At 35.3% G+C, this 57,671-nt stretch carries 62 protein-coding genes (1 of these 62 cut by a window edge); 13 read left to right on the top strand and 49 right to left on the bottom strand.

From position 1 onward, the window contains the following. From mnmA to GVV10_RS07120, 5 genes are all read right to left on the bottom strand, one after another. Positions 1–117: the 5' end (the start) of a tRNA 2-thiouridine(34) synthase MnmA gene (gene mnmA / locus GVV10_RS07140; protein ID WP_159521114.1), read on the bottom strand. It extends 1,002 nt beyond the left edge of the window; only the first 117 of its 1,119 coding nucleotides appear in the window; it begins with the start codon at positions 115–117; its stop codon lies beyond the left edge, outside the window. After that, complete coding sequence (gene spx, locus GVV10_RS07135; RefSeq protein WP_159521112.1) at positions 114–548, bottom strand: transcriptional regulator Spx; 435 nt, start codon at positions 546–548, stop codon at positions 114–116. Before spx ends, mnmA begins: the two co-directional genes overlap by 4 nt. A gap of 64 nt (positions 549–612) precedes the next feature. Then, positions 613–1,605: a tryptophan--tRNA ligase gene (gene trpS / locus GVV10_RS07130; RefSeq protein ID WP_159521110.1), complete on the bottom strand. Its 993-nt coding sequence runs from the start codon at positions 1,603–1,605 to the stop codon at positions 613–615. A 7-nt stretch (positions 1,606–1,612) separates the two neighbouring features. Further along, positions 1,613–2,317, bottom strand: coding sequence for a biosynthetic peptidoglycan transglycosylase (locus GVV10_RS07125; RefSeq protein WP_159521108.1), 705 nt, complete (start codon positions 2,315–2,317; stop codon positions 1,613–1,615). A 27-nt stretch (positions 2,318–2,344) separates the two neighbouring features. Further along, positions 2,345–2,569, bottom strand: a complete 225-nt coding sequence (locus tag GVV10_RS07120; RefSeq protein WP_159521150.1) for a YneF family protein — start codon at positions 2,567–2,569, stop codon at positions 2,345–2,347. Positions 2,570–2,861: 292 nt separating this feature from the next. Here GVV10_RS07120 and GVV10_RS07115 point away from each other — a divergent pair, with 292 nt between their 5' ends. Then, complete coding sequence (locus tag GVV10_RS07115) at positions 2,862–4,547, top strand: proline--tRNA ligase (RefSeq protein WP_159521106.1); 1,686 nt, start codon at positions 2,862–2,864, stop codon at positions 4,545–4,547. A gap of 83 nt (positions 4,548–4,630) precedes the next feature. Here the strand turns inward: GVV10_RS07115 and GVV10_RS07110 are convergent, their stop codons facing one another. From GVV10_RS07110 to GVV10_RS07090, 5 genes are all read right to left on the bottom strand, one after another. Further along, a complete protein-coding gene (locus tag GVV10_RS07110) occupies positions 4,631–5,656 on the bottom strand; it encodes a Gfo/Idh/MocA family protein (RefSeq protein WP_159521104.1) in 1,026 nt (341 codons plus the stop codon). Then, positions 5,643–6,638 carry a Gfo/Idh/MocA family protein gene (locus tag GVV10_RS07105; protein WP_159521102.1) on the bottom strand — a complete coding sequence of 332 codons (996 nt, stop codon included), beginning with the start codon at positions 6,636–6,638 and terminating at the stop codon, positions 5,643–5,645. Before GVV10_RS07105 ends, GVV10_RS07110 begins: the two co-directional genes overlap by 14 nt. 1 nt (position 6,639) lies before the next feature. Then, a complete protein-coding gene (locus GVV10_RS07100; RefSeq protein WP_159521100.1) occupies positions 6,640–7,635 on the bottom strand; it encodes a Gfo/Idh/MocA family protein in 996 nt (331 codons plus the stop codon). A 345-nt stretch (positions 7,636–7,980) separates the two neighbouring features. Next, positions 7,981–9,042 (bottom strand): cell division protein FtsZ, encoded by a 1,062-nt coding sequence (gene ftsZ / locus GVV10_RS07095; RefSeq protein ID WP_159521098.1) that lies wholly within the window; start codon positions 9,040–9,042, stop codon positions 7,981–7,983. A 21-nt stretch (positions 9,043–9,063) separates the two neighbouring features. Then, positions 9,064–10,302 carry a cell division protein FtsA gene (locus tag GVV10_RS07090; RefSeq protein ID WP_159521096.1) on the bottom strand — a complete coding sequence of 413 codons (1,239 nt, stop codon included), beginning with the start codon at positions 10,300–10,302 and terminating at the stop codon, positions 9,064–9,066. A gap of 181 nt (positions 10,303–10,483) precedes the next feature. On the opposite strand from GVV10_RS07090, the gene rpmB reads away from it, so the two are divergent. Then, positions 10,484–10,675: a 50S ribosomal protein L28 gene (rpmB, locus tag GVV10_RS07085; protein ID WP_159521094.1), complete on the top strand. Its 192-nt coding sequence runs from the start codon at positions 10,484–10,486 to the stop codon at positions 10,673–10,675. Between the two features lie 30 nt (positions 10,676–10,705). Here rpmB and GVV10_RS07080 read toward each other — a convergent pair whose 3' ends face one another. The 8 genes from GVV10_RS07080 to gmk are packed head-to-tail and all read right to left on the bottom strand — an operon-like array spanning position 10,706 to position 19,232. After that, positions 10,706–11,299: a thiamine diphosphokinase gene (locus GVV10_RS07080; RefSeq protein ID WP_159521092.1), complete on the bottom strand. Its 594-nt coding sequence runs from the start codon at positions 11,297–11,299 to the stop codon at positions 10,706–10,708. After that, complete coding sequence (rpe, locus tag GVV10_RS07075; RefSeq protein ID WP_159521090.1) at positions 11,296–11,949, bottom strand: ribulose-phosphate 3-epimerase; 654 nt, start codon at positions 11,947–11,949, stop codon at positions 11,296–11,298. Before rpe ends, GVV10_RS07080 begins: the two co-directional genes overlap by 4 nt. Then, entirely contained in the window at positions 11,946–12,809 is an 864-nt protein-coding gene (gene rsgA / locus GVV10_RS07070) for a ribosome small subunit-dependent GTPase A (RefSeq protein ID WP_407925655.1), read from the bottom strand. The genes rpe and rsgA overlap by 4 nt, the downstream gene beginning before the upstream one ends. Continuing rightward, entirely contained in the window at positions 12,796–14,535 is a 1,740-nt protein-coding gene (gene pknB / locus GVV10_RS07065; protein WP_159521088.1) for a Stk1 family PASTA domain-containing Ser/Thr kinase, read from the bottom strand. The genes rsgA and pknB overlap by 14 nt, the downstream gene beginning before the upstream one ends. Further along, positions 14,528–15,259, bottom strand: coding sequence for a protein phosphatase 2C domain-containing protein (locus GVV10_RS07060; protein WP_159521086.1), 732 nt, complete (start codon positions 15,257–15,259; stop codon positions 14,528–14,530). The genes pknB and GVV10_RS07060 overlap by 8 nt, the downstream gene beginning before the upstream one ends. 30 nt (positions 15,260–15,289) lie before the next feature. Further along, the gene (locus tag GVV10_RS07055; protein ID WP_159521084.1) at positions 15,290–16,504 is read right to left on the bottom strand and encodes a transcription antitermination factor NusB; all 1,215 of its coding nucleotides are present in this window, start codon (positions 16,502–16,504) and stop codon (positions 15,290–15,292) included. Then, complete coding sequence (gene priA, locus GVV10_RS07050; protein ID WP_159521082.1) at positions 16,501–18,630, bottom strand: replication restart helicase PriA; 2,130 nt, start codon at positions 18,628–18,630, stop codon at positions 16,501–16,503. The genes GVV10_RS07055 and priA overlap by 4 nt, the downstream gene beginning before the upstream one ends. Positions 18,631–18,659: 29 nt before the next feature. Beyond that, positions 18,660–19,232, bottom strand: a complete 573-nt coding sequence (gene gmk / locus GVV10_RS07045; protein ID WP_159521080.1) for a guanylate kinase — start codon at positions 19,230–19,232, stop codon at positions 18,660–18,662. A gap of 94 nt (positions 19,233–19,326) precedes the next feature. On the opposite strand from gmk, the gene GVV10_RS07040 reads away from it, so the two are divergent. Then, positions 19,327–20,946 (top strand): Rqc2 family fibronectin-binding protein, encoded by a 1,620-nt coding sequence (locus GVV10_RS07040; protein WP_159521078.1) that lies wholly within the window; start codon positions 19,327–19,329, stop codon positions 20,944–20,946. Here the strand turns inward: GVV10_RS07040 and GVV10_RS07035 are convergent. After that, positions 20,900–21,553, bottom strand: coding sequence for a M48 family metallopeptidase (locus GVV10_RS07035; protein ID WP_159521076.1), 654 nt, complete (start codon positions 21,551–21,553; stop codon positions 20,900–20,902). The genes GVV10_RS07040 and GVV10_RS07035 overlap by 47 nt on opposite strands. Positions 21,554–21,599: 46 nt before the next feature. On the opposite strand from GVV10_RS07035, the gene GVV10_RS07030 reads away from it, so the two are divergent. From GVV10_RS07030 to GVV10_RS07020, 3 genes are read left to right on the top strand one after another with little or no spacing between them, the layout of a single operon-like run. Beyond that, the gene (locus GVV10_RS07030) at positions 21,600–22,388 is read left to right on the top strand and encodes an HAD-IIB family hydrolase (RefSeq protein WP_159521074.1); all 789 of its coding nucleotides are present in this window, start codon (positions 21,600–21,602) and stop codon (positions 22,386–22,388) included. Next, entirely contained in the window at positions 22,381–22,935 is a 555-nt protein-coding gene (locus GVV10_RS07025) for a hypothetical protein (RefSeq protein WP_159521072.1), read from the top strand. Before GVV10_RS07030 ends, GVV10_RS07025 begins: the two co-directional genes overlap by 8 nt. Beyond that, positions 22,932–23,492 carry a Sir2 family NAD-dependent protein deacetylase gene (locus GVV10_RS07020; RefSeq protein WP_159521070.1) on the top strand — a complete coding sequence of 187 codons (561 nt, stop codon included), beginning with the start codon at positions 22,932–22,934 and terminating at the stop codon, positions 23,490–23,492. The genes GVV10_RS07025 and GVV10_RS07020 overlap by 4 nt, the downstream gene beginning before the upstream one ends. 47 nt (positions 23,493–23,539) lie before the next feature. Here the strand turns inward: GVV10_RS07020 and GVV10_RS07015 are convergent, their stop codons facing one another. The 7 genes from GVV10_RS07015 to GVV10_RS06985 all read right to left on the bottom strand — a co-directional run bounded on the left by GVV10_RS07015 (position 23,540) and on the right by GVV10_RS06985 (position 32,479). After that, positions 23,540–26,056 carry an ATP-dependent Clp protease ATP-binding subunit gene (locus GVV10_RS07015; RefSeq protein ID WP_159521069.1) on the bottom strand — a complete coding sequence of 839 codons (2,517 nt, stop codon included), beginning with the start codon at positions 26,054–26,056 and terminating at the stop codon, positions 23,540–23,542. A gap of 69 nt (positions 26,057–26,125) precedes the next feature. After that, on the bottom strand, positions 26,126–27,241 hold the full coding sequence (dnaJ, locus tag GVV10_RS07010) for a molecular chaperone DnaJ (RefSeq protein WP_159521068.1): 1,116 nt from the start codon (positions 27,239–27,241) through the stop codon (positions 26,126–26,128). A gap of 22 nt (positions 27,242–27,263) precedes the next feature. After that, a complete protein-coding gene (dnaK, locus tag GVV10_RS07005; protein WP_159521067.1) occupies positions 27,264–29,075 on the bottom strand; it encodes a molecular chaperone DnaK in 1,812 nt (603 codons plus the stop codon). 11 nt (positions 29,076–29,086) lie between these two features. Then, positions 29,087–29,629, bottom strand: a complete 543-nt coding sequence (gene grpE / locus GVV10_RS07000; RefSeq protein WP_328705628.1) for a nucleotide exchange factor GrpE — start codon at positions 29,627–29,629, stop codon at positions 29,087–29,089. Beyond that, entirely contained in the window at positions 29,622–30,644 is a 1,023-nt protein-coding gene (gene hrcA, locus GVV10_RS06995; RefSeq protein ID WP_159521066.1) for a heat-inducible transcriptional repressor HrcA, read from the bottom strand. Before hrcA ends, grpE begins: the two co-directional genes overlap by 8 nt. Before the next feature lie 96 nt (positions 30,645–30,740). Beyond that, complete coding sequence (gene rsmD / locus GVV10_RS06990) at positions 30,741–31,283, bottom strand: 16S rRNA (guanine(966)-N(2))-methyltransferase RsmD (protein WP_159521065.1); 543 nt, start codon at positions 31,281–31,283, stop codon at positions 30,741–30,743. Then, positions 31,280–32,479 (bottom strand): FtsW/RodA/SpoVE family cell cycle protein, encoded by a 1,200-nt coding sequence (locus GVV10_RS06985; protein ID WP_159521064.1) that lies wholly within the window; start codon positions 32,477–32,479, stop codon positions 31,280–31,282. Before GVV10_RS06985 ends, rsmD begins: the two co-directional genes overlap by 4 nt. Before the next feature lie 124 nt (positions 32,480–32,603). Here GVV10_RS06985 and def point away from each other — a divergent pair, with 124 nt between their 5' ends. Genes def through GVV10_RS06965 form a run of 4 tightly spaced genes read left to right on the top strand, consistent with a single transcriptional unit; the run spans position 32,604 to position 36,261 of the window. After that, positions 32,604–33,173 carry a peptide deformylase gene (gene def, locus GVV10_RS06980; RefSeq protein ID WP_159521063.1) on the top strand — a complete coding sequence of 190 codons (570 nt, stop codon included), beginning with the start codon at positions 32,604–32,606 and terminating at the stop codon, positions 33,171–33,173. Between the two features lie 8 nt (positions 33,174–33,181). After that, positions 33,182–34,891, top strand: a complete 1,710-nt coding sequence (gene rnjA / locus GVV10_RS06975; protein ID WP_159521062.1) for a ribonuclease J1 — start codon at positions 33,182–33,184, stop codon at positions 34,889–34,891. Beyond that, complete coding sequence (locus GVV10_RS06970) at positions 34,875–35,672, top strand: metallophosphoesterase (RefSeq protein WP_159521060.1); 798 nt, start codon at positions 34,875–34,877, stop codon at positions 35,670–35,672. Before rnjA ends, GVV10_RS06970 begins: the two co-directional genes overlap by 17 nt. Beyond that, the gene (locus GVV10_RS06965; protein ID WP_159521058.1) at positions 35,662–36,261 is read left to right on the top strand and encodes a class I SAM-dependent methyltransferase; all 600 of its coding nucleotides are present in this window, start codon (positions 35,662–35,664) and stop codon (positions 36,259–36,261) included. Before GVV10_RS06970 ends, GVV10_RS06965 begins: the two co-directional genes overlap by 11 nt. Here the strand turns inward: GVV10_RS06965 and GVV10_RS06960 are convergent. Genes GVV10_RS06960 through trmB form a run of 9 tightly spaced genes read right to left on the bottom strand, consistent with a single transcriptional unit; the run spans position 36,143 to position 43,304 of the window. Continuing rightward, a complete protein-coding gene (locus tag GVV10_RS06960; protein WP_159521056.1) occupies positions 36,143–36,643 on the bottom strand; it encodes an NUDIX hydrolase in 501 nt (166 codons plus the stop codon). The genes GVV10_RS06965 and GVV10_RS06960 overlap by 119 nt on opposite strands. Before the next feature lie 44 nt (positions 36,644–36,687). Continuing rightward, positions 36,688–37,683, bottom strand: coding sequence for a LacI family DNA-binding transcriptional regulator (locus GVV10_RS06955; RefSeq protein WP_159521054.1), 996 nt, complete (start codon positions 37,681–37,683; stop codon positions 36,688–36,690). Beyond that, complete coding sequence (locus tag GVV10_RS06950; protein ID WP_159521052.1) at positions 37,661–38,587, bottom strand: hypothetical protein; 927 nt, start codon at positions 38,585–38,587, stop codon at positions 37,661–37,663. The genes GVV10_RS06955 and GVV10_RS06950 overlap by 23 nt, the downstream gene beginning before the upstream one ends. Then, on the bottom strand, positions 38,577–38,975 hold the full coding sequence (locus GVV10_RS06945) for a hypothetical protein (protein WP_159521050.1): 399 nt from the start codon (positions 38,973–38,975) through the stop codon (positions 38,577–38,579). Before GVV10_RS06945 ends, GVV10_RS06950 begins: the two co-directional genes overlap by 11 nt. A gap of 52 nt (positions 38,976–39,027) precedes the next feature. Further along, positions 39,028–40,350: a UDP-N-acetylmuramate--L-alanine ligase gene (locus GVV10_RS06940; RefSeq protein ID WP_159521048.1), complete on the bottom strand. Its 1,323-nt coding sequence runs from the start codon at positions 40,348–40,350 to the stop codon at positions 39,028–39,030. Continuing rightward, the gene (locus tag GVV10_RS06935; RefSeq protein ID WP_159521046.1) at positions 40,337–40,939 is read right to left on the bottom strand and encodes a hypothetical protein; all 603 of its coding nucleotides are present in this window, start codon (positions 40,937–40,939) and stop codon (positions 40,337–40,339) included. Before GVV10_RS06935 ends, GVV10_RS06940 begins: the two co-directional genes overlap by 14 nt. A 2-nt stretch (positions 40,940–40,941) precedes the next feature. Next, the gene (locus GVV10_RS06930) at positions 40,942–41,613 is read right to left on the bottom strand and encodes a hypothetical protein (protein ID WP_159521044.1); all 672 of its coding nucleotides are present in this window, start codon (positions 41,611–41,613) and stop codon (positions 40,942–40,944) included. Next, on the bottom strand, positions 41,606–42,670 hold the full coding sequence (locus GVV10_RS06925; RefSeq protein ID WP_159521042.1) for a M42 family metallopeptidase: 1,065 nt from the start codon (positions 42,668–42,670) through the stop codon (positions 41,606–41,608). Before GVV10_RS06925 ends, GVV10_RS06930 begins: the two co-directional genes overlap by 8 nt. After that, positions 42,660–43,304 carry a tRNA (guanosine(46)-N7)-methyltransferase TrmB gene (gene trmB / locus GVV10_RS06920; protein WP_159521040.1) on the bottom strand — a complete coding sequence of 215 codons (645 nt, stop codon included), beginning with the start codon at positions 43,302–43,304 and terminating at the stop codon, positions 42,660–42,662. Before trmB ends, GVV10_RS06925 begins: the two co-directional genes overlap by 11 nt. Positions 43,305–43,384: 80 nt before the next feature. Between trmB and GVV10_RS06915 the strand changes: the two genes are divergently transcribed. After that, positions 43,385–44,461, top strand: a complete 1,077-nt coding sequence (locus GVV10_RS06915; RefSeq protein ID WP_159521038.1) for a nucleotidyltransferase family protein — start codon at positions 43,385–43,387, stop codon at positions 44,459–44,461. 274 nt (positions 44,462–44,735) lie between these two features. Here GVV10_RS06915 and metK read toward each other — a convergent pair whose 3' ends face one another. The 7 genes from metK to rdgB all read right to left on the bottom strand — a co-directional run bounded on the left by metK (position 44,736) and on the right by rdgB (position 49,456). Next, entirely contained in the window at positions 44,736–45,830 is a 1,095-nt protein-coding gene (metK, locus tag GVV10_RS06910; RefSeq protein ID WP_159521036.1) for a methionine adenosyltransferase, read from the bottom strand. A gap of 249 nt (positions 45,831–46,079) precedes the next feature. Next, the gene (locus GVV10_RS06905) at positions 46,080–46,979 is read right to left on the bottom strand and encodes a YitT family protein (RefSeq protein ID WP_236261879.1); all 900 of its coding nucleotides are present in this window, start codon (positions 46,977–46,979) and stop codon (positions 46,080–46,082) included. A 107-nt stretch (positions 46,980–47,086) separates the two neighbouring features. Continuing rightward, positions 47,087–47,512, bottom strand: coding sequence for a Rid family detoxifying hydrolase (locus GVV10_RS06900; RefSeq protein WP_159521034.1), 426 nt, complete (start codon positions 47,510–47,512; stop codon positions 47,087–47,089). 14 nt (positions 47,513–47,526) lie between these two features. Next, positions 47,527–47,667, bottom strand: a complete 141-nt coding sequence (locus GVV10_RS06895) for a mechanosensitive ion channel protein MscL (RefSeq protein WP_159521032.1) — start codon at positions 47,665–47,667, stop codon at positions 47,527–47,529. A 59-nt stretch (positions 47,668–47,726) separates the two neighbouring features. Further along, positions 47,727–48,215: a tRNA (cytidine(34)-2'-O)-methyltransferase gene (locus tag GVV10_RS06890; RefSeq protein WP_159521030.1), complete on the bottom strand. Its 489-nt coding sequence runs from the start codon at positions 48,213–48,215 to the stop codon at positions 47,727–47,729. Next, the gene (locus tag GVV10_RS06885; RefSeq protein WP_159521028.1) at positions 48,208–48,879 is read right to left on the bottom strand and encodes a TIGR01906 family membrane protein; all 672 of its coding nucleotides are present in this window, start codon (positions 48,877–48,879) and stop codon (positions 48,208–48,210) included. Before GVV10_RS06885 ends, GVV10_RS06890 begins: the two co-directional genes overlap by 8 nt. Further along, entirely contained in the window at positions 48,869–49,456 is a 588-nt protein-coding gene (gene rdgB, locus GVV10_RS06880; protein ID WP_159521026.1) for an RdgB/HAM1 family non-canonical purine NTP pyrophosphatase, read from the bottom strand. Before rdgB ends, GVV10_RS06885 begins: the two co-directional genes overlap by 11 nt. Positions 49,457–49,489: 33 nt before the next feature. Between rdgB and GVV10_RS06875 the strand changes: the two genes are divergently transcribed. Together GVV10_RS06875 and GVV10_RS06870 are read left to right on the top strand one after the other, a co-directional pair. Further along, positions 49,490–50,332, top strand: coding sequence for a choline/ethanolamine kinase family protein (locus tag GVV10_RS06875; RefSeq protein WP_159521024.1), 843 nt, complete (start codon positions 49,490–49,492; stop codon positions 50,330–50,332). Between the two features lie 78 nt (positions 50,333–50,410). Next, a complete protein-coding gene (locus GVV10_RS06870) occupies positions 50,411–51,319 on the top strand; it encodes an NAD(P)-dependent oxidoreductase (RefSeq protein WP_159521022.1) in 909 nt (302 codons plus the stop codon). A 109-nt stretch (positions 51,320–51,428) separates the two neighbouring features. On the opposite strand, the gene GVV10_RS06865 is transcribed toward GVV10_RS06870, so the two are convergent. The 7 genes from GVV10_RS06865 to hisS form a co-directional block, all read right to left on the bottom strand. After that, positions 51,429–51,875 carry a MarR family winged helix-turn-helix transcriptional regulator gene (locus GVV10_RS06865; protein ID WP_159521020.1) on the bottom strand — a complete coding sequence of 149 codons (447 nt, stop codon included), beginning with the start codon at positions 51,873–51,875 and terminating at the stop codon, positions 51,429–51,431. A 1-nt stretch (position 51,876) separates the two neighbouring features. Beyond that, positions 51,877–52,236 carry a 50S ribosomal protein L20 gene (gene rplT, locus GVV10_RS06860; protein ID WP_159521018.1) on the bottom strand — a complete coding sequence of 120 codons (360 nt, stop codon included), beginning with the start codon at positions 52,234–52,236 and terminating at the stop codon, positions 51,877–51,879. Positions 52,237–52,250: 14 nt separating this feature from the next. Continuing rightward, entirely contained in the window at positions 52,251–52,445 is a 195-nt protein-coding gene (rpmI, locus tag GVV10_RS06855; RefSeq protein ID WP_159521016.1) for a 50S ribosomal protein L35, read from the bottom strand. A gap of 21 nt (positions 52,446–52,466) precedes the next feature. Continuing rightward, a complete protein-coding gene (gene infC, locus GVV10_RS06850; RefSeq protein WP_456236452.1) occupies positions 52,467–53,012 on the bottom strand; it encodes a translation initiation factor IF-3 in 546 nt (181 codons plus the stop codon). 198 nt (positions 53,013–53,210) lie between these two features. After that, positions 53,211–54,560 carry an MATE family efflux transporter gene (locus tag GVV10_RS06845; RefSeq protein ID WP_159521012.1) on the bottom strand — a complete coding sequence of 450 codons (1,350 nt, stop codon included), beginning with the start codon at positions 54,558–54,560 and terminating at the stop codon, positions 53,211–53,213. A gap of 38 nt (positions 54,561–54,598) precedes the next feature. Then, positions 54,599–56,335: an aspartate--tRNA ligase gene (gene aspS / locus GVV10_RS06840; RefSeq protein ID WP_159521009.1), complete on the bottom strand. Its 1,737-nt coding sequence runs from the start codon at positions 56,333–56,335 to the stop codon at positions 54,599–54,601. After that, the gene (gene hisS / locus GVV10_RS06835) at positions 56,328–57,611 is read right to left on the bottom strand and encodes a histidine--tRNA ligase (protein ID WP_159521007.1); all 1,284 of its coding nucleotides are present in this window, start codon (positions 57,609–57,611) and stop codon (positions 56,328–56,330) included. Before hisS ends, aspS begins: the two co-directional genes overlap by 8 nt. Positions 57,612–57,671 lie beyond the last annotated feature (60 nt).

Here is a 57,671-nt window from a genome sequence, read left to right as displayed (position 1 = left end):
TGTTAACGAATCCCAATTACGCATAAAAGCGCAAGTGACATCATGTCCTTGCGACTTCAATAAATATGCAGCAACAGCGGAGTCAACTCCACCTGATAAACCAACTAAAACTTTCATACTTCCTCATCCTTTACTTCGTCATTGATGATGTGGATTTCTTCACTCATTTCATCAGTCACTAAAGATGAATGTCTCAATTCTGATGGTAAGAATGCATCAATTTCCTCATCATCATAACCGACTAAAAACGATTTGTCATTCATAACGATTGGACGTTTTAAAACCGATGGATGTCGCTGAATAAATGTAATCAATTCACTCATTGATAATTCTTCTAAATCTAACATTGATTCTTTCATTACTTTTGAACGTTTTGAAATAATATCATCTGTACCATTTTCACTTCTCATTAGTAAATGTTTAATTTCTTTATCACTTAACTCGGAGGTAAAGATGTTTTTTTCCACAAACTTTAAATTTCGATCTTTAAGCCATTGGCGAACTTTTCGACATGAAGCACACCCTGGCGAAGAGTATAAAACAATCATTTTCATTCCTCCTCTTAGGTCTTATTATATCGTGAAAAAGGCTTTTTTCCAAACACTTTTTGTATTATCGTTTCCAATCCATTCCCATTTTCTCTTGAACAAGCCTTAATGTTTCTTGAGCTTGGGGACGAACCTTATTCGCACCATCTTCTAATACTTTGCTTAAAAAATCAGATTCAATAACTTCATCATACTTATTCTGTATTTTTTCAATCTCATCACAGACAACATTCGCAACTTCTTTTTTAAAGTCACCATAACGACTTTGAGCAAAATGTTCTTCCGCTTGCTTGACTGTAATTTCTTTTAAAGAAGCATAGATTGTCAGAAGATTAGCAACACCTGGTTGTGTCTCTGGTTGATATTGAACTTTATTTTCACTATCAGTCACTGCCGACATTATTTTTTTACGAATTGATTTAATGTCTTCTTTTAAATAGATAACACCCTTATCGCCTTCCTTATCCGATTTACTCATTTTTTTACTTGGATCTTGAAGTGACATTATTTTACTTCCTACTTTAGGTATCACAGGTTCTGGAATTTTAAATGTCTCGCCGAATCGATTATTAAAACGTTCTGCCAAGTCACGTGTTAATTCAACATGTTGTTTCTGATCTTCTCCAACAGGTACAAAATCAGCTTGATGAATTAAAATATCAGATGCCATTAATGTTGGATAGGTATAAAAACCACCACTTAAGGACATACCGGTATCTTTTTTATCTTTATATTGAGTCATTCGATTTAATTCTCCCATCGGAGTTAAACAATTCATAATAAACCCTAATTGAGCAATTTCATGCACATCTGTTTGCAAAAATATATCCGTAGTTTCAGGATTCAAACCAGCAGCTAAATAAAATGCCAAGGCATCCTTGAGGTTTGTTTCCAACTCTTGAGGGTCAATCGGCATGGTAACACAGTGCAAATTCGCAATAAACACTGATAAATCATAATCCTGTTGACTTTGGACAAAAGGTTTTAAGGCACCGATATAGTTTCCTAGCGTTAATTGTCCTGTAGGTTTAATCCCACTAATCATTCTTTTTTTCATGATAACATTATTCTCCTTGCATAAATATTTCATCTGATTGTTCTTGTGATAAATGCTTATTCTTTACAAGTTGGTCTAAAACATGTCGTTGTCGTTGGCGGGCCCCATGGTAATTCGTACTCAATTGATATACTGATGGAGCTTGAGGTAATCCTGCCAATAAGGTCGCCTCAAAATCATTTAAGCCACTTGGATCTTTTGAAAAATATCCACGACTTGCTAATTTAATGCCTGTATAGCCATCACCAAAGTAAATGATATTGAGATAAATTGACAACACTTCATCGTGAGTATACATTGTCATCAAATCCTTCGCAATAAAATACTCGCTCACCTTTCTGGTCATCGAAGGTGAATGGTCGAAGTATAGATTTTTCGCAACTTGTTGAGGAATTGTTGATGCCCCTTCCATCATCCTCAAATTTTTAATATTCGTATAGATTGCTCGCGCAATCGATTTGTAATCCAAAGGGGATTGTCGTTTATAAAACCGAACATCTTCTGTTGTAACAATTGCCTTGGTCAACATATCGGCAGTTTGGTTTAGTGAAACATAATTATCGCTTTTAAATATAGCTTCAATTTTTTGTTGAATGGGTTGTTCATGCACAATCTTTTTATAATCTGCATATCCTTTATAAATAACAAGACTACTGATGAGAAGTCCAAGAACAATACTTGTCAAGATAACCTTTTTAAAGAATTTTTTCATTTTTAAAAAAACACAGTTTCCTGTGTTTTATTGTCCCATCGACTTCATAATTTGACGTATTTGCGCTTCAGAAGGTTTTCTTCCCATTTGCATATACATTGCTCGAATCATTTTCTCATCAATTGGTGGATTTTCTTTAATTTGCTTTTCGAACATACGCTTTGTAAAGAAGAACGCTGCTAAACCTCCAATAATTAGGCCTGCAACTAAACTTCCAACACTTGTCCAGAAAGTACTTGCTAAAATTACCATCATTTCACCATCCTATCATTAGTATTTTACACTATTTGAACGATAAATTCAAAAGTATTTTTTTATATATAAAAGACCCAGAGGGGTGATATAATTACCCGGTTATCCAGGTGGGTACCCTGTCTTTTAGTTATGGGAATGCTAGTAAAACCAGCTTCACGCTCTAATCGAACTTATTCAGGTTCCCTTATATCAATATGTAGGAATTATATTTCCCCCTGGGGTCTTCATTATAACACATTTTTATCGATTTCATGCTATACTATTAAAGAAAATATCAAAGAGGTGACTTATGAAATTATCAAATAGTTTTTTTTACACTCTAAGAGAGGATGTTAAGGACGAAGATTCCACCAGTGGAAATTTATTAGTTCGTGCTGGTTACATCAAAAAGAGCTCTTCTGGAGTCTACATGTTTATGCCTTTAGGCTTTAAAGTTTTAAACAAAGTCGAAGCGATTATTCGTGAGGAAATGACGAGTATTAATTCACTCGAAATGAGAATGCCAACCCTTATTCCCGAAGATGTATACATTGCATCTGGACGACGCGATATAATCGGAACGAGTATGTTCCAATTAAAAGATCGTTATCAAAAACCCTTTGTTTTAGGACCTACTCATGAAGAGTTATTCGCACAAGCAGCAAAGATGATGATTCAATCTTATAAAGATATGCCTGCAAGTCTTTTCCAATTTCAAACAAAGTTCAGAGACGAAACTCGTCCACGTTTTGGACTTATTCGAGTTCGCGAATTCGTCATGAAAGATGCTTACACATTTGACATTAATGAAGAAAAAGCCGACGAAAGCTACCGTGCAATGTTTGAAGCATATAAACGTATTTTTGATCGGATTGGCTTAGACTATCGAATTGTGAAAGCTGATACTGGGATCATGGGCGGTTTATTATCTGAAGAATTTCAAGCAATTTCACCAATCGGTGAGGATATTTTAGTATTAGGTGATGACCATAGTTATGCAACCAATATTGAAATCGCTGAAAATGTTAACCGCATCGAGAGCGAAGAAGAATATAAAACCTATGAAAAGGTTCACACACCGAATGCAAAAACAATCGAAGAAGTCGCAAATTTCTTGAATCAACCAGTACAACAATTTGTTAAAACACTTATTTATCGTGTGGATGACCAATATGTTGCCACATGTGTACTGGGTGATCGTGACGTTAATGAAACTAAACTTGCTAAATTATACAAAGCGAATGAAGTTGAACTTGCTGATTTCGCTCATGTTGAAGATATTACAGGAGCAGCTGTTGGTTTTGCTGGACCCATCGGTTTAGAAATCGACATTGTTGTTGATCAACATATTGCCGGTTTACGAAACTTCACAATTGGAGCAAATGAAAATGATTACCACTTCATCAACGCAAACCACCACGACTTTAAAGCAACTCACATCGTCGACATTTCAAATGTTCAAGAAGGCGATCCAAATCCACAGGGTCCAGGAACCTTACGATTCGCTAAAGGCATTGAAGTTGGAAATACATTCAAACTCGGAACTGCATATTCAAAAGCAATGAATCTTGATTATTCAGATCAAAACAATAAACTCCAAGATGTCTTCATGGGGTCTTACGGTATTGGTCTAGGACGTACAATCGCTGCGGTTGTCGAACAAAATAATGACGAGAATGGAATTACTTGGCCAATGAACTTAGCACCTTACCAAGTTGCAATTGTTGTTATTAACACCAAGAGCGAAGAACACTTAACGTTTGCCAATGATCTTTACGATGAATTATCAAACTGTGGCATTGAAGTATTATTGGATGACCGTAAAGAAAGACCTGGTGTTAAATTTAAAGATATGGACCTCATCGGTATCCCTCTTAGAATTACAGTGGGCCGTGATGTTGAAAATGGTCAGGTTGAATTTAAGCAACGTCAAAGTGATGATGTTATTAAATTAGATCGCGAAAATGTTGTTGAACACATTAAAAACTTAATCTAAAAAAACCAAGTAGAAATTAATCTGCTTGGTTTTCTTTATGTAACATTAATCTTTTTTTGATTATGCATTTTCGCAATTAAAACTTATTTCAATTGAAAGTTTGCTCGCCCTTGTTTGTACATATCAAAGACAAGTTTATGTGTTCTATGAACGTCTTCTAATGTATTTTTCTGGATCTTTGTACCGGCTAAGAAATTATCATAACAATAAGCGATAAAGGCTTTATGTCCTACACCCCAGTATTGTTTCACACCATCAATTGCGAATACATCGTGAGGATTTCTTTCAATAACCAGTGTCTGACCATTATGATAATCAATGGTCGCTACATCGCCTACTAATCGCATCAAACCGCGTTCAAAGGCTAGCTCAAGCTCGATTGGGGCATCAATAACATAGTGATTCACAAAATGGACACTGCTCATGACGTTATCCCCATAGGTGATGGTTCCTTCAACAAAGTCATCCACATCAATCTTTGAATGACCTCGTCGTCCCATATTAATATTAATATCAGTGACAGGTTGATCAATGAGCCAGGTCATCAGGTCTAAAGTATGAATAGCTTGATCAATCAAGACACCGCCACCCTCTTTATCCCAAGTTCCTTTCCAATCACTTTTGCCATAATACTCATCGCTTCGATCCCATGCTAAATAAGCACGTGCAGCCAATACTTTACCCAAGTCATTCGATTGGATGACTTCTTTCATTTTTAATGAAGCTGGGTTAAAACGATTTTGGAAACTAATGGCAATTTGTTGACCCGTTTTCTCTTGCAATTCCATAAGAGCAAGATAATCTTCGTACTTGATGGTTGCTGGCTTTTCACTCACAATGTCCAAACCATACTTCATCGCTAATTCCATTTGTTCTCTGTGAACATGATGGGGTGTACAAATATGAATCACATCGAGTTCCGCTTTTTTTAACATTGTTTCATAATCATAATAGGCATCCACATTAAGTTTTTTTGACCATGTATCTGCTCTATCTTGTTTTGTATCACAAACTGCAACTAAATCAACCGTCTCAAGTTCTCTTAGTGAATAGGCATGCATTGGAAAAATATTACCACAACCAACAATTCCCGCTCTAAGCTTTTTCATAACGCTCTACCTTCACAACTTCATGACTTGCACTTGATTCATAGGCAGCAATCGCAAGTTCTGTTGAACGAATGCCATCAATATCATTGGGATGAATCCCTTCTTTGTTTCGACACGCTTCAACAAATGCCTTTACTAATCCTTCATCCCCACTCTCTCCAAACAGATCAAATGTTACACTGTCTGTTAGAGGGTTGACTACATGATGTTTTTGAGCAAATCCTTTAATATTAAGGACACCTTTAGTGCCAATAATTTCTAGATCTACTTGTGGCCAAATTGGATAGTTTTTATGATGAGCCCAACTGAAATCAATCGTTGCAAGAACACCATTTTCAAGTTCTGTAAAAACAATACCAGTGTCTTCAACACCTTTATTATGTAAGAGTTCCCCACTTTCACAATACACTGTTTTAAATTCAGATCCTGTATACCAACGGATGATATCAGCCAAATGAACTGTATGGTCAATCATCGCACCACCGCCCGCTTTTTCTTTATCTAAGAACCAACCATCAGGAATTTTCCCATGATTTTGCGAAACTATGGAAACAATCTCACCAATTGCACCGCTATCAATGACTTCTTTTCCATTCATTATCGAAGGATTAAAGCGCATTGGTAAAGCATTCATGACAAATACGCCATGCTGTTTTGCTACAGAGATCATATTTTCTGCAGCTTCTAAAGATACCGCAAATGGTTTTTCAACTAAACTTGGTACTTTATATTCACTTGCTTTGATGACCATTGGTTCGTGATCTTTATTATTGGTACAGATAATCACACCATCTAAATTAGATGCCAATAAAGCATCAACATCATCAAAATACCGAGTATTTAATTCACTTGACAGTGTACTGCCTCGATAAAAATCATCATCATAAATTCCAACGAGTTCTACGTTTGGAATTTGCACTAAGCTTTGCGCATAGGATAAGGCATGCATATGTTCAAAACTAATCATTCCAATTCTAGTCATATTAAAACTCCTTTTCTATGATCACAGCTTTTTGTGTTTCAGCTGATTTTTTTGCAGCAAGTGCTACTTTTAAGGATTCATAAGCTTGACTTGGTGTTACGAATAACTCTGCATCATAAGCAACATGATCCACAAAACTTCTTAATTCTGCATAATAAGGTTCTTGTAAACTTGCATCTGGTGAATATGAACTTTGATTAAACTGATCGTCTGGTCGGGTTTGTAGCGTAATTGAAGCATCCAGTTGATTATCATACTCCAATTGTCCTTGTGTTCCAACGATCTCAAAAGACATTTTAAATGGAGATCCTTGTGGATAGGCCCAACTCGATTCAGCATGAACAATCGCTCCGTTTTCTAATCGTAAAATTGCGATACTTTGATCTTGCTTATCACCAATATGTGAACGAGCATAAACTCGTTCTACTTTCCCAAAACTATGAACAATCCAATCAAGATCATGGATCATCAAGTCAACATAAGGTCCACCACTTAAGCTATAATCACTAAACCAATCATTCCAACTCCACATTGGAAATCCTTGATTACGAACTGTGCGAATCAAGCGAGCTTGTCCTAGATTATCATTTGTAAATTTCTCAGCAGCTTTGGCATAAGTTGGAAAGAAACGAAGAACATGCCCTACAGAAAATTTGACATTTTCTTCTTTAGCTGTATCTATCATTTCCTTAGCATCCTCTAAACTTAATGCAATTGGTTTTTCACAAAAAACTGCTTTTCCTTGTTTCATAGCAGCAATCGCATAATCATGATGCATATAGGTTGGCAAACAAATATCAATCATATCAAAGGATTCATTCGCCATCATTTCATCAAAATCCAAATACACCTTAGAATTTAGTTCATCCGCTGCAAACTGTGCAAACTCTTCACGAATATCACAAACAGCAACAACGTCAACATCATCCATTTTTTTATAGCCTTGAACATGGGTTTTACCCATTGTTCCACAGCCTAACAATGCAACTTTTAACATTTTATGTTTCCTCTACTTTCTTATTATTCAATGGTTTAAAATACTTTTTAGCTTTCAAACATTCTATTTTTTTATTACTCCCTCCTTCAGCATACCTGTATACGCTTTCATTATACCTTTTATTGCTTTTTTTAGTTATTGATGAACTTGCAAAAAAGAATAACTATCTTGCTATTCTTTCTTGTTATTGTACGTTTTCTTCTATATAACGACCGTTTTATGGTAAATATTGCTAAAACGTTCAAGTTTTATACGTTATAACTATCTTGCTTTTTTACTTGTATTTCTCATTCGAATTTTATTGATAATAAAAAAACCTTCCAGTTGGAAGGTTCGTTATTATGATTATCTTGATCTAAAGAATTCAGGAATATCATTCAACTCTGGTGTTGAATCATCAGTATTGGGTTTAGGTTTAGACACAGTTTTAGGGCGAGTTACCGTTGCCTCAATAACTTCTTGGTCTTCAACATCAAACCCTGTTGCTATCACAGTAACAATAATTGAATCACCAATTTGTTCATTAATTGCTACACCAAAGATAATATCAATATCATTTCCAGCAGCTTCGCGAATATATTCTACGGCCTCACTTGCATCCTGAATAGAAATTGAATCTCCACCCGTAACATTAACAATCGCATTGCGAGCACCATCAATTTGAGCTTCTAACAATGGCGATGTAATTGCTTTTTGAGCTGCTTCAACAGATTTATTTTCACCTTGTGACATACCAATACCGATCAATGCACTTCCTTGACCTTGCATTACGGATCGAACATCCGCAAAGTCTAAGTTAATCATCGCTGGAACCGCAATTAAATCAGTGATAGTTTGCACACCTTGACGTAAGACATTATCAGCTTCTTTGAAGGCTTCTTGGAACGGAATACGTCCAATGACCTCTAAGAGTTGATTGTTGCTAACAATAATTAACGAATCGACATATGCCTTTAATTCTTCTAAGCCCGATGCAGCTTGAGTCGTACGTCGACGTCCCTCAAATGTAAATGGTTTGGTTACAATCCCTACGACTAGGGCTCCTTCTTCTTGTGCAATTTTTGCGACAAGTGGTGATGCTCCTGTTCCTGTTCCACCACCAAGACCGGCGGTGACAAAGACCATATCAGCATCTTTCATTGCTTCACGAATTTCACTTTCGCTTTCTACAGCTGCTTTACGTCCCATTTCAGGGTTTGCACCTGCACCAAGACCTTTTGTGACTTCTCTTCCTAGTTCAATTTTATTGACAACCGGAGAAACATTTAATACTTGAAGGTCAGTGTTCGCAACATAAAATTCGACACCTTTCATTCCCTCGTCAACCATGCGGTTAACAGCATTACATCCTGCTCCCCCTACACCAATAACTTTAATTCTTGCTACTTGTTGTAAATGTGTATCCATATTTTTTACTGTCCTCCAATATTATACTTTCTCAAAGAATATTTTCTTTAGTTTTTGAGTCATTGACTCATCTTCATGTTCATCTTTATCTTTTAGTATTGACGCTTCTAACTCAATTTTATTTGCACTAAAATCACTTTCATACCGGAATACCGCTTGGTCTTTATAGTAATAAAATGCTCCTACAACTGACGACAAGCTCGGTTCTTTAATCCCAAAGGTCATTGAACGATATTGTTCTACAATCGCATTCGATTCGCCTTCAAGAAATTCCTTAATTCCCTCAATCACACTCCCTGATCCTGTCACCAAAATGTTGGGCTGACCAAGTTCAAAGATTGGTTCTGAACGATTCAACAATTCAAGTAAATATTCTTTAAATGAATCATTTAAAAGCTCTGCTAAATCTTTATCACTTACAGTATGAGTTTGACCTCGATATGACCAAATAAAGATAGGATCTTCTTTGGGCTTGATTTCCATTAAATTTGTATTATAGTAAAGTAAATTTTCAACGGCATCTTTAGGAATACCTAAATCATTCGCAAGAAGATCTAAAAATTTATTAAGACCCTCTGTCTCATAATCAGTTGATAATAGTTTTCCTTTATAATAAAGGGTCATCTTTGATAAAGACCTTGCTAAAGTATAAACGATAATTGGTTTATCAATTGAGCTTTCAAATAAAGCAGCTTCTTTTGCGAGTCCTATATCATCGAGCACAATATCAATTATTTTTAAACCCGATGCTTCCACTGCCGATAAGTATGGAAAAATAATACTTTGGCGACTGTAGTAACAATCGGCTTCGATTGTTAAGTGTGTACATCGTTCATTGAGTGGTAATTTACGTGTTGAACTACCATTTACAAAATATTTACTCATCATTACATTGGTTAATACATAATCATCCATCGCTTTACTTTCAATAAGTTCGCGATATGCACGCTTAATGTCTAAGTCCGATACTTTGCCAGTTATTGGAATTTGCATTTGCTTTGTCGTATGTTTTGTCTGTATTCCTGGTACAACCAGCAAGACTTTTTCGATCACAACACCAAGGTTTCTTGATGCGTTCTCGACAGCTTTTAAAATGGCTTCAACCACAAGGTTTTCACTGATAATCGAATATGAAGAAACACCTTTATGAGAAACTTGTTCCACTTTCAAAATATTGAGTCTTCCATTGTAAAACTGACCAACCAGTAAGCGCACTTCATGATCCGCAATTTCTAATGCTGCTAAAATTTCTTTTTCCATCTGCGAACCTCCTTGTGCTTATTAACATAATATCATAATATACTCTTTTATTAAAGCCTTATGTTAATTAGCTTAATGCATATTTTTATCTAATTAATCAAATAAAGTCTTGCCTAATTAAAATCTATATGGTATAGTTTTAAAGCGTTGAGAATTTATCAAAGGAAAGGGGGTTACGGCGATGTCAAGAGGCAACAATGTATCCAACAAAAAACCAATGTCAGGAAACAAGCGCTCACATTCATTACGTGCTACAAGACGTAAATGGAATGTCAACCTTCAAAAAGCTACTATTATGGTGGATGGAAAGCCAACTCGAGTCCGTATTTCCGCCCGCGAACTGAAAGCTTTAAAGGCCAAACAAGCTCGATAAAATAAAAATAACGGTTATTCACCGTTTTTTTTATACTTCATTTGACTGAATCATCAGAAATGAACCAGAGTGAACACACAGAAACGCCTGTTCCTCAAGGATTTCATTGGATGATAAATAGGCATCTCCAAGATAGACTTGTCGTCTACTTAAAGGATATTTAACATTTTCAATTGTAATAACTGCTTGTTCAATAACAATAAACGAAAGATAACGATAGTTATCTTTTTTTACTATATAAGTTCCCTCTTCGACCTTTCTAATCTTATTAGAGCCATCAATTAAGACGATTCTTGGATCTTTCAGAGCAAACTGAACATGAAGGTATTCATGGTCTCTACGGCCGCCCAAAGCACCGTATACATAGATTAAATCATAGTCTTTAACCAGACTTAAAGAATATTCAAAATCAGTATAGTCCTTCATCGGTTCTAGTTCATAAATAGGAATATCTAACGTTAAAAGAGCTTGTTTTTGAGACTTCGATACTGAATCAAAGTCTCCACAAGCTGCTTTCATTTCAATTCCTTTGTCATAACAAAGCCAGGCACCATAATCAACACCAAAAACATCGCCCACTGTTTCACCTTCAAATTCTCGCAAAACAAGACTCGCTATTTTCATAATAACGATTGAATGGCTTTTTCTATATCTTCACTGAACACATAACTTCCAGCAACTAAAGCATCAACGCCAGCCTTTTTGACTTTCTTTCCAGTTTCCTCGTTAATACCACCATCAACCGAAATCAAATAATCATACTGATTCAACGCTCTTAATTCCACATACTGTTGAATTCTTTCCAGGCTAATTGGCATAAATGATTGACCACCAAACCCTGGTTCAACACTCATAACCAACACTAAATCAACATATTTTAAATATGGAAGTACCTCTTCGATTGGGGTATGTGGCCGTGAAGTTATCCCAACTTTGACCCCTTTTTTAATTGTTTCTCGAATCACTTGTACACCGTACTCTGCAGAATCAAAGCTTTCAACATGAAACGTAATTTGATCTGCACCTGCATCAATAAATGCATCGACATATTTTTCTGGTTTCACAATCATAAGATGGACATCTAAAAACAAATCAGTAAGTTTTGACATTTGTTTTAAGATCATGGGACCAAAACTAATATTATCAACAAACACGCCATCCATCACATCATAGTGAAGCCATTTTGCTCCTGCAACCTCTAAACGTTTGATTTGGGTTTTACTATCAGTATAATCCAATGATAATAATGATGGGGCTACAATTATTTCGCTCATCGTCGTTCCTCCTTAATTAAGTCTAAAACATCACAATAATTTTGATAACGAACTTTTGAAATCTTCTCTTTTTCAAGTTCTTCCTTAATTTTACATGATGGTTCGCTAACATGCAAACAATCCCTGTATCGACACTCACTCACAAAAGGTGCAAAATCAGGAACTTTCTGTGCTAATTCTAACGGATCAACCTTAGAAAAGTTTAAAGATGAAAAACCAGGAGTATCAGCAATCCAACCATTTTCAACATTATAAAGTTGATTATGACGGGTCGTATGCTTTCCTCGTCCTAACGCTTTCGATATTTCTTGGGTTTGCAATGAAAAATCTTGATTCATTCGATTTAAAATACTTGATTTTCCAACACCACTTTGCCCAGCAAGCACCGATATTTTCCCAGCTAGCACATCACTGAGTTCTGAGGCATCGTCAAACTTATTTAACGCTATGAATCGATAACCCGCTTGTGTATATTCTAATTCAATTTCATTCTTCTTTTCTTCAGAAATTAGATCGGTTTTTGTTAGAACAATTACAGGCTCAATCCCTTCCAAAGCAACTAAAAATATGAGACGGTCGACCAATGTATAGGAAAAATCAGGCTCAAGAGCTGACATCACAATAAGCGCTTGATCAACATTTGCAACTAAGGGTCTAATCAGTGAATTCCTTCGAGGTAAAACTTCTTGAATGACATATTTTTCTTCTAAAAATTCAATTTTAACCTCATCACCAACAATTGGTTTTTGACCCAATCGAAGTTTCCCCATAGCGACAGCTTCAACAATCTTATTGTTATGGTATACATGATAACGATTCGATACAATTCGTGTAATAACCGATTTGTTAAACATTGTCATTTTGATTAGTTTCCTCTTCTACAACTTCCTCATTGGGTTTTTCTTTGGGTTTATCTTTAATATCATAATAATAAAGGACAACAACATTGCTTCCCTCTTGAACATAATAACTCCCTGCCCCAGGACTTGTTTTATTAACAACATTGTATTCTAAACTCACGAGTTGCGATTCACTAAGACCAGCAACAGATAATTTTTCTAAACTGCTTTTCATTCCTAATTCAGACAATGTCTTTTGAGCATTATCTAAAGACATTCCGACAATATTACTTGGAATAACACCACTGGCTTCAGAACTGACCACCAATAAGATCTCGCGACGTTGATCGGGATTTACTTTATCGCCTGGCATCAATAATTCTTGACGAATCACAAGTCCTGGTTCCATATCTTTACGGTATTCTCCGTTTGTTTTAATACTGATGTTTTGACCCGAAAGAAGCTCTTGTACTTCCGACAAAGTTTTTCCTTTATAGTCTTGAATTTCAAAGGTTTTACCCTGAGAAAGTGTTAACTTAACTTGTGAGCCTACCATAACCTTTGAACCCGCTTTGGGTCTTGAGTCAATCACATGCAAATTATCATGTTCATCAGAATACTGATAGGTGTAATTTGGATTTACATGTAATCCAAATTCCGTTAAGATATCCTTTGTTTCTTCCAGACTAAGTCCTTCAACATCTGGCATATCAATTTCTTTAGGTTGACTTGGTCGGGTTAAGATAAATACTAAACCAATAAGTAATAAACTAAGCACTGCAATACTTGTCCAAATCATCCACGGTTTCATTTTTTTCTTTTTGGGGTTCTTTGCATCGTTTGAATCTTGAGGTAAGCTGTGAAGTCGATCAATCATGATTGTTTCGTCATCTGATGTTGATTGCGGCTCCCAAAGTTCTTCATCTTTACGGTTTGAATCGAGCGATGTTTTCAAATCATCGACAAATTCATCCATGGTTCGATAACGATATAATCTATTCTTATGAGTTGCTTTTGCAACAATATTTATCAATGAATTGGGAATACTTGGATTATAATCATGAATTGAAGGAAGTTCATCTCGCATATGCTTCATTGCAATTTCGACAGCTGTTTCACCTTTGTAAGGTGCTTCGCCCGTTAATAACTCATAAAAGACAATCCCTAGGGCATAAATATCTGATTGTTCAGATGCCCCTTCTCCTCGTGAACATTCCGGTGCTAAATAATGCACCGACCCCAAAACTGAATCCGACTTTGTCAACTGCAAGGCATCCCCTGCCAAAGCGATACCAAAATCAGCAATTTTAACAGTGCCATCATCTTTGACTAAGATGTTTTGTGGTTTAATATCACGATGTATAACATTTTTTTTGTGGGCTTTTTGTAATGCAAAAGCGATTTGTTCCATAATAGAAACAGCTTCATATTTATCTAAAGCTCCACGGCGATGAATGAGCGATTTCAAGGTTGTACCATGAATTACTTCCATGACAATGTAGTGCTCACCATCATCTTCTCCAACATCATACACATCAACAATATTCTCATGGTCTAAGCCTGAAGCAGCTTGAGCTTCGCGTTGAAAACGCAATAAAGCAACAGGATCATGAGCTAAACTTCCTCTTAATATTTTGACAGCGACTTCACGCTCTAAAACAGTATCGAGTGCAAGGTAGACATCAGCCATCCCACCCGATCCAATTTTTTTCATAAGAGCATAACGATTTCCAATTGTTCTATTCATTCAAGTCACCTTCAATTAAAATAAATGAAATGTTGTCATAAGCGCCTGCTTCATAAGCCATTTCTCTTAGGCGATTTTTCTTCTCAACAAGGTCATGATGTCTGAGTGTTTCTTCAATCAGTTCATGTTTCACATACGAATGAAGCCCATCTGATGACAACAAGATTTGTTCCCATTCTTGTCCGACCTCAACTTGCTCATATTTCACTTGTTTATCAATACCAACAGCATTCATCAAAACATTTCTCTTGGGATGAATGAGTGACTCTTCTTTACTTATTTTTTTCTGCAAATACATTTCATGGGCATAAGTTTGGTCTTCGCTTAAACAGGTTAATTTTTCTTTAGCAAATGTATAAAGACGAGAATCACCGATGTTAAAACCAACACCAAATCCATTCCATAAAACAAGGGCGATAAGTGTCGTTCCCATCCCTTCAAATTTACGGTGGGATAAAGATTTCTTGAACACCTCATAATTTGTTCGTGTAATGGCATCACCAAACCATGCACTGATATCGTGCACAGATTCAAAATGATCTTGTTTCCTAAAACTTTCTACCATTGATTGAACTGTCATTTTCGAAGCCAATGACCCGGCATTCCCGCCGCCTATTCCATCACAAATCAAAGCTAAAACTGTATTATCTTTTGTCTCAACTGCAAGGTAATCTTGGTTCTCATCTCGAACCAAACCAATCTCACTGATACTAATATATTTCACTTTTATTACCCCATTCCATACTTATTTAGTTTACCATGTTCTTCGACATTGTGCGATATAAAAACCATCGCCTTGTCGTGCCATTGGATCTAACGTTACAGATGTCAACATTTCATAATTATCATGCACTTTTAAAAACGATTCAATTTGTTTCTCGTTTTCTTTTTTATTTAAGGTACAGGTTGCATACACTAAAATCCCCCCAACTTTCACTTGAGTAGCGAGATGGTTCAACATTTTCTTTTGAATCACCTGTAATTCGTCGAGTTCTTCAGGTTTTATATGATATCGTAAATCATGTTTATGCGACAAGACACCAAGCCCTGAGCAAGGAGCATCTAATAAAACTGCATCAAATAACTCGTTATCTTGAAATGTTAAGACATCTTGCGTTACAATTTTAGTATTCTTAACGCCCCATCGTTTAAGAAGTTCAACTGTTACGTTACTTCTTGATTCGTGTAGTTCAACACCAATGATTTCGCCTGTGTTATTTAATCCTTCAGCAATTTGAGTTGTTTTGGTCCCTGGACCACAACAACAATCCAACACCCTCATTCCTTCTTCAAGTTCTAAATACTTTACAACTTCTTGACTATTAATGTCTTGAATTAGAACATAACCATCGTTCAAAAACTGATGTTGGAAAAGGCTGCTTTTTGCATGATATACACCCTGGTTTTCTTCTAAGTGGTCATATAATTTTTCATCATGTTTAAACGGATTAATGCGAACATAGTTTGGTTTAATTTGCTGACAATAGTGCGCATAGTCTCTCGCAAAACTTATAGAATACTGTGAACTTAACAATCGAATAATCCATTCTGGCATGCTAGTTTCAATGCTCAGCGCTTTCACAGGGTCTGAAGGAAGATTTCTTTTTCCTTGGGATAATATTTTCTTTAACACTGCATTCACAACACCGGCAACATGTTTACTGTGAACTTTCTTAATAAGTTCAACGGATTCGTTCACTAAGGCATAATCTGGAATCGGATTCATAAAATATTTTTGAGCCAGAGCCATAATCAAAACTAAACGAATTTCAATTGCGGTATTCTTTTTTAGAAAGGGATCAATCTGGTAATCCAAGTATAAATAATTTTGGAGACTCGTATAAACCAGCGCAGAAATAAATGCTTGATCTTCCTCTTTATCTAAATCGAGTCGTTTAAGTTCTAAATGGGCATGATGGTTATGAACCATCACCTCTTCCATAACTTGATATGCTAATTCTCTTCTCATGATTCGATCCCCATTGGATTTACATCAACGGTAAATCTGACATTTTCACGTTGACGATAATGTTGAATGACTTCGTTTGTTTTATTAATCATTGTGTCTAAATCCTTTCCTTTTAGTATTACACGGACGCGATACCGGTTCGATAAACGACGGATCCCAGTAGGTCCAATTTTTTGAATCGTAGGGTCAATAAACAGATGATCAAACAATTCAGCAGCGACTTGTGCTTTTTCTTCTTTTTCGTCATAAAAAACAACACTTATTAAAAAAGAATACGGCGGGTAACTGGCAAGCTTTCGATACATCATTTCTTGTTTGAAAAAATGTTTATATTTTTGATGAACAGCACAAACAATTGCATAATGATCTTGATTAAAGGTTTGAAGGACCACTTCTCCTACTTTATCACCACGGCCACTTCGTCCCGAAGCTTGAAGAAGTGTTGCAAAGCTTTGTTCTACCGAACGATAATCATCATGAACTAAGCCCGCATCAGCATTCACTATCCCAACTAATGTGACATTGGGAATATCGAGTCCTTTCGCAATCATTTGTGTTCCTATTAATATATCATATTCATGATGAATAAATGAAGATAGTATCTTGGCGTGACTTCCTTTTCTGCGTGTTGTATCAGCATCCATACGTAATACGTTTGCGCTTGGGAAGTGGTGTTGAATTAACTCTGCAAATCGTTCTGTTCCCATCCCCTGTCCTGTTAGTGTCATATTCGTGGGTGTTTTATTACTTTGATACCCGCAGATATGACAGCGAAGAACATGATCAAATTTATGATAATTTAATGCAACATCACAATGTGGACATTCTAATACTTTTTGTGTTTTCACATCTTTAAGAATTGGTAAATACCCTCGACGATTTAAGAGTAATACAACTTGTTCTTTTTTTTCGAGTCGGTGTTGAATGGCATTTTCTAGTGGTGCACTTAAGTAAGCACCATGGGGGCGATGTAACTGTTGGTTTGTATCGACTAAAGTTACCTTGGGAAATTGATGATTGATTCGATGACTTAGTTCAATCAGTGTGTACACATTTCTAAGGGCTCGCGCATAAGATTCTAAGGATGGGGATGCACTTCCCAAAACAAGTGGACAATTATGTGTTTTTTGACGCCACTGCGCTATGTCCCTTGTATGATAATAAGGTGTATTCCCTTGTTTATAACTGGTATCATGTTCCTCATCCATCACAATCAACCCTAAATTAGTGAAGGGAAGAAAGATTGAGGAGCGGGTTCCTACAATTAATTTAACCTTTGCTTCTTTGACTCGTTTATATTGTTCATATTTTTCTTGATCGTTTAAACCTGAATGATAAATCGCAACATCACGTCCAAATCGTTTGCTGACACGCTCAATCATCTGCGGTGTTAAGGATATTTCAGGAACCATAATCAAGACTTGTTGATTGTTTTTAAGCGCTTTTTCAGCAACATGTAAATACACTTCAGTTTTTCCACTTCCTGTTACCCCATGAAGGAGATAGGTTGTTTGACTGCCCAGTTTAATCTTTGAAATTGCACTCTCTTGATCTTGAGTAAGCACATGATTGAATGTTTCTTGTTTGATTTCTTGTGGTTCGTACATTGCTTCGATTTCATACGCTTCCAACACGCCTTTTTCAACCAGCACCTTGACATTAGAATAGAATTTTCGTGCTTGGGTATAGGAAAGACGCTTCTTAGTTTCAAGCAAATTGACAAGTTCAGCTTGTTTGGGCGTTAATGAGTGTTGGTGGTTGGGATTAAGTCTTACCATTCGGACCATCTTTATAGGACGATGATTACTTTTAGGTCTCAATTTGTTGGGAAGAATTGTTTGAAAACAGGAAATGGTCGGCGCTACATAATGATGGGCCATCGTATAGGCTAGATCCATAAGCTCTTGATTTAAGATGACCTCTTCATCGATTACCTCTTTGATAGGCAATACTTCATAAGGTAGTGAGATGGGTTCATAGGCCTTCACAACAAAACCGACACGTTCTCTGTTTTGGATTGTAACCATCACACGCATGCCAACTTTAATCGCATCATTTGAACTTTTATACGTATACGCATCTTGAAAAAAGAAGCCATCTTCTAATACAATATCGTAATACTTCATCCATCCACCTCCACGTGAGAAAACAACTCCTAAAGAGTTGTTTCGATGTTTCTTTTAATGATAAGTGCAACAGAATCAGCTGCAATTTGTGGATCATCATTACAAATAACGTAACGGTAATGATTCATAAGATCCATTTCTTTCGACGCTTTGCTCAATCGTTCATGAATCACATCCGCTGATTCAGTTCTACGATTAATAATTCGACGTTCTAATTCTTCCATGCTGGGTGGAACTAAGAATATACTTAATGAATCTGGGACACGTTCAATTACCTGACGTGCTCCTTGGACTTCAATTTCTAACAATACATTTTTTCCCAAGTTTCGAAGACGTTCAACTTCCTCGATTAATGTACCGTAGTAATTCCCAACAAACTCCGCATACTCTAATAACTCATCATTCGCAATCGCTTTTTCAAATCGTTCTCGTGTCACAAAGTAGTAGTCTTCCCCTTCAACTTCTCCTTCACGAGGTGAACGAGTGGTCATTGAAATAGAATATGCTAGATTTAATTCTTCTTTGTCAAAGAATAATTCTCGTACCGTTCCCTTGCCAACGCCACTTGGTCCTGAAAAAATGATTAATAGCCCTTTTTTCATTTTTTCCTCATCCTCCTTTTTGTTAATATTAAAGAAAAATCTTATACTTGTCAAACACATGCTATAATACATTATAACAAGAAAGGTTGATACTATGCCACTCGATGGAATTGTCTTACATCAAACACTAAAAAAACTAAACGAAAATTGTCCCTTAAAGATCAATAAAATACGACAAGCATCCGATACAGAATTTATGTTCCAATGCTTTAGTCAAAAACGATTGGATCTTTTAATCTCTTTACATCCTAATTTTGCTCGAATTCATTTTACTGAAAATCGATCCAGTAGAAATCTAGGAGCGACCCATTTTGTCACGATATTTAGAAAACATCTTGAAGGTGGAATAATTAAACAATTTGAACAAATTGGCTATGATCGCCTGACCAAAATAACCATTGAACATCGTGATGAGATGGGTGTTATGCATGATTATTATATTTTCCTGGAATTTTTTGGTCGCTATGCAAACTTAATTTTAGTCGATGAATCTATGAAAATCATTGATAGTTTTAAACGGATTAGTGATTTCGAAACTCAAGACCGTTTTATTTTACCCAATGTTTTATATCAAGCGCCAAATCCGCAAAATAAATTGCCTTTTGATCTTCTTGATCAAATCGATATCAATAAGGGTATTATGAACCAAATTGAAGGAATATCACCCGTTCTTGAACGAGAAATATATCATCGTTTAACAACTAGCTCACTCACAGAAATTAAACAAGAAATCCTTGAAAGTGAAACATTATACCTTTACAACAATGATTACCATTGTATTGCTTTAGATCATTTGGATGAAAGTCCTAAACCATTGCCACTCATGATTGGGTTTGATGCCTACTATTCAAATCGCCAAGAACAAGATCGCATCAAGTCACACACACAAAATATTAGTAAACTTGTTCGACGAGAACTCAAACGGAATCAAAAAAAGTTGAACAAATTAGAATTAGAGTATGAAAGAGCCTATGAGATTGAACATTTACGTCTTTACGGTGATGTCTTAATGACCTATGCAAGTCAAGAATCTGCCGGGAAACGATCAATACGTTTACAGGATTTTGATGGGAATACGATCGACATCCCATTGTTAGAATCAAAAAACGGATTACAAAATGCCAATGATTATTACAAGCAATATCGTAAACGGAAAACTAGCCGTCATTATCTTGAAGAACAAATCTCAATTGCTAAACAGTTATTGGATTATTATGAAAAATTATTGATTCAAATAGAACAAGCAACTCTGGAAGATGCTTTAGAAATATCTGAAGAATTACAAGAACAAGGATTACTCAAGCAAAAGACTCAAAAACATAGTCGCAAAAAGAAAAAGAAACCAAATTATCGCGTTGTAGAATTTGATGAAGATTGCACGCTTTATATTGGTAAGAATAACATACAAAATGAGGAACTAAGTTTTAAAGTAGCAAATAAAGAAGATTATTGGTTTCATGCAGCGAATGCTCAAGGGGCCCATGTCATTGTGAAAACATCAAAACTCAATGAACCACGTTTAAGAATTGCAGCTCAATTTGCTGCATACTTCTCGAAAAACCGCCTTGGTAGCAGCGTTGAAGTTCATTATACTTTAGCAAAACATGTGAAGAAAATTCCTAAAGCTCCAAAAGGAATGGTTAAAATTGATCATTTCAAAAGTATTTTTATTGATCCAGATGAGTCTTTAATTGCTTCTTATCTTGAGCAATAACATCTTTATAATTTGACATCGAAGCTTCTATCAACGCATAGAAGCTTTTTGAATGATTAAACTCAATTAAATGAGCACACTCATGTAAGACAACATAATGTATAAAATCAATTGTATGTTCATAAAGGTATGTATTGAATGCCAGTTCATCATTTGAAGAACAACGACCATGAATTCGTTTGTACTTTCTAACCTTATACGGTGGACGTTCAAGCCCTAACGCTTGACTATAAGAATCAATTGCTTCATCAATAATCTTTATTAGTTTAATTTTTAATTGGTTTTCTATATAGCTTACCTTTGCTTTCATCGAAGATGTTTCAGGCGAATACACAACGATTTTTTCATCGATAACAAGGGACCACTTGGGATTGTTGATATAAATAATTTCTTTATACTCACCAAAAACATAGGCGTAATTTAAGTCACTTTGAATCCCTACGGGTCTATATTCTTGCAATCTTTCATTGATCCAGGCTTCTTTTTCAGCAACAAAAGCCTTTATGCTTTGAGAATCCGCCAAAAGTGGTGCTCTGACAATGACGGCTCCATCACGAATTATGATTGCAATTGTTTTTCTATTACTTTTAATGAGTGTATATTCCATACAATAATAATAACACAACTATGCTATAATTAGTGAGGTGATAATTATGAAAAAATCAGATGTTTTTTACTTTGATATCGATGGAACAATCCTTGATAACAAAGCAAATCATATCAGTAAGCAAACCATTTATGCTTTAAAAGAATTACAACGCCAGGGTTACAAAGTGGCGTTGTGTACCGGGAGAACAAAGAGTGGAATCATTGAAGCGAATGTTCATGACTTAATTGTTTGGGATGGCTATGTGTTAGCCAATGGATCAATTGTTCTTGATGAAAATCAAGCAGTCATTTCAGAAGTTCTTATGGATCCTACGATTATTCATCATGTTCAAGATGACATTGGGAAAAAAGCATTGTTGCTTGAAGGGCACTACAATTTCTTAACCTATCCTGCTCATGATAGAATATTAGATGCGTTAGATCACTTCGGCATTGATGCAAACTATCCGATCGAAACATTTGAAAATCAGGCAATATTTAATGTGCTATGTTATGATTCGTTGTCTGAAAAGACATTAGATTTCCTTAAAGTTAAAACTCAAATCTTTAAAGATCAACTAGGTAATTTAGAAATTATCCCGCTTCAATCGGGAAAGGAAAATGGAATCAAAACCCTCAATAAGCACTTCAATGCTACTTATCATACGGTTTTTGGTGATGGTGAGAATGATTTAAATATGCTGAAACAAGCAGACTTTAGTGTTGCTATGGGAAATGCAGAAGAAGCACTGTTCATGCATGCAGACTTCATTGCAAAACGAGTTGACGAGAATGGAATTTATCATGCATTAATCGAGCATGGGCTCATACAAAAGGAGAATAACAATGAATAAAGAAGAAATTCAACAATTAAGAAATAATTTAATAAAAGATCATCGACGCAGAATGCTCTATCTTATTAAAGGTGAACAAGCTGGCTATCATATGAATGAAAGTGACTTAAAGTTCGTTAGTATTTATGAAGCGAAGGAACTTTATTCACTCTTGATTTTTTTGGTAACATTTGGAATTCTAAAACAAAAGTTTATTCTTGCGGTTGGAATTGTCGTTCTTTTAAATATCGCAATCTATATTTACTTTAATAAATTTTTCTTATCTGATAAAAACATTATCAAGATTAGAGAACAAGAATACGAAAAATTGGATTCACTTGAAGCGCATGAAGAATTTAAGGCAGACGCCTTTTCAAAAACAATACTTCCGTTATTTTTAGTGATTATTATTTTTTCAGTGCTCATCAAACCGGATGCAAACAATAACAATCCCATTGACATCAATTTAATGAGAGCAACTCTTGTCTTATTGCCTGTTTATTCAGTTCAACATTTTATGAAGTATCTACGTGAAAGAAAAATTGTGAAAGGAATGAAAAAAGAATGATCCTTGCTCTTACAGGTGCAGGAATTTCAAAAGCATCGGGTTTAAGTACATTTGATGAAATGCCTGGTGTTCGTGCCAAACTTAATCGTGAATATCTCGATAAACACCCTGAAGATTTTAGAAAATCAGTCATGGAAATGCATCATGTCTTCAAAAACGCTCAGCCTAACGATGCTCATTTTGCCCTTGCAGATTATAATATCCCCATACTAACCATGAATGTGGATGGCTTGCATGAAAAAGCTGGTTCAACTCCTATTAATTTACATGGAACAGTTCCCAGTGATGAAGAATTAGCCAAACCAGAACATCTACAAGATCGACCTGTTTTATATGGTGAAGAAGCACCTAATTATAAACGTGGAATTGAGCTTGTACAACAGTTAGGGAAAAACGATATCTTATTAGTCATTGGCGCTTCAGCATATACAGGTATTTCAAATGATATTCGTAATATTGCTGCTCACAACGGTGCTCATGTTATTGAAATACAAGACAATGCAGTAACAAACACACGATTGGTTTTAGAAGAATTAAAACGTAAAAATTTAATATAAAAACTTGAGTTTTTTACCAACTCAAGTTTTTTTTATATCTTCAAATGTTAGGCTATCTTTACAATAAAGTCGTCGTCATATTCAAGGCTAATCATAGAATCTTCGGCAGGTTCTTCGCGGATGATTAAGTAAGCAATATCAGTTTCTATAACTTGTTGGATGAACCGTTTCATTGGACGGGCTCCATAATGAACATCGCTTCCTTTTTCTACAATTTTTTTCAATGCTTTTTCCGTATAGTCAAACCTTAAGCCTCTTTTTAGAATTCTATCCTTTAATTCGTCTAAGAATTTGATAGCAATTGATTCTAGTACAGATTCATTAAGTGCATTAAAGACAATAATATCATCGACACGATTAATAAACTCCGGTTTGAAAAAGCGTTGTACTTCTTGACGATAATGATCATCACGTAAAACTGGGTCATCTTCAAAGGCGTGTTGACTTCCTAGGTTTGAGGTCATGATGATAATGGTATTTTTGAAATCTACCATCACGCCCTTACTATCCGTGATTCGTCCATCGTCTAGTATTTGTAGTAATACATTATAGACATCGGGGTGTGCTTTCTCAATTTCATCGAGTAGGATGATTGAATATGGATTTCTTCGAACACTTTCTGTTAATTGTCCGCCTTGTTCATAACCAACATATCCTGGAGGAGCACCAATGAGACGTGATACGGAATGTTTTTCCATGTATTCACTCATATCAATTCTAACCATTCGGTTAACATCGTCAAATAATTCCTGTGCAAGAACTTTTGCAACTTCTGTTTTACCAACACCTGTTGGTCCTAAAAACATAAATGACGCAAGCGGTCTGGATTCATCTTGTATTTGTGCTTTTGATCGGATAATTGCATCCGTTACTTTAGAAACTGCATGATCTTGACCTTTAACAAATCGTTTTAACTGATTTTCTAAATCAAGTAACTTTTCTCTTTCTGTTGCCAGCAAGTTACCAACTTCTATCCCTGTCCATTTAGAAACAATATCAGCAATTAAATCTGCGGTAACAATTTCTTGGATCATGCCGGTATTATGACGGTCTTCTTGCTTAATTAAATCTTCTAAATAAGGAATTCTTTCATATTGTAAACGGGCGGCATCTTCATAACGCGCATCATTTTGAGCACGTTCAAACTCCAATTTTGCTTTCTCTAGATTCTCTTTAGCACTTTTTACTTCGTCTAATTTATCTTTTTCAACTTGCCATTCATCGTGCATCAGTTTATGTTTTTCTTTTAAAACCTCTAATTCAGTTACGATTTCTTCTAATCGTTCCAGGGTTTTGCTCTCTGTTTCTTTTTTTAACGCCATTTCTTCAATTTCTAACTGACGGATTTTTCGTGTTAATTCATCCAATTCTTCTGGCATCGATTCCATTTCAACTCGAATTGAAGCACATGCTTCATCCACAAGATCGATGGCTTTATCTGGAAGAAATCGATCTGTGATATAACGGTTTGAGAGTGTTGCGGCAGATATAATAGCTTCGTCTAAAATTGTTACACCATGGTAGGATTCAAAGCGATCTTTAAGACCTCTTAAAATTGAAACTGTATCTTCAACCGTAGGTTCATCAATATTTACTCGTTGAAAACGACGTTCTAAGGCAGCATCTTTTTCGATATATTGACGATATTCATCGAATGTTGTTGCACCTATTAAATGTAATTCTCCACGCGCAAGCATTGGTTTTAAAAGATTTGCAGCATCCATTGAACCTTCTGTTTTTCCTGCTCCAACAACGTTGTGGATTTCATCAATAAACAACACAATGTTGCCATCTGCTTCTTTTACTTCATTGAGGACTGCTTTTAATCGCTCTTCAAATTCGCCTCGGTATTTTGCACCGGCAATCAATGATCCCATATCAAGTTCAATAAGTTGTTTCCCTTTTAAACTAAATGGAACATCCCCCCTCATCATTCGCCATGCTAAGCCTTCTGCGATTGCAGTTTTACCAACACCTGGTTCACCAATCAAAATTGGATTATTTTTTTGCTTTCTTGACAATATTTGAATAACGCGGCGGATTTCTTCATCTCGACCAATAACAGGATCAATTTTTCCATCTTTAACATCTTTGACCAAATCACGTCCATATTTTTTTAAAGCATTTAATTGGTTTTCAGCATTCGCTTGATCCATTGTTTTACCATTTAAAACCTCATTAATTGCCTTTTCAAGCGCTTTAATATCTATACCAAAACTATTCTCCTTTACGCATGCCATTAAAAGTGCATACATTGAGATAAATTGATCATTACGCTTTTCAGCCCATTTTTTTGCATCATTGAGTGTTTTTTCTAAATGAGGACTCATTTGTAATTGAGTATTTTGTGCTTTAGGTAACTGATTTAATTTCTGGTCAATTTGGTCAATAATTGTAAATTTATCTGTATCAATTAATGTAAAAATCTCATCGACTTCATTTCGTGATAATGTTGCTTTGTAAACATGAAGGGGTTCTAACATCGGATTTTGCATGGCTTGAGCTAGACTACTTGCCTCCATTAAAATTGTTTGAACTAATTCTGTTAATTTATCATAATTCATTTTTATTCACCTCTCTTTGTGGCACTCTTACTTAGTGAGTGCTAATGTGTTAGGAAAAGAAAGGTGTTTCTATTTGAACGCCTTTTTAAAACGATCAAACACCGAATCACCTTTGTCTTCTTTTAATTTCTCGTATAACTCTTTTTCACTCTTAGAAAGTTTTGTTGGAACTTCGAGTTTAACTTCAACAAACTGATCACCTAGACGACCTGTTCGTAAATCTTTAACACCTTTTTCTTTTAATCTGAATTTTGTATTGGGTTGTGTTCCCGCCGGAATTGTGAGTGTAACATCACCATGGACTGTCGGAACATCAATCTCTGTTCCTAAGGTTGCATCTATCGTTGATAATGGAATTGTAATATGAATATTACTTCCGTCACGCTTAAAGTGTTTATGAGATCCGACAACAATTTCTATGAGTAAATCACCGTTTGGACCACCATTTGCACCGCGTTCACCTTTACCACTTACACGTAATTGTTGACCTGAAAAAATTCCTGCTGGAACTTTTATATCAACATTGACACGTTTATTGATATAGCCTGCACCTTTACAGTCTTTACAATGTTTGCTAATAGTTTTACCTTTACCATTACAATCAGGACATACACCCTGTGTTTGAACAACGCCAAAAGGAGTTCGTTGTTGACGGACAGTTTGTCCGGTCCCGTTACAAGTTGAACATGTTTTTACATCCGACTTACTGTGGGCTCCTGTTCCATGACACGTTGTACATTCTTCATCAACATTTAATGTAACAGTTTTCTCAACACCAAAGATTGCTTCCATAAAATCAATTCGCATTGACATAAAGCGATCTTGTCCTTTTCTTGGGGCATTTTGATCATAGCTACTGCCACCACCAAAACCACCACCAAAGAATGAACTAAAGATATCTTCAAAACTATCGCCAAAGCCTCCACCAGAGAAGCCCCCTTGACCAAAACCACCATTTTGGTCAAAGGCAGCATGACCAAATTGGTCAAAATTTCCTCGTTTTGTTGAGTCGCTAAGAACTTCATACGCTTCTTGGACTTCTTTAAACTTTTCTTCTGCTCCTGGATCTTTGTTAACATCGGGATGATATTGTTTTGCTAATTTTCGATAGGCTTTTTTTATCTCATCATCCGTTGCGGACTTACTGACACCTAATACTTCATAATAATCTCTTTTTTGCGCCATGTTATCCTCCGCCCTTGTTTAATTACTCGTCTTTTTCTTCGAATTCTGCGTCAACCACTGTATCGTCATTGTTATCTTCATAAGGTTGAGCATTTACGCCATCACCTTGATCTGCATACATTGTTTGTGCCATTGCTTGGGCTGCTTGTTCGAGTGCATCAAGTTTTTCTTTTAAGTTTTCCATATCATTATTATCTAATGATTCTTGTAATTCGTCACGAAGTTTTGTTACTTCCTCACGTTGTTCGTCTGTAATGTTTGCATTTTCTTCATCTAATGTTGTATTAATTTGATGAATGAATTGTTCTGCTTGGTTCTTGAGTTCAACTTCTTCTTTTAAGCGATTGTCTTCAGCAGCGTTTTCTTCTGCTTCTTGAACCATTCTTTCGATTTCTTCTTCGCTTAATCCTGAACTGTTTGTAATTGTAATGGATTGTTTCTTACCTGTTCCTTTATCTGTTGCGGAAACATTAACAATACCGTTAACATCAATATCAAACGTAACTTCAATTTGTGGAATTCCCCTTGGTGCAGGAGCAATTCCATCGAGTTTGAATAAGCCAAGATTTTTATTGTCTTTAGCCATTGGTCTTTCACCTTGTAAAACATTAATATCTACAGCTGGTTGATTATCTGCTGCGGTTGAGAATACTTGTGATTTAGATGTAGGGATGGTTGTGTTACGTTCAATTAATGGTGTCATAACACCTCCCATAGTTTCAATACCAAGAGATAATGGCGTAACATCTAAGAGTAAGACATCCTTAACATCTCCAGAAATAACACCACCTTGAATTGCAGCTCCCATTGCAACCACTTCATCAGGGTTGACTGATTTATTTGGTTCTTTTCCTAATTCGCTCTTAACAGCATTAACAACAGCTGGAATACGTGTTGATCCACCCACTAATAGAACTTGATGAATATCATTACGTGTTAAACCTGCATCTTTAAGTGCTTGACGGACTGGAATCAATGTTCGTTCGACCAATGATTTTGTCATCTCGTCAAATTTAGCACGACTTAAACTTGTTTCTAAGTGTAATGGTCCTGCTTCACCAGCTGAAATAAATGGTAATGAGATTTGTGCATTCACAGTAGATGATAAATCTTTTTTAGCTTTTTCTGCTGATTCTTTCAAACGTTGCATAGCCATTTTGTCTTTTGATAAATCAATGCCATTTTCTTTTTTAAATAAATCAACTAAATGGTCAACAATAATGTGGTCAAAATCATCACCACCTAATTCATTATCTCCAGATGTTGATAATACTTCAAATGTTCCATCTGCTAATTCAAGGATTGAAACATCAAATGTACCACCACCAAGGTCAAAAACTAATACTTTTTGTTCTGTTTCTGTTTTATCAATACCAAACGCTAACGCAGCTGCAGTTGGTTCGTTAATAATACGTTCAACTTCTAAACCAGCAATTGTACCAGCATCTTTTGTTGCTTGTCGTTGGGCATCATTGAAGTAAGCTGGAACAGTAATAACTGCTTTTGTTACCTTTTCACCAAGATAATCTTCGGCGTATCCTTTTAAATATGAAAGAATCATCGCTGAAATCTCTTCTGGTGTGTAATCCTTACCTTCTAAGTTAACCTTTTCATTTGTACCGATTAATCGTTTGACTGAAATTGCTGAGTTTGGGTTTGTAACAACTTGACGCTTTGCCGCATCCCCAACAATACGTTCACCATTTTTAAAGCTTACGACTGATGGTGTTGTTCTGTTCCCTTCAGGGTTTGTAATGACGACCGCTTCGCCACCATCCATAACTGCTACTGCAGAGTTTGTAGTTCCTAAATCAATACCAATAATTTTACTCATAATTTTTCCTCCTATTCGCTGACTTTGACCATACTTGGTCTTAAAATACGATCTTTAATCATATATCCTTTTTGAAATTCTTCGATAACAATATTTGCTTCAACATCTTCCTGTTTCTCCATAACTACAGCTTGATGGAGATTGGGATCAAATTCTTTATTTAAAGCCTCTATTGCGACAACTCCTTCACGTTCTAACGATGATTTAAGTTGTTCATAAATCATTGAAACACCTTCATGCAATGCCTCATCTTTAGTTTCTGCCAATAACGCTCTTTCAAAGTTATCGAGTGCTGGCAATATTTCTAACGCAAAGTTTTGGATCTTATATTTTTGTGATAAGTCATGGTCTCTTTGTAATCGCTTCTTAAAGTTATCGGCTTCTGCTCTTACTTTGAGTCCATCTTCTTTGAGTGATTTTAATTCATTTTCTAAAATCTCTATCTCTTTTTTTAAAATGTCTTCTTCATTAAGTTCAACTGTTTCTTCCGACTCAACATTCTCTTCCAATGTTTCTTCTTCATTCACAGCTAAATCTTCTGTCTTTTTACTCATCGCCATCTTCCTTTCCATAGACTTTTTCAATCATTTCAGTAACATAGTCCATCATGGACAAGACAGCGCCGTATTCCATACGACTAGGCCCTACAACCATCAGTTTGTGTTCCTCGTCATCATCGCCTTGAAACGAGCTTGTAATGACTGCCATATCATCAACCCACGTTAATTCACTTTGAGTTGAACGACGAAGTGTCATTTGATCATGTTGGCTTGATAATTGTCGCCAAATATGAGAATCTTCAAGCATTCCCATCAACTGTCTAAGTTTCGTTACATCAGAGAATTCAGGCTGCATGAGCATGTTCTTTCGACCACTCATATAAACTTCATCCTGAGCAAATTTTACAAATGCTCCAACAAACGCCTCGAACAGCTCCTCATAATGACTCAATCGTTGTGATAAAATTGGCTTTAAACTTTCCATTCTTACCACTACTTCAGATAATGGAGTTCCCTTGAGTCGATCATTTAAAATAGTTGTACAACTTTCTAAATCTTCAACTGATATCTCATCATCAAATTTAAAGACACGATGCTCAGCATGACCTGACTCAGTCACAAACACCGCCATCGCTGACAATGAATTCAAAGGAATTAATTGAATGCTTTTTAGGGTCTCATCATTTGAACTAGGCCCTAAAACAACGGACGTTAAATTCGTCATTTGTGACAAAATATCACAACTTTGCCGAATTGCCTCCTCGATGCTCAGACGACGATCTGAAAATATTTGTGACAACGCCACTTCAACCGCTTGATTCTGAACATCTTCCATTAGATGCTCTACAAAGAATCGATAGCCCTTTGTTGAAGGAATACGCCCACTTGACGTATGGGTTTTCTCTAACAGCCCTAACTTTTCAAGATCAGACATTTCATTACGAATTGTTGCTGATGAATAATTTAAGTTATACTTATCAATTAAAGTTTTCGACCCAACCGGTTCTGCTGTATTGACAAATTCATTGACAATGGCTTTAAAAACTTCAATCTTTCGTTCTGTTAACATGGGTTACCCTCCTATCTTTTTGCATCTACGAATAGTTTACACCATCTCTTTGGCACTGTCAAGGGTTGACTGCTAAAACATTAAAAAAAAAGGACTTTATGTCCTTTGATAATAATGAATTGTTGTATTACCATACGTTTTAGATCGATAACGACTCAGGTTTCCATAACCATCACGAAGATGTACATTTCGATCGGTTTCCACAATACAATAGCCCTTTTCTTTTAATATTTCAAGCGATGCAATTGTAGCAACAACCTTATCTATATCTTTATAATCATAAGGCGGATCTAAAAATATACAATCAAAGACTTCCAAGGACCTCTTCAAATAAGTGGGAACATCCATCACTTTCACATCACTTCGATTCTTTACATCAAAATTATGAATGTTTTCCTGAATCATCGCTGCAGCTTTTCGATCAACTTCAACCATGACAGCTTTTTCATAGCCTCGACTTAAAGCTTCTAGAGCCATCGCCCCTGTTCCAGAAAATAAATCTAAAAATGTTCCTTCATCGAAATAAGAACCTAAATGATCAAATATTGCCGCTCGAACTTTATCACTCGTTGGACGACTAACCCTTGATTTTAAACTGTTAATTTTACGTGAACCAAATTCACCTGCAATAATTCTCATACGTGTTTAACCTTCTTCTGTTCTAATGCCTTATGTCGAGAAATAACACTTTGAGATAAGCCGATAGCTAACATAATCGCCATTCGACTTGATCCCCCTGCTGAAATAAAGAGCAGTGGAACTCCTGTCAGTGGAATTAAAGCAGTAATCCCTCCAACATTAAAGACAAAGTGAATCATGATATAAGCAACCGTCCCAACCAACACCATCTTTTCTTTTTCAAACTTAACCTTAAATGCCATTTTCAACAATCGATAAATAACAATACCATATAATATAAGAAGAAATGAAAAACCAATCATACCAAGTTCCTCAATCACAACCGCTAAAATCGCATCATTCTCTGCTTCTGGAAGGTATGAGTATTTAATAAACCCTTTTCCATAACCAACACCTAATAATCCACCTTTAACAAATGCGACAATTCCATTAAAAATCTGATAATACCCATTGTCATATCGATTGGTGAATGGATTTGCACTAATTCTAAAACGATCAATCATATAACTTGGGATTGGCAACTTATCAATCATCGCAACCCCTTTGGGAGTTGTAACCCAAAACATTAAGATTAATCCAATAACAAGAAGCGTAAACATAACTCGTTGCGCTTTACTCATCGCTAGATTAGATGGAACCAGCATTACGACATAAGTAATCCCTGCAATTACCACGGCAGACCCTAAATCTTTTTGAGCAATTGTGACAAAGCCAACAATAATCAATACGATAACAATAGGAGTTTTTGCTAATTTCCACATACTTTTTACTTTCGTTGAAACTTTTTGTTTATCGCCTAGGAAATAAGCCATCAGTAGAATGACAAAGACTTTCGCAAACTCACTGGGTTGAATTGTAATTTTTCCAATCCGAATCCAAGCTCTTGCTCCTCGAACTGATGGGAAAGCCATGGTTAAAAATAAGAGCCCCATAATTCCAATGAGAATTTTCATATAATGTTTACCAAATGCTTTAAAACTAAAATTTCGAGCTGCCTGAACCATGATATAGTAAGAAGCCACAATAAAAGCAATCTCTTTCACAAAAATAATCGTAAGAGACTTGCGTGTTGCAATGCTTGTCATGTTTGCGGATAAAATCATTAATAAACCAAATAAGTTTAGAAAAATTATCGCAGCATGAATTCCTTTATCATAGCCTTTGGGCATTTTTATGTTAAATATTTTTCGTATCATATCAATACTTTACCACATTTTAGACGAAAAATAAGGCAAAGACTTTCAAAATTATCATTTTTAAGTTATTATACTTATAACAGACCAACATAATAATATGATTAAAAGGAATTGAGGATTAAAAATGAAAAAAATAAATATGGACACCATCGTCCTAGACCCTAACCCTGTTTTGCGTCAAAAATGTGAGATGGTTTCTTTTCCGTTGCAAGAAGATGATAAAAAAATTATGAATAGCTTGTTGAAATATGTGCGAGATTCTCGTGATGAAGAATTAGCAGAAAAAGAAAACCTACAACCAGCTGTAGGAATTGCAGCACCTCAAATAGGTGTTTTAAAGCAAATGACTGCAATTGTTGTTGATATTGAACAGAAAGATGGTTCATTTAAAACTGTTGAGTATGCGCTTATCAATCCGAAAATTATTTCACACTCTGTTAAACAAACTGCCTTAAAATATGGCGAAGGATGTCTATCTATTCGCGAAACCCATGAAGGGATTGTGCCAAGACACAAACGAATCCGTATACAGGCATATGACATGATTCAAGAAAAAAATATCGATTTTAGAGTAAAAGATTATTTAGCAATCATTTTACAACATGAGATTGATCATTTAAACGGCGTATTATTTTATGACCACATTAATCAAGAAAATCCTTGGTTTGATCAAGATATAGAAATTATAGATTAGGAGTAATTATGAGTACAAAGAAAGAAAAAATTAAAAATACTGACACGCTAGTTTATGCTTTAGGTGGATTAGGTGAAGTTGGTAAAAATATGTATTGTATTGAACATGAAGACGAAATCATCATTATTGATTCAGGTGTCATGTTCCCTGAAGAAGAATTATTAGGGGTTGATTATGTCATTCCCGATTATACTCATCTTGTAAAAAACAATAAGAAAAAGAAAACATTGGTTATTACCCATGGTCACGAAGACCACATTGGTGGGATTCCTTTCTTATTACAACGAGTACAAATCGACAACATTTATGCCCCACGATTTGCTAAAGCGCAAATTCATCGAAAATTAGAAGAACGTAAAATGCATGCAAATATCATTGAAATCAACGCTGAGTCAAAAATCAAGACAGAGCACTTTATTATTGGTTTCTTTAATGTTATCCATTCAATTCCAGATGCAGTTGGAGTATTAGTTAATACGCCCAATGGACGCGTTGTTTCAACGGGTGACTTTAAGTTTGATTTAACGCCTGTTGGATCAAATTCTGATTATCAAATTTTGTCATACTTTGGTGAAATTGGAATCACACTCTTACTCAGTGATTCAACCAATGCTGAAGTAAGTGGCTTCTCGATTAGTGAGAAAGAAGTTGCGAAAGAGATTGGTGGCATTTTTAGAAAAGCCGAAGGCCGTATCATCTTGGCAACCTTTGCATCAAATGTGTATCGAGTTCAACAAATTATCGATGCTGCGATCGCTGATGGACGAAAAATTGCGATTTTTGGACGTTCAATGGAAAATATCGTAACAATCGCTCGAAAATTAGGTCACATAAAAGCTGCTGATAAGCACTTTGTAAAAGCACATCAATTAAATAAGCTCCCTGCTAATAAAGCATGTATCATTTGTACTGGGAGTCAAGGTGAACCCATGGCTGCTCTAAGCCGTATAGCCAATGGAACTCACCGCCAAATTAGTGTGATGCCTGGTGATACTGTGGTATTTTCATCCAGTCCAATCCCTGGGAACGCACAATCAGTTTCACATGTTGTTAACCAATTAACACGTCGTGGTGCTAATGTTCTAACAAACTCACCCTTGAATTCCTTGCACACAACAGGACATGCGTCTAAAGAAGAACAAAAGCTTATGCTACAACTTGTTAAGCCGGAATTTTTTATGCCAATGCATGGTGAATATAAAATGTTAAAGACTCATCAAAACACTGCCATTGAAACCGGGGTTAAACCTGAAAACATCTTTGTATGTGCAAATGGTGATGTAGTCGGTCTAAGAGATGGCGAAGCATTCGCAACCGATGTTCGATTCCAAGCCGATGATATTTATGTGGATGGAAAAGATAGCAGTGGTTTATCAACAGCTGTCCTTAAAGATCGTAAAATCTTGTCGGACAGTGGTCTTGTGAGTGTTGTCGTAACCATCGATTCAAGACAAAATAAAATTTTAACTAAACCAACAATTGTAAGTCGTGGTTTTGTCTTTATCAAAGACAACCAAACTTTAATTAAAGAAGCTGAAAAAATTGTATACGATGCTTTAAATAAACGTATGACTAAACGTGTTACCTTTGGTGACATTAAAAACACCATCCGTGGATCACTTGAGCCATTCCTTTATAAAAAAACACAAAGAAACCCATTGGTCGTTCCTGTTATCTTGAACAGAAACGAAGAGGTAAGCAATGAAAAGAAAGCATAGACAAGTACTTATTTTAAGTCTTGTCTTTCTTTTATTACTTGGTGTTTTTTTAGATATGAAAGTGTTTGCCATTAAGCGACATAAGACACGATTTGAAACAATAACCCATCCTACAATCCCCCCTTCTTTCGACGGAGTAACGATTGCTTACTTTTCTGATGTTTTGTCTAATACAGAATTGTTGGATAAATCTATTTCCTCAATCAACAGGAGTAAGCCAGATATCATCCTCTTTGGTGGTAATTTATTTTTGAATAAACCCAATGAAAAAGAACGAAAAGAAATGGTAAAAAAACTAGATGCTCTCAAAGCACCACTCGGTAAATATATGGTTCTTGGTGACTTGGACCATAAATTTGAAACTTATGCCTTACTAGATCAAGCTGGTTTTCGACAATTAAGTAATAATTCAAATAAACTTTACAACTTTAATAATGAATTTATTCAACTGACAGCTGTTGATGAAAAACAGACACAGTATGTTGCTAATCCTGAATCGTTTGAGATTTTCGTGATGCATGATGGAAAGTTAGCGGATTCGCTTGATAAAACAGACTATAATCTTTTATTAGCTGGAAAATATTTAGGGGGTCTTTTTAAACCTCCATTTATCGATCCATTGGCTGATCATGGTAAGTATTATAAAAAAAGATATGATTTAAATGACAAAACAATCATTAATTCCCAGGGACTTGGAACTCGAGATATCGAATTAAGATTTAATACCAACCCTGAAACAATTATAATTTTGCTTGAAAGTAGTCCATCAAATGAATCATAAAACAATTAGTCATGCCTTTTTAGAAAGCCGCTTAAATAGCACCTCATCAGCTGTTGATATGACATGTGGTAATGGGCATGATACAGAATTCCTTGCAACCATTTGTCGTGATGTTTTAGCAATTGATATTCAAAAAGAAGCCATTAAAAACACTCAACAACGATGTCAAGTGTTCAAAAATATTGAGTATTTACATATGGACCACAGCCAGGTGTCTTTTAAGAAGCGATATGATGCATATATGTATAACTTAGGCTATTTGCCTCACTCAGATAAAACAATCATCACACACGCCTCTACAACCCTTACCTCACTTAAAAAAATAATCGCAAATAAACCTAAATATCTTAGCATTGCATGTTATCGCGGACACGAAGGCGGCAATGATGAGTATCAAGCAATTATCGACTTTCTTGATGCACTTGAAATTCAATACATTACACTTGCCTATCAACGTTCAATGAGTCCCATCACTCTTTTGATTGATTTTGTAAATCCCTCATCATCAACAATTCTCGTTGATGAACTAAGGCATTTACCCCAAACACAGGCACACTCAATTCTGAAATCCAAGCTTCAATTGATTTGAACTCAATCCGATCAACCAAAAAACTCTCTTCATATGTAAGCGAGTTTTTTTCTACTTTTAAAATTTTCGCAATATGATAATGATGGATGTTAACTTGACCAAGTAAAGCATACTCATCGATAACTGTATTAAAATATTTAAGCTTTCCTAACGTGAAACCTGCTTCTTCTAAACTTTCACGACGACACGCATCTTTAATGTTTTCACCGATTTCTAGCCCACCACCAATGGATTCATAATGATTTCTTACGCCAAATAGATCTTTGCCAAGTAAATGAATCATGGCAACCTCACCCTTATCATTCAATGCAAAAACACGTACACTCGTACGTATTTTTTTTATGTCTAATAGTTTCTGAGTTGGATCACTTAATTTATACATCAATATTCCCTTTCCTATTAAAAAAGCCCACTAAGGGGCAGATTTTAATTTTTTGTTGATTGACGCGGTGTATAAAGATATGATAATTCAATTTCTTTATCTTCAACCTCATCATCATTTAACATTTTCGTTAATACACGCATTGCAACGGCTCCTAAATCATAAGAAGGAATTGCGAAACTACTTAAACGAGGACGAACCATTGAGTTATACTTCGTATCAATAACACAAACAACTTCCAACTCATCCGGAACTTTTATTCCACGTTCTGATGCTGCATTCATCGCTGAGATTGCTTGTGAATCTCGGTTAGCAATTAAGAAATCATAGGGTATCTCTTCGATATGATCAAGGAAATAATCATACGAACGACGATACTCATTTGGAATTGGAATATAGCCTTCATCCTCAATGCCAAATTCCTTATATGCTCTTTGAACACCTTGACGCATTAGTTTTGTACTAAACTCATTCTTTTGATCTTGAATAACAGCAATCCTAATGTCTTTATTGTCTTGTAACTTTTGAAGACTCAATTCATATACTGCTCGTTCTATATCAACAAATACTGAAGAAATTTGTTTATCTGACATTCTATTTCCAATAATAACAATTGGGAATTCATACTTACTCAACTCAGCTAATTCATCTTCCATCAATTTGTCATTATAAATAATGACACCATCAACTCTAGATTTAATAACATCATCAATCACTTCTTTAATGTCAACAATTCCTTCTGTCATCGTATGCAATACAATATTGTACTTATAGATTTTGGCGACATCAATCAAACCATTAATAATTTGACCTGTATATACAAAACTTGCTTCAGGAACTAACAACGCAATCGTGGTTGTTTTTTGTAATGCAAGTCCCTGTGCAACCGCATTAGGTTTATAGCCTAATTTATCAATTGCTGCCTCAACTTTCTGACGCGTTTCATCACGAACGATTTCTAAACCGTTAATAACACGAGAAACTGTTGCTAATGAAACATCAGCTTCTTTTGCTACATCATAAATCGTTACTCTTTTCATCTTTCTTGTCCTCCTGCCCTAAATCATCTATTGCATCTTGGACTTTTTTCTCACTTTTTTCTAGAAAGACAATTATATCCTCATCAATATCTTTTACTTTATCAATAACCGATTCAGCTCCATCTTTCGTAGCTTCTTTTGCATTGGCAAGTACTTCATCAACCGACTCAATACTTGTTTCTGCAATGTCTTCTATGTCATCTTTCACATCTTCTGATAAATCACTCACATCATCCACAATTGTTTCAATTGTATCATCTGCTACATCAATAAATTGAACTGCGTTATCTTTAACCTCATCAACATGATCTTCAAGATCATCTGCGGTCTCTTTAACATCTTTTTTTGTTTCTTCTAACCATTCACCAAATTTTTCACTGCCTTTTTTAAAAGCATCTGAACTTGCATCAACAGCTTCTTGCGTTTTTTCTTTTACGACGTCTGCTCCACGTTTGACCGTTGGATGATTAACAAAGTCATCAAAGCCTTCTTTTGTTTTATTAACAAAGCGATCAATAACGCCTGATGCCTCAACTTTAGCAACAACATCTTTTGCTGATTCATACATAGTACTTGATAATTTACCTAAATCTTCAAGTAGTTCACTTTTATTAGGTGATGATTCGATCACTTCCAAACTTGATTCAATTAATTCCTTGTTTTTAACGACAAGTTGCTCTGCTCGCTCTTCGATATACTCTTGTTTCTTCAATTGAGATATCATCTCTAGTGAACGGACATTCATTGTATTAATTGTATCCACTGCTTTATCACGAAAATCAAGCAACTGATCTTGACCACTTTTTTTCGCAATTAATTCATTACTTGTACTATAGAAGTCATAGACCAAGTTATCAATTTCATATACAAGTGCATTTAATAATTCTTCGTGTTTATTCATCATAGACTCCGAAATCCTCCTCTGTATATTCATCTTCTTCATTCTTATGCTTCTTTTTACCCACTAAATCCTTCATACTATTCAACAATGCATCAGAGTGCTTCAATGAAAAAGAAGCAATCGAATTCACTGCACCTGCTGTAGCATTATTCACCATATCTACAGTGCCTGAAACATTATTTAAGGTATCTAATGGTTTTTCTAACTTCTCTACTGAATCATTGGTACTTTCAAGTACCTTTTCAACTTTATCAAGTGTTTGTGGTAAGCGTTTCAACACAAGGTATACTCGATATAAAAGCAGTGCTAATAGAATTAAACAAATTAGAGCAACTACTGGAATTAATACTGATGATAATTCATTCAAACTTAAAAGTAAATCATCTACCATACTTGTCGCCACCTCTCTATACTCTTAATTATAACGCTTTCTGAAAAAGTTTTCAATCGTTGTAACGGAGTTTCAAAGCATCTCGTAAATCATAAATATCCTTCGAACTCATGAAAACATACACAGCCGGTCCAAAACTTTGTAATAAATCCAAACTTTGCTCATCCAAATCAATCAAATGACTTCCAGGAATCATGGTTTGTAAATCATCAATATCCATATCGATTCCTTCTTCATAATCGTCAATACTTGTGAAAGGCATCAAGCAAACCTCATCAGCTTGACCTAATGACGACGCAAATTGATCTTGAAAATAATGCAATCTCCCAACTCGATGGCCTTTAAAGATTGCGACAATCTTCCGATCAGGATAACGTGTTTTTGCCGCTTTTAATGTCACATCAATTTCTGTAGGATGATGAGCATAATCATCAATATAAATATTCTCTTTACCTTCTTCAATGACAAAGCGTCTTAAAGCACCTTTAAAATTTCTTAAACCCATTTCCATTTGTTCGACGGTTATACCTTCATAAATACCCACTGCAATAACTGCCAATGAATTTAAAACCATGTGGTCTCCAACAATTGGTAAGTTAAAACGATGAATTTTTTGATCTTTATAATAAACATCAAACGCTGTCGAATCATGCATCTTGTCCATGTTTTTTACATAGATATCATTGCCACTTGTAAAACCGTAAGTAATAATGTTTCCTGATAAGTGCATGCGTTCTAAATGCTCATCATCGCCATACACAATCAATAACTCACTCACATTTTTTGAAAACTCTTCAAATGCTGATAGATAATCTCTTTCATCTTTAAAATAGTCAACATGATCAATTTCAAAATTTGTCATAATCGCGATATTAGGATGATATGAAAGAAAATGACGACGGTATTCACACGCTTCAACAGAAAAATAGGTATCATCTAAATCCAAGAATCCACGACCATCACCAATCAGGGTCCCAGCTTTTTGAGAATAAGATAACATATCATGAAGCAAGGTAGTTGTTGTCGTTTTACCATGTGATCCACTCACTGTAATTGTTCGATAATCATTCATCATCTTTCCAAGAAAATCATGATAGGAATAACGTTCGATATTCGAGTTTTCCTTTGCAGCCTTTACTTCGACATTATCGTTAGTGAAAGCATTACCAATTACAACAATATAATCATCTTTGATATTATTAGCATCAAAAGACAAAATTGGTATATTTAACTCTTTTAAACTATCTTCAGTAAAGAAGTGACGATCAATATCAGACCCCAAGACTGTGTAACCAAGATTATGGCAGATTTTTGCCAACGATGCCATTCCTGTTCCTTTTATTCCAATGAAATAGACAGTCTTATTGTTCATCATCTAAGTCCTCCAAAAAGTCATATAACGATACTTGAACTTCCTCTGATTCTTCAGAAGGCGTTAACATATCTTTCAAATCATACGTTAATATATTTTCATCAAATTCTTCTTCTTCCAAGTCTTCAATCATTCCATACATTGGACTGATAACAGTTGTACTCGGTTTGTTTTTCTTCACTGTTTTTGCTTTTGTTTTCTTAACCTGTGGCTCTTCATTATTGCCACCAAAAATAGGACTAATGATCTCTTGAGGTTTATAATCCTTCTCAACAATAACTGGCTTCTTCTTCATTTTAGGCATTTCATAGACTTCCTTTGCCTTTTCTTCGCCATCAACATCAATTCGATTGGACCTTGGTTTTTCCTTATCTTCATTAATTTCAGTTTTAAAACTTGCTTTCTCTGAAGCTTGAACCTCCTCAACGACTTGACTTTTTTTCATTAATTCTTTATCTTTTTCTTCTTTATTCAAGACCGATATTGGCTTCATTTCAGGGATATCAATACTCTCTTCACCCTCAATATCCAAATCTTCTTCAAGCACTATTTCTTCTTCTTGAAATAACAGGGATACAATTTTTCGGAACATCTTTACTCCACCTCTTGTTCTTCTATCTTATCGTCTGGATGCAATTGATTGTACATATCGATTAAGTTTCCATCTTCTGGAACAACATGCTCAAAGAAATCTGTTTGGATTGTTGAATCCTGAACAATTTCCTTATTAGAATACGCTTCAAATACACGTCTTTCCTCAACCTGTACACTTCTTAATATCATAATCATTTGCTCTACCATAAAATCATAATTTGCTTGATTCACCAAACTAATCATTTCAATAAAATCATTTTCAATCATTACCATATAGTTATTATCTTTAAACTCATAAACAGACATCAAAACACTGCGTTCAATATCTTCTTGATCTAAGTAACGATTGTCTTCACTAAATACGATTTTTTCATTCTTGGGTTTAACGAGATTAACTTCACCATCGCCATGTTGACTCGCAACAACACGACTTACTTTGAGATTCATCATAATTTGTTGTTTTTCAACTTCAATCAAACTTGCTAATTGAGTCCCGGATTTAACACCAGCATTTGGGGGGAGATAATACTTATAGAAAGGTTTGTTATGGTTTGTACCTGATACCAAGGGTCTGGCTAAGCTTTCTTCCATCGTTTTATTAAAATCGACAGGTTTTGGCTGACATGCCGTCAATAACGCTAGACTTGCTATCACTAATAAAATCTTACGCAAGCACATCACCCCAAACAGTTTCAGTTAAGAACTTAACAATTCCTTTTTGTGCCGATAAATAATCATGCACATCCAAGATACTGCTTGATGTATGAATATTACGAGCACATACACAGCAAGTTAATGTCTTAACACCATCATGAACTTTATGCACAATACCAGCATCAGTACCGCCATTAGAATAATAATACTGATGGTCAATATCGTATTTTTCACAGGTATCTACGAAATGATAAAGAATTTCTTTGTTCGCAATCATACTTCCATCCATGACTCGAATTAAAACACCATCCCCTAGCTTTCCAAGTGCACTTTGATCTAGAGCATCGTTAGCTGGTGAACAATCAAGAATAATCGCAAAATCAGGGTTAATCATTTGCGACAAAGTCTGTGCCCCTCTAAGGCCAACTTCTTCTTGAACACTTGCTCCAATATAGAGATCAAAATCTAACTCAACGTCTTTTAATTGTTCAAACAAATCAAGACCCATTACACAACCATAACGGTTGTCGAAGGCTTTCGCTAATAGACGATTGCCAGCATCCAATTCTACAAAGTCACCTTGAACAACAACCATATCACCAATTTGAATGCCCATTGCTAACACAGCATCTTTATTTTTAGCTCCCACATCCACAATCATTTGGTCAATTGTCATAGGCTTACTTCGTTCAGCAGGCGTTAACATATGAGGTGGAATACTCCCTATTGTTCCAGCAAATTTTTGACCATGACGGTTTGTCAAGCGAATTCGATGCGCTAGTAACGTTTGGCTAAACCATCCACCCACAGCATGAATTTTCAAGACTCCTGTCTCAGTGATGTCCTTAACTAAAAAACCGATCTCATCCATATGACCTAAGACTAATACTTTGGGTGCATTTTCTTTCTTACTGCGTTTTACACCCGCAATGCTTCCAAGATTATCACGAATAATTTCATCGGTATACTTGCCGTATTCTTTTTCTAAATAACGCGCAACCTCATGCTCATGACCACTCACACCATCAATTTGTGTCAATTCTTTAAACCATGTTAATTGTTGTTTATTTAGCATTGTTATTTTTCCTCCATACGCCTCGGTAAATTGGCATTCCCATTTCTGTAAATTTTCTCTCATATTCTGTGAAGGGATCAATTTGTTCTTCACATCTAAAATCAACATCAAATTCAATCAAATCAAATTTATGTTGATCAAAATAAATCACCGAATCATTAAATAATTTACGGTTATCTGTCTTGAACCAAATTTCACCATTTTCATTGAGTAACGTATGATAGATATCTAATTGTGTCTTATACGTTAAACGACGTTTATGATGACGTTTTTTGGGCCAAGGATCGGAAAAATTAAGGTGAATAACATCTAACTCATTAGGAGCAAAAACATCCAATAAATTAACGGCATCACCTAAGATCCAAAACTGGTTATCACGTGGGTTTTCTTTCAATTTTCTAAGAGCGATTGAACTTGCAGTATAATCACGCTCAATGGCGATAACACCTGCTTGGGGATACAGCTTTGCTAACCCATGCCAGTAATCACCCTTCCCCGCTCCAATCTCTAATCGTAATGATTTACTTTTTAATTTGTTTTTCCATTGTCCTTTATATTGATCACTTGGTTCCATATAGTAATCTTCATACTGAGTAAAGATATCTTTACTCCAAGGTTTTTTACGCATTCTCATGTATTGTTACCTCTATTCCATACAGTTATATTGTAACATGATTAGCAGTAAATTTGGTGAAACTATGCTAAAATAAAGTCATGGAAACTAATTTAAAAGTATGTGGAATTGTGGTTGAATATAACCCTTTCCATAATGGACATATTTATCACATAAATAAAGCTCGTGAAATCAGTGATGCCGATGTTTTAATTGCGGCTATGTCCCCTAATTTTGTGCAACGTGGGGAACCCGCATTTATTAATAAATGGGCTCGAACGCGTGCCGCATTAGAAGCTGGAGTCGATATTGTCATCGAAATTCCAACCTATTTTGTCATGCAACGCGCTGATATTTTTGTAGAATCAGCGATCCGATTATTATCTTATCTTCAAGTGGACACGATCGTATATGGTTCCGAGACAAACGAAAAACAAGCAACACCAGTCTTTGATCCAAAAACAATGAGTGATGGATCTAGTTTTGCTAAAGCAAGCAATCCTAATAACTTGAAACCAAATGATCTTCTTGGTTCATTGTATGAAAAATACGCCCAACAATATGCAATGAACACTTACACAATCCAAAGAACAAACAATTATAAAGACAAAAACCTCAATGGTAACATTGTATCGGCCAGTGCAATCCGTCATAATTATAAAAATAAGCTTGATATGAGTCAATTTACCCCTATGAATTTTTCCAAGCAAATTCATTCTTTAACTGATTACGACTCCTTATTTAGACTCTTGTGGCATCACCAAGACGCTACAACGCTTCAATCAAATCTCTTGATGGATGAAGGCATTGAGAATCTTTTTTTAAAACACCGCTCACTCCCATTAAATCAACTCATCCAAAAAACCACCTCTAAGCGCTATACAGAGAGTAAGATTAAACGAACTTTATTCAACACCTTATTGAATCATAAAAAAGATTCGGTACACTTCCCACCACACGCACGGATCTTAGGTTTTAACGAAAAAGGACAAACCTACCTATCTGAGCATAAAGATCACTTGTTGACCTGTTCTTCTTTCAAAGACTATGCTCTCAAAGATCAAGAGCTCAATGCAAGTGCTATTTATGCAAGCCCCTACTCAAAAGAATATTATCAAGCAACACTTCAACGTGAAAAACAAGCTCCAATCATCATAAAAAAAGACAACATCGTATAAAAATGTTGTCTTTTTTGAAGCTTCATTTTGATAGATAATCAATAATTACTCGTTAACTTTTCAATTGTCTTGTTGTTAAACTGATAGACTTCATCAGCCAATAACTCAATATCACCACTAATATGACTTGTCAGAAGAATTATTTTTCCTTCACTTCGAAGTCTCTTTAATATTGTGATGATGTTATCTCTTCCTGCATGATCTAATCGATAAAAAACCGAATATTCTCATCTTTATCAAGATTTAAACATTCGGATTGATTACTTATTCATTTTTATTTTAATTTTTTTGGAGTTTCCCAGGTAAAACCATCACGACCAAAATGACCATAATTACTTGTAGATTGGTAAATTGGTTGAAGTAAATCAAGCTCATCGATAATATTTTGAACAGAGAAATCAAAGTTACGGTTAATAATTTCTAAAATTTCTTCTTTAGGTTTTGCTTCTGTTCCAAATGTTTCTAAGTGAATCGACAATGGCTGACTTAATCCAATTGCATAGCTAAGTTGAATTTCCACGCGATTACAAAGTTTTGCTGCAACGAGTGATTTCGCAACATATCTTGCGTAATAAGCTGCCGAACGGTCAACTTTTGATGGATCTTTCGAACTAAAGCAACCACCACCAATACGACCAAATCCACCATATGAGTCAACAACAATTTTTCGTCCTGTTGTTCCTGAATCACTGAATGGACCTGCAATACTGAACGCACCACTTGGATTAATGATGAATTTAGTATCGTCTCTTAACAATTCTTGTGGAACGACTTTTAGAATCAAATCATTCATGATTGTCTCTTGGATTTTTTCTTGCGTGATGCCCTCTTCATGAGATGCACTTACCAAAATAGTATGAACATATAACGGTGTCATTGCTTCGTCATAAGCAACTGTTACTTGTGTTTTACCATCTGGTTTTAACCAACTGTGTGTTTTTCTTAAATCGGTTAAACCTTTGGCTAATTTATGAGCCAAATCGATGGTTAATGGCATGAAGTTTTCTGTTTCATTACAAGCATAACCAAACATAATTCCTTGATCTCCTGCCGATGTTGTTGCTTCACCAATCACTGCTTGATTAATTTGTGATGATTGCTTCTGTACTTTTACAAGTACTTCAAAATCTTCCAGGTAGCCAATCCCTTTCACAACTTCTTTTGCAATTCCTTCATAATCAATTGTAGCGCTAGTGTTGGCTTCACCATAAACTAAGATAAAATTATCTTTGATAGTAGCCTCCACAGCCATTTTTGATGATTTATCAACGCGTAAAGCAGCATCAACAAATGCATCCGCAATTTGATCGCAGATTTTATCGGGATGACCTTCTGTAACACTTTCAGAAGTAAAATAAATAGTAGACATATAAAGCCCCTTTTCTAGCGACATAAAAAAAAGTCTTAGTAACGAAACTAAGTCTTCCTGTTCCTATAGAAGTTTAGTTTATCGTAATGTTAGCTGTACCACCTTGCAAAAGCAGGTTGGTATGAGGTTATGGAGCTAACTCTCTACCTCAACTCTTGATAATCGCACAATTTATTATACACCAGGTTCCATTAGAACTCAAGTTTTTTTAAGTTGATTATTCAAAAGAAAAAACTAGTCATAGCTAGTTTAATCAAGGGGTCTTTGACGATAATTCCCTTCAATTCTTTGAACAGAAGCAATCTCTATAAACGCACATGGGTCAGATTGTTTAATACTTTTAACAATCAATTCTACTTCAAACGCATTCGCCACCATGTACAACATAGTTTTGTCTTGTTTTTTGTACATTCCAATACCATCAAATTTTGTGATACCATGACGAACTACTTTTAATAAATCATCACTCACGTTTTCAGGATGCTCTGTGATAATATGAATACTCGATAATTTATAACGATTATGATATGTTTCAATAATTTTCGTGGAAACAATTTGATAGAGAATCGAATACAGAGCCAGTGTCCAATTATATTGCCATCCATAATAAACTAGCATCGAGATATTAAAAAACATAATCAAGTCCCACATTGGTTTATTTTTAACCATAGAATAATATATCGCTATAAAATCAGTACCACCTGCACTACCGTTCATTCTAAGCGCGATACTGGAACCAATTCCATTGATCAACCCACCAAAAACAGCAATCAAGATCATGTCTTGTGTCGCAATCACTGAAGGAAGTAGATCCACAAAGATACTGGTTAATGTAACATGTAAAAATGATAGTGTTAAAAATTTCACGCCTAAATGCTTATAGACTAGCGAGAGCAATAATGCATTAATTACGAAATAAAGTAAACTAAATGACAAATTAATCCCAAGCAAACGATTAGCTTCCATGACAAATAAGCTGGTTAGCCCAGCAACACCACTTGGAACTAAGTTTCCTTGTTGTACAAATATTTTAATGGCTGTAGCAGAGAACAAGGCCCCAACTGCAACACCGATAATATGGTATGGTTTTATAAGTTTTAAATTCTTCATATCCTGTCTTTCTTTCTGTATTTTAATTGGTTTTATCATTTAATGATAACCCCTCTTTGCAATATAACATACATAGAATTTTTTTCAACAGTTCTTCACTATTTTTAATAAAAAAAACCAAAGAAAATCATCCTTGGTCTATTATTTTAATCCTCACAACAACAGCCAGCACAGTCTTCCTCTTCGTCAAGTGTCGCCTCAACAGCTAAACAATCAATTTTAATCTTTGCGTTTTGTGGTAACTTTGACACTTCAACACACGATCGAACAGGATATGGATGGGAAAAGTAAATCGCATAAATTTGATTAATTTTTTTGAAATCGTCCAAATTTTCGACATAGACAGTCGTCTTCACAACATCATCTAAGCTCATGCCTGCTTCTTTTAAAACTAACTCGATGTTTTCAATGATCTTTCGAGTTTGAACACCAACATCATCGCTCACTAATTCGAAATTCTCATCTAAGGGTAACTGACCTGAAACTAAAACATAAGGACCTACCTGCATTGCAACGGAATAAGGACCCACTGATTCTGGCCCATTATCAACGATAATTTGTCGCTTACGCATAAGGTTTCATCCTTTTATAATAACTCTCGGTAAAATTCATCACTATCTTCCTCTCGATTAAGGCGATTGTTTAATTTGATAAACCCAATAATTCCAGCAATAACAATTAGAATTAAAGAAACAAGTCCAATAACATCATCAAATGTTTCAATCATACTTTCACCTCACTATCTAAATTATAGATAAACCCTTTCTTACTTTCAATCAATAAGCCTTAATCTTGCGCCTGATTTATTTTTGAGAGCCCTAAAAAATCTTTTTGTCTTAAAACTTCATAGGTTACCAAAGCAACCGTATTGGAGAGATTCATACTTCGTGCATTTTCAACCATTGGAATTCTTAAGAGTTCATCTTGATAAGCGTCTTTGATCTCTTGTGGTAAACCTTGACTTTCTCCTCCAAAAATTAAATAAATATCCTCTTCAATTGATTGATAATCAAAATCAGAATATGTTTTACTTGCAAAACGACTTAAGAAGAAATACTGACCTTTTTCTTGATCAACAAAATCATCCCAATCTACATGGCGTTTAAGGTCCAGTGATGACTCATAGTCCATCACTGAACGCTTAACTTTCTTACTATCTAAAATAAACCCTAATTCTCCTACCAAATGTAAACGAGCTCCTGCTGCTACAGCAGTTCTCATGATATTACCTGTGTTTTGAGGAATTTCTGGTTCATATAATACAATATTAATCATGGTTATATTTCCTTTCAAAAAACTTCATAAAGCTAAACAGTCCAATAAATAAAATCGCAACACCTGTAAATATTCGATAAACTAATCCCATAAAAAACTCCAAAGGAACCATTTGAATTAGTCGATCGGTGTTGGGATCTAAAAGCCACAAATCATTTGTGAAAATCAATTCATGGAACATTATCCAAAAAGAATTAAAGTCAATGAGTGCAAAAACTACAATCACCAAGATGATCAACCCAAATGAAATTAAGACTTGTTTTAGTGCATGAGCAATATCTAGTGGCTCTTTACGATAAAGAAAACAGACTGTAAGTAAAAATATACTCAAAGCAAATGAGATATTACGTACTGTTTTAGCATTCAAATATAAACTTTGCACATCAACCATATGATCTTTTTCTCTTTGGTTAAAGAACTCTTGGCTTACGCCATCTTGAGTAAATTGGAAATCCAAAGAATCCTTTTCATCAAGGATATAGTGCACAAGCACATCGGTGGCTTCGAATAGAACATCTTCACTGATTGTCATTTCTTGTGCTGTATTTAAACGATGATATGTTTTCTCATAATAGGATTGATTAAACGAAAACAAAAATATAAGCGTTAAGATCATACCTAATACCAAAGAAAAAATTGACACTGTAAATAATTTATCTCTCATTGCTTTCCTCTTTAATAAATTCAACAAATTTATTTAAAGCTCGTGCTCGGTGGGATATTTTATCTTTATCTATAACCGACATTTCACCAAATGTTTGTGAATAACCACTGGGTTTAAATATTGGATCATAACCAAATCCACCTTCACCTTTAATTTTATCAACAATTTCTCCTTCCACAATACCAGAGAAACTATGAGCATGACCATCATAATAAACAACACAGGATTCAAAGTTCGCTTTACGATTGCTTTCTGTTTCATATTTTTTTAAGATTGTTTTGTTCTTAATATGATATGGTTCATTTTCCATAAATCGAGCCGAATAAACACCTAACAGTTCAGGAAACGCATCCAAATTTAAACCAGAATCATCACTGACAACTGGAAGTTTAATTATTTCATAGACCGCTTTGGCTTTGATCAATGCATTTTCAGCAAATGTTGTTCCTGTCTCTTCAATCATCGACACATCAACATTAAAATCACTTGCTTTTAAAACTTCAAAGCCAAGTGGTTCTAATATGGAATGAAATTCTTTAATTTTACCTTCATTATGACTTGCTACAATTACTTTCATTTATTATCACCTTTCGTATGCTATAATATTTTCATGAAAACATTAACGACAATTATAAAAAAAATATACCAAGAGGAACCCTTGAGTATTCAATATTTAGAGCAAGGTTTAACCAATGATAATTATTTGTTAACCTTCCCTGATAAACAACATGTCATTCGTTTGCCCAAACCTGGAAACATTGACTTATTTGATTATCACCTTGAAGCGCTTGTTTTAGAGCAAATCAAAGACTTGAATCTCGATGTTCACACTCTTTATTATAACGCAGATTCTGGTATTAAGATAAGTAATTATATTCCAAATGCCAAACATTTTTCACCAGAGTACATTGTTGAAGCAACTAATCTGATAAAAAAACTTCATCAATCAAAGATTCATGTCCAAAAAACATTTGATATTCAAGCTCATTTTAATCAATATCAACATAGAAATATAACTCCCCTTTTTAACACATCGTTTGCTCATGGCTTTATTGATAAAGCTAAAACTTTGAGTCATGAAAATCACGTACTTTGTCACAATGACTGTGTTGAAGGAAACTTTCTTTTCACACAAACTGATTCTTATTTAATTGATTATGAATATGCTATGGAAAACCACCCTTATTTTGATCTTATGTCCTTGATTACAGAGAATGATATTCAAGATCCTGAACAAAGACGTTTAATCTATGATACATATTTTGACGATGATGAGATCATTGACGATGAAGCGTTATTTATTTTTGAAATTGCGCAACATGTTTTATGGTGTGAATGGGCGAGCTTTATGTACAATGAACATCATGATCAAATTTATTATGATATTGCTCAGTTAAAGTATCAACGACTTCTTGAGGCTTGGAACAAACACAAACCAGGTGAAATAATTTAATTTATAGGTATAAATTCTATTTTCTTTGCTTCGTCTTCACTTTCATACTATTATAAGACTAACGAAGGAGTGATATGAATGAAAGTAGCACTAGCAGATATTTTAGCATTAAATGATGATGAACTTGATTATCTCAAGTCTTTAGGATATGAAATAACAACTTTTAATACCTTTGACCAATACACTGAACCTACCGATGTTATTGTTGGTTATAACCCTCCCAGTGAAGCAATTCCTGACGGTTTAAAATTTGTCCAATTGCTCTCGGCAGGCTTTGATCATGTAAACTTAGACTTGTATCAAGATAATGACATAACAATTGCGAATGGCAAAGGCATGTACAGTAAACCAATCGCAGAATATACACTTGCCCACATACTTAGTATTTATAAAAGCATTCCTGATTATAGATCACAACAAGATTTTAAAAAATGGAATCGTCTTGATAAAAACAAATCTCTTGATCAAGCAACAGTTCTTATCTTGGGTACAGGCAGTATTGGCCAAGAAACTGCCAAACTTCTGTCAGCCTTTAATGCAACAGTTGATGGCATTAACACAAATGGTCGGGCTATCGATTATTTCAATCAGTGCTTCCCGACAACTTCTCTTGATGAAATCATGCATACCTATGATATCGTGATTTCAATTCTTCCTCAAAATAAAGCGACCTATCATATTATGGATCAAGAACAGTTTAAGCGTATGAAAAACGATGCAGTATTCATTAATGTAGGACGAGGATCTTCTGTCAACTTAGACGGTTTAATGGCAGTGCTTGATACAAACTTATGTGCTGTGGTGCTTGATGTATTTGAACAAGAACCACTTGATCCTAAACACCCTCTATGGCATCATCCCAAAGCGATACTTACACCTCACGCATCATTTGAAAGCAACTTAATTAATACTTATCGCTTGAATATTGTCATTGAGAACTTAAAACGTTTTGCCCATAACGAAGCGATTATTAATAAAATTATATAAAAAGTGTGATTAGCTACTGTTTTTTTATAAGACAGTGGCTTTTTAATAATAAAAACCTCTAGATTACTCTAGAGGTTCATAATTACTTTTTAGATAGTTTATCAATGCTTTATTGATTTTCTTCCAACATATTTTGGAAAAATCCATTCAATTCAGCGATTGCTCGCACTAAATCCTCGTCTTTTTCTGTTTGTCTTAATATTCCTTCCACCATTTCATTATGAAATTTATCGTGAATATCTAAAACTTTGAAGCTTTTATCTTCCAACACTAGGCGATAAATTCGGCGATCTTCTTGATCACGAACGCGATTAACATAGCCTTGTTTTTCAAGACGATTAATACTTGTCGTTAATGTACCTTGAGTTATATCTAAACTCTTGGCAACATCAGACATTTGTTTCGATGCTGATTTATGAATAGCATCCAATGTATGAATTTCAGTCATGGATAAATCAATACCATGCATGTGATGATAAGTTTCTTCCAAGGTTAAAATCTTATTAAAGATATCAACAATTAATTCATTGACTTGACGTCGTGTATCAACTGACATTTTACTTTTCTAAAGCTTTTTGAGCTTGACCTACAATTTTTGTAAATCCTTTTGGATCATGAATTGCGATTTCTGATAACATTTTACGGTTAATTGTAACGTTCGCAAGTCTTAAACCATGCATCAATTGACTGTATGACATATCGTTCATACGTGCAGCTGCGTTAATACGTGTGATCCACAATTTACGCATTTCGCGTTTTAATTGTTTACGGTCACGGTATGAGTAACGCAATGAACGCATGACTTGTTCATTAGCTGTACGGTACAATGTATGTTTTGACCCGTAATATCCTTTCGCTAATTTTAATGTTTTTTTACGACGTGCTCTTGATGGCACGGATGTTTTTGTTCTTGGCATTTAACTCACCCTCCCTAGTCTTGCAATAAATGTTTAATACGTTTGTAATCACTATTTGATACAAGTGATGACTGACGTAAATTTCTCTTTTGTTTTTGTGACTTATGTCTCATAAAGTGTGAGGTATAAGCTTGACTTCTTTTTAACTTTCCACTGCCTGTACGTTTAACACGTTTTGACAATGCTTTTTTTGTTTTCATTTTTGGCATCTTAAAGCCCTCCTTAATAAACTATTGTTGTTTGTGTGGAGATATCACAACAGACATGGTATTCCCTTCAAGCTTAGGAGCTTTCTCAACTGAACCCAAGTCCTTCAATTCTTCAATGAACTGATTCATTGTTTCACGCCCAACCTCTAAACGAGTGATCAAGCGTCCCCTAAAGCGCATATCAACTTTAACTTTCATTCCAGCTTCTAACCACTTCGATGCATGGCGTAATTTTGTATCAAAGTCATGTTGTTCAATAACAGGTGAAAGACGTAATGGTTTTACCTGAGTAACATGTTGATGTTTTTTAGCTTCTTTCGCTTTCTTTTGTTGTTCATAACGATAGCGACCATAATCTAAAATCTTACATACTGGTGGATTTCCATTTGGAGCAACACACAATAAATCAAGATTTGCATCATATGCTTTATTTAACGCATCATTTCTACTAAGTATTCCTAATTGTTCGCCTTCAGCGCCAATTACCAATACTTCACGGAAACGAATTGCCTCATTCACCAATTCATCATTGCTGTTATTTCTTCTGCGATTACTAATATATTTCACCTCCCTAAACATTATTACAATAAAAAAGTGTGAACTTTTTTTTAAAAAGGAACACACTTAAAGGTTATCTCTTGTCGATTTAAGCCTTTACCTATGAATGATATCATCAGGTGAGAAGTGTCTTCTACTTTCTTATTGCTAGACAAGTATATCATTAAACAGTTTATACGTCAAGACGTTTTATGAGACATTGAACTTTTAATTAGGAACGGTTTCTAAAGGATCAACATACTCTCTAATTGCTTTACGACGTAACTTGGTTGAAATTAAAAGGGTGAGGGTTTCAGCAATTGGATACGCCAACCAAACAAAGTGTAAGCCAAAGTTTGACATTAAGTAAGCAATTGGTAAAAGTATCCCCATTTGCCGTAAGAAAGAAACAATTAAACTATAATTACCTAAACCTAACGATTGGAAGAATGTTGAATTAACAATCCCCAACGATGCAGGAATAAAGTAAAGTGAAATCAATCTTAATGTAATAACACCCATACGAATCATCGCTTCATCATGACTAAATATTCCCATTAACTGTGCTGGGAACACTTGGAATATAACGAAACCAACGGATAGAAGTAACAAAGATATTAACACACCGTATCGATAAGCTTCATGGATACGATCACTGTTCTTAGCGCCATAGTTAAACCCGATGATTGGTAAAATACCTTGACCTAAACCAAAGACTGGCATCATAACGAATGATTCTAATTTAAAATAAACACCTAAGACCGAAACTGCAACTTCTGAAAATTGAATAATTATTCCATTTAAGAAGATCGTTAAAAATGCACCTAATGATTGCATCAAAATACTTGGAAAACCAACTTCATATATTTTCTTAACTGTAGAATTATCCCAAGTGAAGCCTTTTATGTTAAGATCAAATACTGATTTTTTAGAAAACAGACCATACAATGTGACCATTGCTCCAAAAAACTGACCAATAACCGTCGCAATGGCTGCCCCTTCAATCCCCCATCCAAATACAAAGATAAAGATCGGATCTAAAATAATATTAGTAATAGCTCCTACAAGTTGACTTGTCATCGGAATCATCATATTTCCTGTTCCTTGCAATGCTTTTTCACCAAGTATCTGAAGCAACGTAAAAATTGCGCCAACACTAACAATACTAAGATAGGAAGTCCCCATCGCTATAACTTCAGCGTCACTTGTAAATAAGGTGAAAAATTTTTGAACAAAAAACAAGCGGAAAACAATAAAGATTAGCCACGATATGATTGCTAAAACGACTCCATGCATGACTGCTGAATCAGCATCTTTTTTTCGGCCAGCACCTAAGCTTCTAGCGACAAAGGAGTTGACTCCAACCCCAGTTCCAACAGCAATCGCAATAATTAAAATTTGAATGGGAAATGAAAGTGATGTTGCTCGAAGTGCAGGTTCACTAATTTGTGCCACAAAGTATGAATCAACCACATTATACAATGACTGAATGAACATCGATAACATGGCCGGTAAAGACATTTTAATAATTAATGGAAGCATGGGTTCATAACCCATTTTATTGTTTTTTGCGTGCATAAATCCTCCTTGCAAAGTAAAGCACCAAATGAATGGTGCTATTTATTAATCTTTAAGTGTAAATCTTCAAGCTGTGAATCGACAGCTGGGCTTGGGGCATTGGTCAATGGACAACGTGCCGATGCATTTTTAGGGAAGGCAATGACATCACGAATCGTTTCAGAATGAGTAAGCGCCATTGCAAATCGGTCAAGACCAAAAGCAATTCCACCATGTGGAGGTGTACCGTATTGGAACGCATCAACAAAGAAACCAAATCGTTTTTGGATTTGCTCATCACTAAAGCCAATTAAAGAAAACATTTTTCGTTGGAGTTCTTGATCGTAGATACGCATTGAACCCCCTGCAATCTCATAACCATTAAGCACTAAATCATAAGCTTGTGCTAAAACTTCAAGCGGCTTTGTATCGAGCAATTCAACATCTTCTTCTTTAGGTGCCGTGAATGGGTGATGACGCGCAACAAGCTCATCGTTATCGCCCAATTCAAACATTGGGAAATCAACTAACCATAGGTAATCAAATTTTTCTTGATCAATTAATTCATAGTCTTTTGCTAATTGTAAACGCAAGGCACCCATAGCAGTACAGGTTTGTTCCCATTCCCCGCTACCAATAAATAAGGCATCGTTATTCTCCAAACCTAACGTTTCGACTAAATCAAGAATCTCTTTCTCTTCTAAGAACTTAGCAGCACTTCCTGTAATTTCGCCATCAACATACTTCAAGACGACTAATCCACCAAGGCCATACTTTTTAACTAAATCAGTGTATTTATCACTGACTTTACGTGTTACTGTCTCAGCATTATCTTTTAAAACAATAGCTTTCAAATGACCATTATTCTTCAAGACATTTTCAAACACTTTAAATTGTGTTTCGGAAAAAATTGGATTTACATCATTTAATAACATTTCAAAACGACGATCCGGTTTATCACTACCATAGATATTAAGAGCATCGTAGAACGTAACATAGTCAACCACTGGACGTTTTTCTCCTAAAACATTTTCCATGACATTTCCGACAACTTCCTCAATAATTTCCATAAACGAATGCTCCGATAAAAAGGACGCTTCAATGTCCACTTGAGTAAAGTCTAATTGACGATCTGCTCGCAAATCTTCATCTCTAAAACAGCGTGCAATTTGATAATAACGTTCCATACCACCAATCATTAACATTTGTTTGAATATTTGAGGTGATTGCGCCAAGGCATAAAATTCACCAGGATGAACTCGTGATGGTACCAAATACTCACGAGCACCTTCAGGAGTAGATTTTGTTAACATTGGGGTCTCAACATCAATAAATCCTAGGTTATCCAATGTATTTCTCATTTCAGTTACAATTTTAGCACGAGTCATGAGACGATTTTGCATGACTGGACGACGAAGATCTAAGTAACGATATTTCAAACGTGTATCTTCTAATGCATCTGTTTTATCTGCAATAATCATCGGTGTTTGCTTTGCTTTATTTATTATTTTAACATCACTTAAGTCAATTTCGATATCCCCTGTCGCTAAATTTGGATTTTTATCCTGACGTTCACGAACCAAGCCAGTTACTTGGATGACATATTCATTTTTTAATTCTTCAACGATAGGGTATTCATCATGATTGACGACCAACTGAACAATTCCACTGCGATCTCTAAGATCGATGAAATTAATTGAGCCAAAATTACGACGTTTTGCTACCCAGCCAACCAGTGTGACCTCTTCATTGATATTTTCCATTCTTAATGTTCCATTATGATGTGTTCTATTCATTTTTTTCTCCTATCCAAGTACCAAGTTTTGATACTAATTCATCTTCAGGAATTGTAATTTGCTCCTGAGTTTCTTGATTTTTTAACGTTACAGTTTTTTGTTTTACCTCATTCTCACCCACGAGTATGACAATTTTCGCTTGATAACGATCAGCCAATTTGAACTGTGCTCGCATTGACTTATTTTCATGATCAAGATCAGCACGATAACCAAGTGAACGCAGTTTTTGAATTAATTCGAAGGTGTATCGCATACTATCTTTATCAAGTGGCATCCCATACACATCAAGACTGATATCTTTTTCTAATTCTATTCCCGCAAGATCCGCATAAACTAAAAGTCTCTCAATTCCCATGCCAAATCCAAATGCCGAAATCTCAGGACCCCCAAAGTATTCAACAAGGTGATTGTAACGACCACCAGCAAACAAGGTTGCTTGGGCGCCTGCTTTAGGATCGGTTGAAATCACTTCGAAAACTGTATGGTGATAATAATCTAATCCGCGTACTAACCGTGAATCTTCTTCATAATCCAAACCTAAATCTTCAATTAATTGAATGACTTCAGCATAATAAGCCTTTGATTCATCTGTTAAACTGTCTTTATTGCTTGGGGCAGTTTTCATAGCTTCGTGATCATGATCCACTTTACAATCAAGCATTCTAAGTGGGTTTTGATCATACCGACGTTTACAATCATCACACATCGTCTCAAGGTGATCAGAAAAGTGATCACGGAGTGCCTTTTTGTACAAGTCTTGACTTGTTTGGTCACCCAACGTATTAATCACTAACTTATATTGATTTAAACCAATTGAATCGAGGAGATTCAAGCCAAGCATCATTGCCTCGACATCAACATACGGACTTGCTTGTCCAAGGAATTCAACACCAAATTGATGATGGATTCTCATCCTTCCTTTTTGTGGGCGTTCATAGCGGAAATTGGGTGCGATGTAAAAATAGCGTTGCAACCCGCCACCTTGGGCATACATTTTGTGTTCGACATAGGATCGAATTAACCCTGCAGTTCCTTCTGGTTTCAATGTTAAGGAACGGTTACCACGATCTTCGAACGTATACATTTCTTTATTGACTACATCACTTGCATCATTTCCACGTTTAAAAACTTCTGTGTGTTCAAATATGGGTGTTCTCATTTCTTTAACATGATATTGTTCACACAGCTTTCTGGCTTTATCCTCAATAATTTGCCATTTTTCAATTTCTTTTCCATAAAGGTCTTGCGTACCTCTTGGTGCTCTATAATTTGACATTGTTTTCCTCCTTTTAGACATAAAAAGGTGCTACCAAGGACGCTAGCGCGTGGTACCACC

Origin of the sequence: Erysipelothrix urinaevulpis, from assembly GCF_009828835.1 — a bacterium.
Taxonomy (GTDB): domain Bacteria; phylum Bacillota_I; class Bacilli_A; order Erysipelotrichales; family Erysipelotrichaceae; genus Erysipelothrix; species Erysipelothrix urinaevulpis.
This window is presented reverse-complemented; position numbering and strand designations above follow the sequence as displayed.

What these genes read in the sequence shown, in the direction of transcription:
- spx (WP_159521112.1), bottom strand. Translation starts at nt 548, where the DNA reads ATGATTGTTTTATACTCTTCGCCAGGGTGTGCTTCATGTCGAAAAGTT.
- trpS (WP_159521110.1), bottom strand. Translation starts at nt 1,605, where the DNA reads ATGAAAAAAAGAATGATTAGTGGGATTAAACCTACAGGACAATTAACG.
- GVV10_RS07125 (WP_159521108.1), bottom strand. Translation starts at nt 2,317, where the DNA reads ATGAAAAAATTCTTTAAAAAGGTTATCTTGACAAGTATTGTTCTTGGA.
- GVV10_RS07120 (WP_159521150.1), bottom strand. Translation starts at nt 2,569, where the DNA reads ATGGTAATTTTAGCAAGTACTTTCTGGACAAGTGTTGGAAGTTTAGTT.
- GVV10_RS07115 (WP_159521106.1), top strand. Translation starts at nt 2,862, where the DNA reads ATGAAATTATCAAATAGTTTTTTTTACACTCTAAGAGAGGATGTTAAG.
- GVV10_RS07110 (WP_159521104.1), bottom strand. Translation starts at nt 5,656, where the DNA reads ATGAAAAAGCTTAGAGCGGGAATTGTTGGTTGTGGTAATATTTTTCCA.
- GVV10_RS07105 (WP_159521102.1), bottom strand. Translation starts at nt 6,638, where the DNA reads ATGACTAGAATTGGAATGATTAGTTTTGAACATATGCATGCCTTATCC.
- GVV10_RS07100 (WP_159521100.1), bottom strand. Translation starts at nt 7,635, where the DNA reads ATGTTAAAAGTTGCATTGTTAGGCTGTGGAACAATGGGTAAAACCCAT.
- ftsZ (WP_159521098.1), bottom strand. Translation starts at nt 9,042, where the DNA reads ATGGATACACATTTACAACAAGTAGCAAGAATTAAAGTTATTGGTGTA.
- GVV10_RS07090 (WP_159521096.1), bottom strand. Translation starts at nt 10,302, where the DNA reads ATGGAAAAAGAAATTTTAGCAGCATTAGAAATTGCGGATCATGAAGTG.
- rpmB (WP_159521094.1), top strand. Translation starts at nt 10,484, where the DNA reads ATGTCAAGAGGCAACAATGTATCCAACAAAAAACCAATGTCAGGAAAC.
- GVV10_RS07080 (WP_159521092.1), bottom strand. Translation starts at nt 11,299, where the DNA reads ATGAAAATAGCGAGTCTTGTTTTGCGAGAATTTGAAGGTGAAACAGTG.
- rpe (WP_159521090.1), bottom strand. Translation starts at nt 11,949, where the DNA reads ATGAGCGAAATAATTGTAGCCCCATCATTATTATCATTGGATTATACT.
- rsgA (WP_407925655.1), bottom strand. Translation starts at nt 12,809, where the DNA reads ATGACAATGTTTAACAAATCGGTTATTACACGAATTGTATCGAATCGT.
- pknB (WP_159521088.1), bottom strand. Translation starts at nt 14,535, where the DNA reads ATGAATAGAACAATTGGAAATCGTTATGCTCTTATGAAAAAAATTGGA.
- GVV10_RS07055 (WP_159521084.1), bottom strand. Translation starts at nt 16,504, where the DNA reads ATGAGAAGAGAATTAGCATATCAAGTTATGGAAGAGGTGATGGTTCAT.
- priA (WP_159521082.1), bottom strand. Translation starts at nt 18,630, where the DNA reads ATGAAGTATTACGATATTGTATTAGAAGATGGCTTCTTTTTTCAAGAT.
- gmk (WP_159521080.1), bottom strand. Translation starts at nt 19,232, where the DNA reads ATGAAAAAAGGGCTATTAATCATTTTTTCAGGACCAAGTGGCGTTGGC.
- GVV10_RS07040 (WP_159521078.1), top strand. Translation starts at nt 19,327, where the DNA reads ATGCCACTCGATGGAATTGTCTTACATCAAACACTAAAAAAACTAAAC.
- GVV10_RS07035 (WP_159521076.1), bottom strand. Translation starts at nt 21,553, where the DNA reads ATGGAATATACACTCATTAAAAGTAATAGAAAAACAATTGCAATCATA.
- GVV10_RS07030 (WP_159521074.1), top strand. Translation starts at nt 21,600, where the DNA reads ATGAAAAAATCAGATGTTTTTTACTTTGATATCGATGGAACAATCCTT.
- GVV10_RS07025 (WP_159521072.1), top strand. Translation starts at nt 22,381, where the DNA reads ATGAATAAAGAAGAAATTCAACAATTAAGAAATAATTTAATAAAAGAT.
- GVV10_RS07020 (WP_159521070.1), top strand. Translation starts at nt 22,932, where the DNA reads ATGATCCTTGCTCTTACAGGTGCAGGAATTTCAAAAGCATCGGGTTTA.
- GVV10_RS07015 (WP_159521069.1), bottom strand. Translation starts at nt 26,056, where the DNA reads ATGAATTATGATAAATTAACAGAATTAGTTCAAACAATTTTAATGGAG.
- dnaJ (WP_159521068.1), bottom strand. Translation starts at nt 27,241, where the DNA reads ATGGCGCAAAAAAGAGATTATTATGAAGTATTAGGTGTCAGTAAGTCC.
- dnaK (WP_159521067.1), bottom strand. Translation starts at nt 29,075, where the DNA reads ATGAGTAAAATTATTGGTATTGATTTAGGAACTACAAACTCTGCAGTA.
- grpE (WP_328705628.1), bottom strand. Translation starts at nt 29,629, where the DNA reads ATGAGTAAAAAGACAGAAGATTTAGCTGTGAATGAAGAAGAAACATTG.
- hrcA (WP_159521066.1), bottom strand. Translation starts at nt 30,644, where the DNA reads ATGTTAACAGAACGAAAGATTGAAGTTTTTAAAGCCATTGTCAATGAA.
- rsmD (WP_159521065.1), bottom strand. Translation starts at nt 31,283, where the DNA reads ATGAGAATTATTGCAGGTGAATTTGGTTCACGTAAAATTAACAGTTTA.
- GVV10_RS06985 (WP_159521064.1), bottom strand. Translation starts at nt 32,479, where the DNA reads ATGATACGAAAAATATTTAACATAAAAATGCCCAAAGGCTATGATAAA.
- def (WP_159521063.1), top strand. Translation starts at nt 32,604, where the DNA reads ATGAAAAAAATAAATATGGACACCATCGTCCTAGACCCTAACCCTGTT.
- rnjA (WP_159521062.1), top strand. Translation starts at nt 33,182, where the DNA reads ATGAGTACAAAGAAAGAAAAAATTAAAAATACTGACACGCTAGTTTAT.
- GVV10_RS06970 (WP_159521060.1), top strand. Translation starts at nt 34,875, where the DNA reads ATGAAAAGAAAGCATAGACAAGTACTTATTTTAAGTCTTGTCTTTCTT.
- GVV10_RS06965 (WP_159521058.1), top strand. Translation starts at nt 35,662, where the DNA reads ATGAATCATAAAACAATTAGTCATGCCTTTTTAGAAAGCCGCTTAAAT.
- GVV10_RS06960 (WP_159521056.1), bottom strand. Translation starts at nt 36,643, where the DNA reads ATGTATAAATTAAGTGATCCAACTCAGAAACTATTAGACATAAAAAAA.
- GVV10_RS06955 (WP_159521054.1), bottom strand. Translation starts at nt 37,683, where the DNA reads ATGAAAAGAGTAACGATTTATGATGTAGCAAAAGAAGCTGATGTTTCA.
- GVV10_RS06950 (WP_159521052.1), bottom strand. Translation starts at nt 38,587, where the DNA reads ATGATGAATAAACACGAAGAATTATTAAATGCACTTGTATATGAAATT.
- GVV10_RS06945 (WP_159521050.1), bottom strand. Translation starts at nt 38,975, where the DNA reads ATGGTAGATGATTTACTTTTAAGTTTGAATGAATTATCATCAGTATTA.
- GVV10_RS06940 (WP_159521048.1), bottom strand. Translation starts at nt 40,350, where the DNA reads ATGATGAACAATAAGACTGTCTATTTCATTGGAATAAAAGGAACAGGA.
- GVV10_RS06935 (WP_159521046.1), bottom strand. Translation starts at nt 40,939, where the DNA reads ATGTTCCGAAAAATTGTATCCCTGTTATTTCAAGAAGAAGAAATAGTG.
- GVV10_RS06925 (WP_159521042.1), bottom strand. Translation starts at nt 42,670, where the DNA reads ATGCTAAATAAACAACAATTAACATGGTTTAAAGAATTGACACAAATT.
- trmB (WP_159521040.1), bottom strand. Translation starts at nt 43,304, where the DNA reads ATGAGAATGCGTAAAAAACCTTGGAGTAAAGATATCTTTACTCAGTAT.
- GVV10_RS06915 (WP_159521038.1), top strand. Translation starts at nt 43,385, where the DNA reads ATGGAAACTAATTTAAAAGTATGTGGAATTGTGGTTGAATATAACCCT.
- metK (WP_159521036.1), bottom strand. Translation starts at nt 45,830, where the DNA reads ATGTCTACTATTTATTTTACTTCTGAAAGTGTTACAGAAGGTCATCCC.
- GVV10_RS06905 (WP_236261879.1), bottom strand. Translation starts at nt 46,979, where the DNA reads ATGATAAAACCAATTAAAATACAGAAAGAAAGACAGGATATGAAGAAT.
- GVV10_RS06900 (WP_159521034.1), bottom strand. Translation starts at nt 47,512, where the DNA reads ATGCGTAAGCGACAAATTATCGTTGATAATGGGCCAGAATCAGTGGGT.
- GVV10_RS06895 (WP_159521032.1), bottom strand. Translation starts at nt 47,667, where the DNA reads ATGATTGAAACATTTGATGATGTTATTGGACTTGTTTCTTTAATTCTA.
- GVV10_RS06890 (WP_159521030.1), bottom strand. Translation starts at nt 48,215, where the DNA reads ATGATTAATATTGTATTATATGAACCAGAAATTCCTCAAAACACAGGT.
- GVV10_RS06885 (WP_159521028.1), bottom strand. Translation starts at nt 48,879, where the DNA reads ATGAGAGATAAATTATTTACAGTGTCAATTTTTTCTTTGGTATTAGGT.
- rdgB (WP_159521026.1), bottom strand. Translation starts at nt 49,456, where the DNA reads ATGAAAGTAATTGTAGCAAGTCATAATGAAGGTAAAATTAAAGAATTT.
- GVV10_RS06875 (WP_159521024.1), top strand. Translation starts at nt 49,490, where the DNA reads ATGAAAACATTAACGACAATTATAAAAAAAATATACCAAGAGGAACCC.
- GVV10_RS06870 (WP_159521022.1), top strand. Translation starts at nt 50,411, where the DNA reads ATGAAAGTAGCACTAGCAGATATTTTAGCATTAAATGATGATGAACTT.
- GVV10_RS06865 (WP_159521020.1), bottom strand. Translation starts at nt 51,875, where the DNA reads ATGTCAGTTGATACACGACGTCAAGTCAATGAATTAATTGTTGATATC.
- rplT (WP_159521018.1), bottom strand. Translation starts at nt 52,236, where the DNA reads ATGCCAAGAACAAAAACATCCGTGCCATCAAGAGCACGTCGTAAAAAA.
- rpmI (WP_159521016.1), bottom strand. Translation starts at nt 52,445, where the DNA reads ATGCCAAAAATGAAAACAAAAAAAGCATTGTCAAAACGTGTTAAACGT.
- GVV10_RS06845 (WP_159521012.1), bottom strand. Translation starts at nt 54,560, where the DNA reads ATGCACGCAAAAAACAATAAAATGGGTTATGAACCCATGCTTCCATTA.
- aspS (WP_159521009.1), bottom strand. Translation starts at nt 56,335, where the DNA reads ATGAATAGAACACATCATAATGGAACATTAAGAATGGAAAATATCAAT.
- hisS (WP_159521007.1), bottom strand. Translation starts at nt 57,611, where the DNA reads ATGTCAAATTATAGAGCACCAAGAGGTACGCAAGACCTTTATGGAAAA.